The sequence below is a fragment of the Ochrobactrum sp. A-1 genome, assembly GCF_022488005.1.
GTDB lineage: Bacteria > Pseudomonadota > Alphaproteobacteria > Rhizobiales > Rhizobiaceae > Brucella.
Map to the genome: position 1 here is coordinate 1502633 of NZ_JAKVQC010000004.1, position 57399 is coordinate 1560031.

Genomic DNA, 57399 nt, shown 5'->3' on the forward strand with positions numbered 1-57399 from the left:
GCATGCTGCGTGTTCCGCCAAAGTTCCTTGAGCTTCATTCGGGCGCTACCCCGGAAGAGCCGATCGACGCCCATTCCGTCCAGCCTTACTATACCCTGCTTCTGGCCGAAGAAGCAGGCATGAAGATTTCCATCCACGCCACTGCAGAAGATATCGTATTTTCTGCTGAATAAGCGCCCCGGAGCGCGGGGCCGACCCGCGCTCATACTGGCAAACCGCAATAAAACCCTCTATCAGTCAGGCGATGCATTTCTCGTCAGGATATGCGTCAGAAGATATTCGTCGAAGGCGTGGCAGCCGGCGCGCATTTGTGGAGGGGGACTGCATGGCGAATGAATCAATGACAGGTTATTGCCTGCTGGTTGACGACTCCTCCGTCATTCGCAAAGTCGCGCGCCGTATTCTTTCCGAAACTATTGCAGAATTTGCTGAGGCATCAACCGGTCGGGAAGCGCTTGAAGCCTGTTTTTCGCACATGCCAGACGTCATCCTGCTCGACTACGACCTCCCCGACATGACGGCGCTGGAGGTTGTGACCGAACTGCGCGCCATGCCAGGCGGCGACCGCCCCCACATCATCCTGTGTCTTTATGAACTCGATGTGACCCGCATCATGCGGGCGAAGCGTGCAGGCGCCAATGGCTATATTCTGAAGCCGTTTGACCGCGCCTATCTCACCGAACAGTTTGCAGGCGTTCTGTCAGCTTAATTCCGGAAATAGCCACTTCAAAAAGCAAAAGCTCCGCCGAAGCGGAGCTTTTTACATTTCGAAGCCTGTTGCCGATCAGGCGCTTTCACGCATTTCTGCATCCGGCTCACGCAGCACATAGCCGCGACCCCAGACCGTCTCGATATAGCTCTGGCTACCGGAAACAGCATCAAGCTTCTTGCGCAGCTTGCAGATGAAGACGTCGATAATCTTCAGTTCCGGCTCGTCCATGCCACCATAGAGATGGTTGAGGAACATTTCCTTGGTAAGCGTCGTACCCTTGCGGAGCGAAAGAAGCTCCAGCATCTGGTATTCCTTGCCTGTCAGGTGAACGCGCTGGCCGGAAACTTCGACCGTCTTCGCATCCAGATTGACCACCAGATCGCCCGTCGTGATGACCGACTGAGCATGTCCCTTCGAACGGCGCACAATCGCATGAATACGTGCGATCAGCTCGTCCTTGTGGAACGGCTTGGTCATGTAGTCATCGGCACCGAAGCCCAGACCGCGAACCTTGTCCTCGATACCGGCCATGCCGGAAAGGATAAGGATCGGCGTCTTCACCTTGGACAGACGCAAGGTGCGAAGAACTTCGTAACCAGACATATCCGGCAGGTTCAAGTCCAGCAGGATGATGTCGTAATCATATAGCTTGCCGAGATCGATGCCTTCTTCGCCCAGATCGGTCGTGTAGACATTGAAACTCTCGGACTTAAGCATCAACTCGATGCTCTGTGCGATAGCACTGTCGTCTTCAATCAAAAGGACGCGCATCTCTTATCCCCTTTCCGCAGCCGACCCGATGTCCCTCACGGCAGCACACGGAACTATCGTTGCCTTTGCATGAAGGTGCCAGCAAATGGTTAACAAAATATGATTCTGCTTGGCAAGCATATTTCTGCCCTGTTTAGAAAATTCTCTTACGCGCCTGAATCATAAAGACATTCTCTTCCTCATGACTCTAAAGCATCGCATTAAGAATCTTCGCTAAACGATTCATCTGACTCTAGCTTTCGCCTGTTGCCGAAAAACCACACGAGGTTTACCGAGCCTTAAGTCCTAACGCGTATGATTAACTTCGCCGGTAAAGGAATGGTTACCAAACGAGCGAATTCTTAACTTTTTGTTTCGCTTGTTGAGCCATTTCGGAAGAACGGCTGCGATGATTTCCCCTTTAGGGGGTTGAATTCGCAAGGAGATTCGGGGGTGAGCCGGGTGTGTTTTACCTGTTTACACCTGTTAATAAAGTCGGGGGGAACGCCCCAACACATGAAAGCTGGTTGGTGTTCAAGGAGTATTGCGTATGAAGCCACGTGAAAGCCTAGTCAGGCTGAAACTGTTCCAGGTGAAGGAAAAACGCCGTCAACTGGGACAGCTCGACCTGATGATCGGCGAGTTCGAACGGATGGCCGGAGAACTCGACGCCCAGATTCTGTCGGAAGAGAAAAAAGCTGGCATCACTGACATCAATCATTTCGCCTATCCGACCTTCGCCAAGGCGGCCCGCCAGCGACGCGACAATCTCTTCGTATCGATTCGCGACTTGATGTCCCAAAAGGAAGCGGCCGAAGCCGAATTATCGGCTGCGGAAACCGAACTGACGAAAGCCGAAGCGCTCGAAGAACGTGATGGCGGCAAGGCCCCGCGGGAAGTGATCGAGCGCCCTGTCAACCAGCGCCGCGCCATGATCGGCTGATCGAAGTGATCACGGGGTAATGCAATACGCTGCTTTTCTCGAAAAAGCAGCGTATTGCCGTTTGCTGCAAACACCTCATCTTCCTCAGTATATTGATGTTTAGAAATCAATGTTTCTTGATTAAAATCGGGTTTGCATAGCTCTCTCGCCAGATGTAGTGAGGAAGAGCAATGCAGAAGACCTCCCCTTCAGGGCCGAATTCGACCCCAAGCAAATTTAACTTCAAGGACAGAGCCAGACCGATCCAGTGGGTCTTTCTGGTCGTATTTTCTGCCATTCTGATTTTTGCAGGGGAAGAGCTACAGCTGCCTGCAGCCATGCTTCTGGGTGCGATGGTCGGCGCAATCCTGATGGGCGCAGGCGAAAGCAACTTGCGGGTTCACCGATGGCTATCCCTGGGAGCGCAGGGCGTCGTCGGGTGCCTCATAGCCCGTTCAATCACGGCTGAGTTTTTCACCAGTATGGGGCAAAACCTGCCCGTCATCCTGTTATCCGTCGGCTATGTACTGTTTACCAGCACATTTATTGGCTACCTGCTCGCACGGTTTCGCATTTTGCCGGGAACAACTGCCGTGTGGGGCTCTTCTCCGGGTGCCGCCACCGCGATGACGCTGATGGCTGAAGCCCATGGAGCGGATGCTCGTCTCGTCGCCTTCATGCAATATCTGCGCGTGGTGCTGGTCGCCACAGCCGCTTCGCTTGTCCTGCGCCTCAGCGCAGGCGTGGAAACCGTTGCGCCTGTCGAGATCGTCTGGTTTCCGCCCATCGACTGGTCCACCCTTGGACCGACGTTGCTTCTGATCGTCGGCGGCTCATTCCTTGGTGAAATCCTACGCATCCCGACCGGTGCCATGCTCGTCCCGCTGATATTGGGGGCACTGCTTCAGGACACCGGTTTCATCACCATCGACCTGCCACCATGGCTGCTCGCGGTCAGCTACTTGCTTATAGGCTGGCGCATCGGCCTCGGCTTCTCACGCGCCATCATCGCTCATGCCGCGCGGGCCTTTCCGGCAGTTCTGACATCCACGCTGCTCCTCATTGCCGTTTGTGGACTGTTCGGCATGGCGCTCGGTCACGTGCTGGGCCTCGACCCGCTTACCGCCTATCTTGCCACCAGTCCCGGCGGGGCCGATACGGTTGCGATCATCGCAGCATCCAGCAGTGTCGATCTGCCCTTCATCATCGCGATGCAGACCAGCCGCTTCTTCATCGTGCTACTGGCAGGCCCTGCCATCGCCCGCTTTGTCGCCGCGCGCATCGATAAGCGGATTACGAAGAAGAACATTTAACAGCCAGATTGCCGAAACTGGCGGGGCCGTGTTAGGCTTTCGGCATGACACAGGTTTGCACCCATCTCATGTTTCAGGGCAGTGCAGGCGCAGCTCTGGAAACATATCGTTCGATCTTTCCCGACTTCCTGATCGAGTCGATCAAAACCTATGACGAAGCGAGCGGCAGTCCCGGCAAGGTGCAGATAGCGCGCGTGACTTTTGCCGAACACCGGCTGATCGTGATCGACAGCCCCATCCCGCACCAGTTCGATTTCAATCCATCCATATCGCTGTTCATCGATTTCCACGATGAGGAAAGCCTGACCAGCGTTTTTGAGAAGCTTTCAGAAGGCGGCGAGACGCTGATGCCGCTCGACAATTATGGGTTCAGCAAGCTTTTCGCCTGGATCAAGGACAAATACGGCGTTTCCTGGCAATTGAACTTGCAAGCCTGATTAGAGCATAATCCGACCGGAGTGAAACGAGGATCGATAAGATTATGCTTGAAATAGAAGAAGTTAGAGCGCCGATCTGATCCAATCAGATCGAAACGCGCTCTAAACAGAAAACCTGGCTTTCGCCGGGTTTTTCATCAATCAGATTGGAAACTGATCAGGCCTTCTTGCCGTGGAAACCACGGATAGCGCCGATGATCTTGTCATGATCGGCTTCCGACAAATAGGGGTGCATCGGCAGGCTCAGAATACGGTTCGGCAGGCTTTCCGAAACCGGAAGACCGCCCGGCGCAACCGGATAATGCTTGTATGCAGTCTGCTGATGCAGCGGCTTCACGTAATAGATAACCGAAGGAATGCCTTCCGCCTGAAGATGCGCCTTCAGACCATCACGGTTTTCGCTTTCGATCGAGTACTGAGCCCATGCCGAACGGTTTCCAGCCGGAAGTGCCGGAACCTTGACGACATCCTTCAGCGCTTCGTTGTAGCGCCTGGCAATACGGTCACGTGCTTCCATTTCGTCTTCCAGAATTGCAAGCTTTTCAAGAAGAACAGCAGCCTGGATCGTGTCGAGACGCGAGTTGATGCCAATACGGACATTGTCGTACTGGGTTTCACCCTTGCCGTGGAACAGGACCGAACGCAGCGTATCGGCGAGTTCGGCGTCGTTGGTGAACATGGCACCACCGTCGCCATAGCAGCCGAGCGGCTTGGCCGGATAGAAGCTCGTCGCGCCGACATGGCCGAAAGCACCGCACATGACATTGTCACGCTTGCCGCCGATCGACTGCGCAGCGTCTTCAATGACGAACAGGCCTTCGCGGTCGGCGATAGCGCTGATGCGGTTATAATCGGCAGCCAGACCGAACAGATCGACCGGAATGATCGCCTTCGGCTGCAGGCGGCCTTCCTTCCGGATAGCGGCGATGGCAGCTTCAAGCTGTTCGACATTCAGATTGTATGTATCCGCGTCTACGTCGATGAAGACCGGCTCTGCGCCGACCAGCGCAACAACTTCCGCCGTGGCAGCAAAGGTGAAGGACGGAACGAAGACGGCGTCACCTGGCCCGATGCCGCGTGCCATCAGGGGCATCTGCAAGGCGTCGGTGCCGTTGGCACAGGCGATGACATGTTCCACGCCCAGATACTCGCCGAGTTTCTTTTCGAATTCGGCCACTTCCGGTCCAAGAATATAACGGCCTTCCGCAACAACCTTGGAAATGGCGGCATTGAGACGGTCTTCGATACGCGCGCGCTGCGCTCCAAGATCAATAAACTGCATGTTGGCTCCAATATATCTGGCCCGCACAATTCGATATGCGAATCCTCGGCAACCTATTTATTCACTTGCGCCCTGCCCCGCTACGGCCAGAGCGTTCAAAGTTTTGCGATTCCTGTAACACCGCTTGACGCAGATTACTCGGACCGCACGGCTCCCTTTTAACGCGGGTGCCGGACAGTACCTTCCGTGAGAATGCGCAGCACGCTGATCGCTTCCTTGCCATCGGTCCGCGGCTTCTCGCGTGTCTCGATGCAATGCATGAAATGCTGCAATTCACGTGTCAGCGGCATGCCTTCCTCGACCTGGATATAGACCGGCTCGACGGATTTGAAAGACCACTGGTCGTTTTCCCGCCAGACTTCATGGCTGTAGAGCGCAAGCTTGCGATCCCATGGCTCGCCGTCGTCGAATACGGCCATGCCCTTTGTGCCGGTGACTGTCAGGCGGCGCTCACGATAGGCATTGAGGCGTGACGCAAACAGATGGCCACGGATGCCATTTGGAAAATCGAGATGAAGATGGGCGATGTCGGTAAGATGATCGAGCGTCGCAACACCCTCTCCGCGAACCGCGCTCGGTTCTTCTCCGGTGATGGCCAGGATCATCGAAAGATCGTGCGGCGCAAGATCCCACAGGGCATCAAACTCGTTGTGGAACTTGCCGAACCCGACGCGATGCGAATGCACATAGCGAATATCGCCGAGTTCGCCGCTTTTCACCATGTCGAGAAGCTTTTCGAAGGCCGGATGGAAACGCAGCACATGGCCAACCATGAACACGCGACCATTTTCGCGGGCAGCTTCCACTTCGGCTTCTGCAGCCGGAATGTCGAGTGCGATTGGCTTCTCGACCAGAACGTCCTTGCCGTTCTTCACTGCCTGAATGGCATATTGTGAATGAAACTGCGCTGGCAGTGCCAACACGATGCCGTCAATGTCCGGACGCGTGAATAATTCTTCGACAGGAACACTGGGAACATTGAACTCGGTCGCGAAGCGTTCCGCCTGTTCTGCCCTTGAATCCGAGACTGCCTGAAGGGCACCGAGACTCTTCAGGGTACGAATGTGATTGCCGCCCCAATAGCCGCAACCCAAAACCGCAATACGAGGTGCCATAAAACTATGCCTTTGCTGATGCAAAGTTCCTTATCGGTGCAAATGATAGAAAACAAGACGAAAGCTATGCGAAGAGTGCTTGACAGCTTTTCATTCCGCACATATACCGCCGCCATTCCTTGCAGGAACAACGATTTGTCCCACCGGAAACGGCGATCATGAAGTTGTCTCTGTAAAGCGACGCGTGGCGGAGTAGCTCAGTAGGTTAGAGCAGAGGAATCATAATCCTTGTGTCGGGGGTTCGAATCCCTCCTCCGCTACCATCGCTCTCCCTCTCCAGACATTTGTACCATATTCACATAGCTTGACCGGCTATTGGTGCGCTTTATGTTGTGCGCGTCATTGTTTAACGTCGGCACGTTCATGCAAATTATCGCTCTCGATCATGTTCAACTGGCAATGCCTGAAGGTCAGGAGCAGAAAGCGCGCGATTTTTATGGCTCGATCCTCGGCTTCGTGGACGTTCCAAAGCCTGAGAATCTCGCGGCGCGTGGCGGTTGCTGGTTTGAGAAGGGAGCAATCAGGCTTCATCTGGGCGTCGAGCGCCCTTTCTCGCCCGCACGCAAGGCGCATCCTGCATTTCTGGTCGATGACCTGCACGAAATGATTGCACATCTGACGCAAGCAGGCATCGAAACTATCGTGGACGAGCCGCTGCAAGATTATGATCGTTGCTACATCCACGACCCATTCGGCAATCGTATCGAATTGATGCAGAAGATAGCCTGACGGCAATAGCCATCAGGCTATAAGTTTTAATTCGCTGCGGCAGCGATGATACGGCAAAGTCCTTCGCGTACCACCGACTTGCTAGTCGCCTGCCCCGCCTGAATACTGAAGATCGCGTCGACACGAGTGCCCTTACCCTGCGCTCGTGCCGTGACGCGCAAGGTCTGGATACGGCCCGATCCAGTCGTTTCCTGAAAAGCGTCTATGGAAGCGAGCTGCTTGTTGATCTTGATACCCGAAAACCCTTCAGCTGCGACGGCTTGTGCCAGACGCTGCAAGGCTGTCGATGATTTCACACCGGCAAAGCTTTGTGTCGAGCGATAGCTAATCGCAGTTACGAGCGGAACACCCTCGGACTTGAAATTCTGTTCGCACGAAGCGGCAAAGCCTACCCCGGTTGTCGCAAGGGTCAACAGACCCGCAAGCAGAAACACCCGCATTCATCTCTCCCTCAACTATATTAGACAGTTGGACTATTAAATCGTGGCGGCGGTTTCGCCAACGGGAAGTTGATGGCCATGCGGCAACACTTCACTGGATTGTAGCCGGTGCAGCGACTATATCCGCCTCAGAGTCCGCTTTCCGGCGCAACGACATCAAACAGCGATCATGACCCTTTTCATCAATCAGCCTCATCCGTCCATTGATCCAGCCTCCATTGAAAAGCTGGTGGCCACTTTCTACGGACGCGCACGCGAGGATGAAGTCATCGGGCCGATCTTTGCCGCTGCAGTTCATGACTGGGATCATCACATCGCGCAGATCGCTGCATTCTGGTCGTCGGTTATTCTCAAGACCGGCAATTATGAAGGGCGTCCCATGGCGCCGCACCTCAAGCTGGCGCTGAAGAACGAACATTTCGACCGCTGGCTTGATCTTTTCGAGAAAACTGCGCGCGAAATATTCCCTCTGGAAGCCGCAATCATTTTCATTGATCGGGCTCGACGCATTGCCGACAGTTTTGAAATGGCAATCGCCACCAACACGGGCCAGATTTCCGCGCCACGGCATTCACGCCGTCCGCTTTAACCAAAATCGCACGCAACCCCTGCGCGCAATGCAACATATCTTGTCATCGAATATTTAACTATATAAGCACGTCCACAGAATAGGCGGACTGCAGTTCAGTCACGTCAACAGAAAATAAAGGCTTGTAGGAGCACAAAAGGCCAAACGCACGCTGGTGTGTTTGCGATGTCACTAATATTCGCAACATATCACTTGCATAAAGGGGCAGAATTTCGAACAGTTGCCGCAGCTTTTTTGAAAGCTCGATAGGTCGTGTATCGCGTCAACCCAGACGCGAAGTTTCGACTTGAGCGGATATGCAGGGAGTTAAACTATGAATGAATCCATTCGCGAACTTTTGGCCAAGGTCGGCGGACTACCGGGCCCGGTGATGGACATTGCCGACGATGCTGATCTTTACAGCGCAGGCCTGTCGTCTTTTGCCTCGGTACAGCTCATGCTCGGTCTGGAAGACAAGTTCGACATCGAATTTCCGGACCAGTATCTCAATCGCAAGTCTTTCGCGAGCATCAAAGCCATCGAACAGACGATTGCCCAGATTCTCAAGGACAAAGAGGCCGCATAATGAATGCCGGGGCGGGGAACAGTCTTTCAGAGCGCGTGGGCCGCGTTGCGGCCATAGCGGGTAAATTTTCCGATAGCGTCGATAAGGAAGGCCGCTTCCCGCGTGAAGCAATCGATGCGATGAAGGTCGAAGGCCTGCTTGGCATTCAGGTGCCGAGCGAATTGGGTGGCGAGAGTGCGGAAATCGACCAGATTGCGGAATTGTGCTGCGTTCTCGGCCAGTCCTGTGCGTCGAGCGCAATGATTTTCGCCATGCATCACATCAAGCTTTCGAGCCTGGTGGAACACGGCCAGACGGTCGAATGGCACCGGGATTTCATGCGCAAAGTCGCAAAAGACCAGCTACTGCTTGCTTCGGCTACGACCGAAGGCGGCATTGGCGGCGATCTGCGCAACTCGATCTGCGCTATCGAGGTCGAAGGCGACATCTGCCGTCTGGAAAAAAATGCCACCGTCATCTCCTATGGCACCTATGCCGATGCCATTCTGATCACGTCGCGATCGCATGAAGGTGCCGCATCGTCGGATCAGGTGATGACCGTGTTCCTGAAAGACCAATACACGCTCGAAAAGACCCATGACTGGGACACGCTCGGCATGCGTGGCACCTGCTCGGAAGGCTTTGTGTTCCGTGGCGAAGCAGACAAGGTGCAGATCCTGCCGCATCCCTTCGCTGAAATCGCAGCGCAATCCATGCTGGCACAGTCGCATACGCTGTGGAGCTCGCTCTGGTATGGCATCGCCGTCGATGCGGTCAACCGGGCGCAGGCATTCGTGCGCGCCGCCGCGAAGCGCAATCCGGGCGCGCCGCAGCCGGGCGCCTTGCGCGTTGCCGAAGCATCCAACATGCTTCAGATGCTGAAGTCCGAAATCGTCGCCTGCCTCAAGACCTATCGCGAAGCAAAGCACTACCCTGACAAGCTGGCCTCCATGGGCTTTGCGATTGCGATGAACAATCTCAAGATTGCCGCATCGCAGACGATCCTTCAGATCATCAATCACGCCATGCTGGTCTGCGGCATCATGGGCTACAAGAACGGTACGCCTTTCAGCCTCGGACGCCATCTGCGCGACGCGCATTCCGCGCAGCTGATGATTTCAAACGAGCGCATCCTCGGCAATACAGCCACCATGCTGCTCATTCACAAACAGAACACCAGCCTTTTGGGATAATTGCCATGGATGCTCAGAGATCATTTCTAGACCGGCTTTTCGATTCCGGTCTCCTGATCGACACCGGCGTGGAAGGTCTATATGGACGCTCCGGCCAGTTCGAAGATGTCATCCAGGCATTTGAACGCCTGATCGACCGTACCGGAGGCAATGACGGCGCCGAAGCGATCCGCTTCCCCCCCGGCATGAACCGCGCTTTTTTCGAAAAAAGCGGCTACATGAAAAGCTTCCCACAGCTCGCTGGCACCGTGCACAGCTTCTGCGGCTGCGAGCTTGACCACGTCAATCTCATCAAATGCATGGATGAAGGCACGGACTGGACGCTGGAGCAGAAAGCGACGGATATCGTGCTGACGCCTGCCGCCTGTTATCCGCTCTATCCGACAGTCGCCAAGCGCGGACCGCTGCCGCAGAGCGGCGGGCTCTACGACCTGCAATCCTATTGCTTCCGCCATGAACCGTCGGTCGACCCTGCCCGCCAGCAGCTTTTCCGCATGCGTGAATATGTGCGCATGGGCACGGAAGCCGATGTGATGTCGTTCCGCCAGCTCTGGATCGACCGTGGCACGGAAATGATGAAGAAGGTCGAACTGCCCGTCGAAATCGACGTGGCCAACGACCCGTTCTTCGGACGTGCTGGCAAGTTGCTGGTCAACAACCAGCGCGACCAGAACCTGAAATTCGAACTGCTGATCCCGATCACCAGCGTCGAAAAGCCGACTGCCTGCATGAGCTTCAACTATCATCAGGACCAGTTCGGCGTGAAGTGGGGGCTCTCGCTTGATGACGGTGCCGTGGCACACACGGCTTGCGTCGGGTTCGGGCTGGAACGTATCGCGCTGGCGCTCTTCCATCATCACGGTCTGGATGTTGAAATCTGGCCGGGAAACGTACGCAAGGAATTGTGGGGCTGATCGCGACCATGCAGGCAGTTTTTCCGAACATTGCGCCCGACCGTTACACGCCGCACGCTTTGCACGCCCAGACGCGTATCTGGCCGGAAACCAACTGCTATGTCGATCTTTGGATCGAAGTGCTGGCAACATTGGGTGCCGAACCGGAGGCCATGCTCGGCTTCACTCTGACACAGGATTTCGAGGGCGACCAGTTCACCTTCTTCAAGGTGCCGCTGGAAGACCTCGAAGCCCTTTATGGCGTTCGGGCGACGGAGCTTGCGATTTTTGATCGTGTGGAAAGCCATGTCGCCGAGCAGATCGCGCGCGGACGTCTGTGCATGATCGAAATGGACAGCTACTTCATGCCGGATACGCATGGCGTCAGCTACCGCACAGAACATGGCAAGACGACCATCGCGATCAACCGTATGGACGTCGAAAACCGCTCGCTCGATTATTTTCACAATGGCGGTTTCTATCACCTCGAAGGTGAGGATTTCGACGGCGTTTTCCAGCGTCATCTGACGGAAACCGACCTGCCCTTCCTGCCCTACACGGAATTTGCCAAGTTTCCAAAGCATGTGCCGGATGAGGCGCATCAGCGACGCATCGCCGAAATCCTTCTGACGCGCCATTTTGCGCGCAGGCCAAAGGAAAACCCGATCCGCGCTTTTGCCAGCATGTTCCCCGCTCAGGTCGAAGCAATCGCGGAACGCCCGTTCGGCTTCTTCCATAAATATGCGTTCAACACGCTGCGCCAGCTCGGCGCGAATTTCGAACTCGCGGCAAGTCATCTCGACTGGCTCGGGCAAGGCAGGCTCTTTGCAACAGCCTCGGCAGATGCCTTGCAGATTGCAGAAACAGCAAAGGCTGTTCAGTTCCAGCTCGCCCGTGCCGTCATGCGCAAGAAATTCGACGTATTGTCCGGAACGCTACAACCGGCGGCAGATGCCTGGGATCGGATGATGGCAGCGCTTGCAGCGGAACTTGGTCGCGATGCGGCTTGAACTAAACTCGACCAGCCGACCGCTCTCGACCGGGTGGCGGCTTGTCATCACCGGCCCGGATGCGGCGCAAACGCCACTTGACGCGAAGTCCGGTGAGGCGATCAATGACGCGCCGGTGCCCGGCACAGTGGCGGAAGCTCTGGAAAAATCGGGACGTTTCGACCGAAACAATCCCGTAGCGCTCGACAATCAGGATGCCTGGTATTTCCTTGATATCAAGGAGACGCCCGGCCCGGCGACACTCCATTTTGCCGGGCTTGCTACGATTTGCGATGTCTTTTTCAATGGCAAGTTGCTGCTGCAAACCGACAGCATGTTTCTCGGCCATGATCTGCCCGTTACACTGACCGGCAAGGACGAGCTTGCCCTGTGTTTTCGCGCGCTCGCACCTCACCTCAGCCAGAAAGGCCCACGTGCCCGCTGGCGCACGCAACTGATAAACACACAGGGCCTGCGCCTTATCCGCACGACAGCACTCGGCTATATGCCGGGCTGGTGCCCGGAAGTGCATGCCGTAGGTCCATGGCGTCCGATTTCAATAAGCCGTTCGGATGCTGAAGCCATATCCGACATCGCCATTCAGGCAAGACTGACCGAAACCGGTGACGGCGAACTTCAGGTCGGCTTTACCTATAGCGGCAAGGCCGAGGCACCCATTCTCCATTGCGCAGGGCAACAAATCGCCTGCAAGCGCCAGACTGGCAATCAGTGGACAGCAAGGCTGATGCTTCCCAGCGTCGAACCGTGGTGGCCGCACACGCACGGCAATCCAGCGCTTCACAATGTCGAACTTTCACTCGACGGCGAACTATGCCCGCTCGGGCGCACCGGCTTCCGCCGCATCGAGGTCGATCGCGGGCCGGACGGCAAGGGCTTTGCACTCAGGATCAATGGCGAGAAGATTTTCTGCCGCGGCGCGGTATGGAGTTCTGCCGATATCGTCCGCCTTCCCGGCGCACGCGACGATTGCGAACCATGGCTGAAGCTCGCGCAGGAAGCGGGCATGAACATGCTGCGGCTGAGCGGCATCACCGCCTATGAGACACCGGACTTTTATGCGCTTTGCGACGAGCTGGGCATCATGGTGTGGCAGGACTTCATGTTCGCCAATTTCGACTATCCGGTGAAGGACGAAGCATTTGTCACAAAAGTGCAGGCAGAAGCGTCTCAGCTTCTGGCCGCTGTCGAGCATGCGCCATCGCTGACGGTCCTTTGCGGCGGCAGTGAAATTTACCAGCAGGGCGCAATGATGGGCCTGCCGGAAGCGACCTGGAAAGGCCTGCTTACCGAGGAAATCCTGCCCGCTATGGTCGGCAAGCTTTGCCCCGATACTCCCTATGTGCCGAATTCGCCCTGTGATGGTGCCCTCCCCTTCATTAGCAACGAAGGCGTCAGCCATTATTATGGCGTCAGTGCCTATTGCCGTCCGTTGGAAGATGCGCGGCGTGCGGAAGTACGTTTTGCGACCGAATGTCTGGCCTTCTCCAACGTGCCCGAAGCACGCACGCTGAAAACCCATCTCGATGTGCCGCCGGTTCACGATCCGCGCTGGAAAGCACGTGTGCCCCGCGACCGTGGCGTATCTTGGGATTTCGAGGATGTGCGGGACGCCTATCTGGAGATGTTGTACGGTTACGATTCAGCACGACTGCGACGCGAAGATGTGGAACAATATCTCCACCTCTCCCGTGCAGTCACAGCGGAAGTGATGGAAGCGACCTTCGCCGAATGGAGACGACCGGGAAGCACCTGTTTCGGTGGCCTTCTCTGGATGTTTCAAGACCTGTTGCCCGGCGCGGGCTGGGGCATGATTGATGCGACCGGTGAACCCAAAGCGTCATGGCATGGCCTGAAACGCGCCTTCCGTCCACAGCAGGTCGCCTTGACCGACGAAGGCGTTAACGGCCTCGCGATCCATGTTTTAAACGAACGGGCCGAAACCGCTGATCTTTCGCTTGAATTAGCATGTCTGCGTGCCGGTTCGCAGCCGATGGTTTCCGGTCGCCGCGATCTTTCGATTGCCGGTCGTTCAGCGATCACCATTGCCGCAACGGATCTGTTCGGTGCGTTCTTCGATGTCACTTACGCCTATCGTTTCGGCCCTCCGGCCCATGACGTGACCATTGCACGACTGAAGCGCAATGGCATTATGATTGCTGAGGCATTTCACTTTCCGCTCGGACGAACAAAGGCATTTCACGACGCCGCTATCGAAGTAGCTCTCGTCGAAGAGAATGGAAACTGGTTCCTCGATCTGAAAACGCCGGTTCTCGCCCAATCTGTCAGCATCGATGCAGGTGACTGGCGGACTGCCGAGAACTGGTTTCACCTTGCTCCCAACGAGGCGAAACGCATCGCCCTTATTCCGCGTAAGGCGACACCCGACAAGCCGTCTGGAGAAATCCGCATCGCCGGTTCGTCACGGATCGTCTGGTTCTAATCCCGTAAGGTCATTGCGCGGATCGTGTCGATATAGATTTCGCGCGAATGTTCCGGTGTGAGATTATGATCAGCATTTGGAATGATGGCGACTGACGCATTGTCGAAGCCCTTCAGGCCGGTGCCCAACTGATCGAAATAGAAATTGAAATGCTCGCGCCCGATATCCTTCTCAGCGTAAACGAGCGCCAGTGGCACCTCACGCTGCTTCAATTCGTCAAAGGCCGAATAGACTGCCCGTCCTTCCACTGTGCGGCTGCGCAGAAGCTTGCGTGCCAGCCCGCGGATACGCCCTGCAACCCCGCGCGTAAGGTTGCGCAGGATGGCACGGATATCCAGCTCGCCGCGAAACAGGCGCTGGAATGTTTCGGCGCGGAGCGCGCGACTGCCATAATCCTCTAGCGTGCGCTTGCCTTCTCGAACTGCATCTTCGACCGAGCGTCCGGGCGCCCAGTAGAATGTCTCCGGATTGACGAGGACCGCACCTGAAACGCGCTCATCTTTCAAGGCGCTGTGGAACCCCAGAAATGCACCGCTGCACCGCCCGGCGATCACTGGACGGCCCCAGTCAATGGCGTCGAGATAGTCGAGGGCTTCGGCAACATCGGCCTCTGCCCCGTTGGTGTAAAGCACCTGTTCCGGCATCCCCGGATTGGGCGGGCTGTCGCCTGCATTCGCAATATCGAAGCGCAGTGACGCTATCCCTTCCCGCGCGAGCTTGCGCGCCATATCGACGGTCGTACGGCCCCATCCTACACGTCGATCATAGGCCGCGGAGAGAAACAGGACCGCCTTGCCCCGTCGCTCGCCCAAGGGGGCGCAGAGAACACCAGAAAGGCGGTTGTCGGAACCGAACGAGACAGGCGTTTCGACAAAACCGTCGCCCGTCAAAGTGCCGCCTAGTGCACTTTCATCCGGCTTGTTCCGTGAGGGCGTGGAACCTGCAATACCTGCCGCCCAGTCCACAAGCTGGTCCGCGACTTCCACCGGCAGGCGCGAGATGACCGGGTTAGAAATCAGCTTGTCATAATCGGTAAAGGCTTCAACCGTCACATCAGCGCCAAGCTTTTCCAGATGGGTTGCCAGTTCGGCATCGTTCGGACGGTCCGTCCGCGCCAGCAAAAGACATTGAGGCGCAGGCTTCGTCTCCAGCGACAGAAGATTGATCTTCTTCACATCGGCAGCCACTTCCGGCTGCATTGTCAGCGATGCGATGGAAACGCTGTTCTTGATCCTTTGCTCGTCTGTCAGTCCCAGATCGGCATCGACCATGCCCGACCAGACGGCCAGTTCACGCGTGTAGAACCGTCCGGAAATGACCGGCGCCAGAAGCGCCAATGCCGCGACGCCTTCGATCCGGGCCGCCGTTTGGGCAGCAATCGCTGCACCAAGGCTCTGCCCAATGATGATGACGCGGCTTGCCCCAGACAGGTCACGCGCCTTCCGGGCAGCTTCGGCAAGCGTATTGTGCCAGAGTTCCAGCCCGTTGGAAAAATCGATGTCGTCGCGCCCGTCACCTGTGCCGGGCCAATCGAAGCGGAAGGAACCTATCCCGCGCACCGCAAGTCCATCGGCGACGATGCGCCAGAATTTGCGAGTCGTGCAGAGTTCTTCCAGCCCCCAGGGGCTTGCAAAGACCACAACCGTATCGAGAGATTTGCCAACGGGCGCCTGATAAAGGCCCAGCGTGTCGCAGAAGACGACCGGACTGGCGGCAGACCGCACAGTATTTCCCGATTGTCTGAAGGATGTTTCGTTTTCCACCCTGTCGCCCATGCCCAATGCACCCCATCACAGAAATCACATCCTGCAATAATGGAAGTCGCGCACGGCACCAAGGATTTATCGCATTAATTGCGACAGTTCGACCCCGCCGTGCATCAAACGCGGCAGGGTTGCAACAGGTAGAGCCCATCTTCCAAAAGTGGAAGCTGGTCAAAAGATCGGATCAGGCCGCTGGCTTGGTCTTTTCGCCTTCCAGCAGCTTTTCGTGACGCAGCAGCATGCCGTAGAGATCCCGCGGCTCATCTGGATCGGCAAGAAGATCCAGCTTTTCGTAGAAGCCGGTGTCCTTCAGCTTGTCACGCACATAGCGTAGAGCCGAAAAATCCTCTGTCGCAAAGCCGACCGAATCGAACAGCGTAATCTGGCGAGCATCGTTGCGTCCGGCGATCTTGCCGGTGATGACTTCCCAAAGCTCCTTGACCGGATAATCTTCCGGCAGCTGCTGGATTTCGCCTTCGATGCGGGTCTGCGGCGGATATTCGACGAAGATGTCCGAACGACGCAGAATATCGCCGTGCAGTTCCGTCTTGCCGGGGCAATCGCCGCCAACCGCATTGATGTGCACGCCAGCGCCAACCATGTTGTCGGTCAGGATCGTCGCATTCGCCTTGTCAGCGGTCACGGTCGTGATGATGTCCGCACCCTCGACAGCCTCTTCGACTGTCTTGCAGGCAACGATGTTGAAACCGGCGCCTTGCAGGTTGCGCATGCACTTGGCAGTCGCTTCCGGATCAAGATCGTAGAGACGCAGCTTGTCGACGCCGAGCAGCGCCTTGAAAGCCAGCGCCTGGAATTCACTCTGCGCGCCATTGCCGATGATGGCCATCGTGCTGGAATTCTTCGGGGCCAGATGCTTTGCAGCAACTGCCGAAGTCGCGGCAGTGCGCAGTGCGGTGAGGATGGTCATTTCGGTCAGCAGCATCGGATAGCCGCTGCCCACATCGGCAAGAACGCCGAATGCCGTAACGGTCTGGAGACCTTCACGCGTGTTCTTCGGGTGGCCATTCACATATTTGAAGCCGTAGAGCGTACCGTCGCTCGTCGGCATCAGCTCAATCACGCCTTCCTTCGAGTGCGAAGCCACACGCGGCGTCTTGTCGAAGTTTTCCCAGCGGCGGAAATCTTCTTCGACATAGTCGGCGAGTTCCTTGAGGAAGGTTTCCACGCCAACGGACAGCACCAGCTTCATCATATGATCGACGCTGACGAAGGGGACGATATTGAGGTTTGGTTGGGTCATTATTGCTCCTTGAGCGCATCCCGAAAAGTGCGAAGCGGTTTTCGGAACAAGATGCGCGTAATACAAATAGCTTGAGCATTCTACCACCGGATGAACCCATCCGGCGCTTTACGAATGCGGCCTCCTGATTTCAGTAATTGATGGTTGGGCGATCCATGACGCTGCGGCCCAGCAAGCTCGCCATCAGGTCGACCATCACAGTAGCGGTACGTCCGCGTTCATCGAGAAACGGGTTCAGCTCGACGAGATCAAGGCTCGTCACCAGATCGCTGTCATGCAGCATTTCCATGATGAGATGCGCTTCACGGAAGGTCGCGCCGCCCGGAACCGTGGTGCCGACAGCGGGCGCAATCGACGGCTCAAGGAAATCGACATCGAGGCTGACGTGCAGAAGGCCGTTTTCGTCCTTCACGCGCTGCAGGAAGCGGCGCAACAGGGCTGCCACACCATGCTCATCGATGAGGCGCATGTCATAGACGGCAACTTCGGTCTGCTTGATCGCAGTACGTTCTGCCGGATCAACACTGCGAATACCCATCATGCAAACATTGGCGGGATCAATCGGTGCTGCAAGAGCCGGGAAATAACCCTCAAAGCCCTTTTGTCCCGTGTAATAGGCAACAGGCGTGCCATGCAGATTGCCGCTGCCCGTCGTTTCCAGAGTATGGAAATCCGTATGCGCATCCAGCCACAGCACAAATTGCTTGCGACCCTTTTCAGCGGCACGGCGTGCGATGCCCGGAACGGTACCTGCTGCGAGCAGATGATCCCCGCCGAGGAAGATCGGAAAACCCTCTTCGCTTTCACGATAAGCGGCTTCACTAATTGCTTCAATCCAGGCAACAGCCTGCGGCAAAGCCTTGATTACAGGATTGGGATGAGTCAGCGGGCGCAGTTCAGCCGGGGCCAAATTGCCGAGATCGGTAAACTCGTGGCCGAGTTCGCGAATTGCATCCGCAATACCAGCGGCACGATAACCGTCCGGCCCCATATTGCAGCCCAGATGACCCGTGCCTTCTTGAACCGGCAATCCCAAAATCTTGCAATGCATAAAGTGCTACTCCAGAGAAATTATTGTCATAGATTGACCATTTACGCTTGGCGATGTGAAGCAACCGGATTGGCAATTTTAACGGTTTGGTTTATCAGAATGTCGGATTGGCTTTTCAAAATGGAGAAAACATGGACGATCTGGATGAAAAGCTGATTACGCTTTTGCGCCACAATGGACGACGCAGCATTTCGGATATTGCAATCGATCTCGGCGTTTCACGAGCCACCGTGCGAGCGCGCATGGAGCGCCTGGAAAATTCCGGTGACATCATCGGCTATACAGTGATCCTGCGGTCCGATGCGGTCGATCTGCCGGTACGCGGTATCATGATGATCGAAATCGAAGGCAATGTCGCCGACCGTGTCGTGAAGGCGCTTGGCGGTTTTTCGGAAGTTTCAGCCGTCCACACCACCAATGGCCGTTTCGACCTTGTGGTGGAACTGGGCGCTGCCACGCTCACCGATTTTGATGCCGTACTGCGTCGCATCAGGCTGGTGCCGGGCATCAAGGCCAGCGAAACCAATCTTCTGCTGGCAACGCCGCGATCAACGCGCGCGCGTCTTTAATAAAAAAGCCCGGCGATTCGCCGAGCTTTTTTATTTTATTATTAAGTGTCTGAATCAAAAAGCGGCAGGTCGTGGCGAAAATGGTGATTTTCGAGTACCGAAGTGGAGTGTACTTTTGGGTACATGAGCATCGGAACGCAGACAAATTGCCAATTGCAGACCGGCATGGCGGCTTTAGGAACAGACCCTAAGCAAGGATCGGATAATCCGTGTAACCCTTGGCGCCACCGCCATACATATGCTGTTGATCCAGCTCGTTGAGTGGTGAATTGTCCTTCAAACGACGGACAAGATCAGGATTTGAGATGAACGGTTTGCCAAAGGCAACCACATCAGCGCGGCCGCTTTCGATTTCCTGTTCAGCCAGTTCGCGATCATAGCCATTATTGACCATCCAGGCAGCTTCGCCACCGGCATCGCGATAGACCTGCTTGAGACGCGCATAATCGAATGGCTGCGGACCCTGCTGGAAATCGCGTGGGCCGCCGGTCGCACCTTCGATGATGTGAACATATGCAAGACCGTAAGAAGCAAGCTTTTCGAGCACATAATCAAACAGCGGCTGCGGATCGGAATCCGATGCATCATTGGCAGGCGTCACAGGCGAAAGACGGATACCAACCTTTCCAGCACCGACCGCCTTCGTCACGGCGTCAACGACTTCGAACAGGAAGCGAGCACGGTTTTCAATCGAGCCACCATATTCATCGGTGCGGTGATTGCTGCCTGAACGCAGGAACTGATCGATCAGATAGCCGTTTGCAGCGTGGATTTCCACACCGTCGAAACCGGCCACTTCAACCGCATCCTTGGCCGCCTTGCCATAGGTGGCGACGATTTCCGGAAGCTCGCTCTTGTCCAGTGCACGTGGTTCGGACGTCGGCGCAAATTCGCCGGTGCCGTCCGGATGCACGAGATAGGTCTTCGACTTGGCCGTGATGGCCGAAGGCGCTACTGGCTTGCCGCCATTTGGCTGCAGGCTGTCGTGCGAAATACGGCCCACATGCCACATCTGCACGACGATCTTGCCGCCTGCGCTATGAACAGCGTCGGTTACACGCTTCCAGCCAGCAAGCTGCTCATCGGAGTAAAGACCCGGCACATCGGCATAGCCCTGCCCCTGATGGCTGATCGGCGTTGCCTCGGTGATGATGAGACCAGCACTTGCGCGCTGTTCATAATAGGTGACGTTGAGGTCGTTTGGCACAGCGCGGGGCGAGCGATTGCGCGTCAGGGGGGCCATGACGATGCGATTGGCAAGCTTTAAATCACCGATGGTGACTGGATCGAACAATGTGGCCATGGATGCATTTCCTTCAAGTGGGAAAGATCGTTTCAGGATGGATTAAAGATCGGACAGTGATTTGAGCAAGGCGGCTATCGCCTCCTCATCGCGTTTGTAGAAGGTCCATTGGCCGACGCGATGGGGCGTAATCAGACCCGCTTTCGTCAGCACAGACAAATGGGCAGAAACGGACGACTGGGAGAGGCCGCACCGTTCGAACTGGCCCGCGCACACGCCCATCTCCAGAGGCATGTGCTGACCAGAGAAATGGTTCTCCGGTTCCTTGAGCCAGCTCAAAATGTCAAGACGCACAGGATTAGCGAGCGCCTTGAGTATCTCGTCCATAGGTATAGGCTGAACATCCGACATCGCAGTCACCTCGCTGATCTTCTGATACGTATCGTCATTTCCCGATATAAGTATTGATTGAATCCGATTTAAAAAGAGGCCGCTCGTTCACATCGCCGTGAACGGGAAAACCGAAGCCTTTCCTGTGGAACGTCGTTACTGCCTTGATTGCGCCGAACCGACATCCGACTATGTTCGGCGTGACAGTTGAGAATTGGAAATTACATGGCGGACATTACCAAGCGCATTGCCGGGATCATCGCGGCGGAAATCAACGCAAAGCCGGATCAGGCACTGGCAGCAATCGGCTTGCTGGACGAAGGCGCGACAGTGCCTTTCGTCGCCCGTTACCGCAAGGAAGTCACCGGCGGGCTTGATGACACGCAATTGCGTCAGCTTTCCGAACGCCTCGCCTATCTGCGCGAACTTGAAACACGCCGCACCTCGATCATGGAATCGATCGGCGGCCAGGGAAAGCTCACGCCTGAGCTTGAACTTAAGATCGCAGGCGTTCAGACCAAGGCCGAGCTTGAAGATCTTTATCTTCCCTACAAGCCCAAGCGCCGCACCAAAGCGGAGATCGCCCGCGAACGCGGTCTTGGACCGCTTGCCGAAGCCATTCTCACCGACCGCAGGCTGGTCCCCGCAGAGATTGCTGCGCAATATGTCACCGGTGAAGTTGCAGATGTGAAAGCAGCCCTTGAAGGCGCGCGCGACATCATCGCCGAAGGCTTTGCTGAAAACGCCGAACTGATCGGCAATCTGCGCAACTATCTCAAAGATCGCGCCGTACTGCGCTCGCGCGTTGTCGATGGCAAACAGGACGCAGGCACGAAGTTCTCCGATTATTTCGACCATTTTGAACGCTGGGCAAATGTTGCAGGCCACCGCGCTCTGGCCATGCTGCGCGGACGCAACGAGGATTTTCTGTCGCTCGACATTGAAATCGACGCCGACGACACCTCACCTGTAAAGCCGGTCGAACGCAAAATTGCAGCCGCCTATAATATCGGCGCAACCCTGCCCGGCGACCGCTGGCTGATGGAAGTTGCAGGCTGGGCGTGGCGCGTCAAGCTCTCGCTCTCGTTGTCACTTGATCTCATGCGCGACCTGCGTGAACGCGCCGAGGAAGAAGCCATCAACGTCTTCGCCCGCAACCTCAAAGACCTGCTGTTAGCCGCCCCTGCAGGCTCCCGCGCCACCATGGGCCTCGATCCGGGCATCCGCACTGGCGTGAAAGTCGCAATCGTCGATGGCACTGGCAAACTGCTCGACACCACCACGGTCTATCCATTCCCGCCAAAGAACGATGTGCGCGGCACCCAGGCCGAGCTTGCAAGCCTGATCCGCAAACACAAGATCGAGCTGATTGCCATCGGCAACGGCACAGGCAGCCGCGAAACCGAACGGCTCGTCGTGGATATGCTCAACGACCTTCCAGCGCCAAAACCGCTGAAAGTCATCGTGTCGGAAGCAGGTGCATCAGTCTATTCGGCGTCAGAAGCCGCAGCGAACGAATTTCCGCAGCTCGACGTATCGCTGCGCGGTGCCGTTTCCATCGCCCGCCGCCTGCAGGACCCTTTGGCGGAACTCGTGAAGATCGAACCGAAATCCATCGGCGTTGGTCAGTATCAGCATGATGTCGATCAATCGCGTCTGGCGCGTTCGCTCGATGCGGTGGTCGAAGATGCCGTGAACGCGGTCGGCGTTGATCTCAACACGGCTTCTGCTTCGCTGCTGGCGCGTGTGTCGGGTCTCGGAAAGTCTCTCGCCGAAGCAATTGTTGCACATCGCGATGACGCCGGTGCTTTCAAGAACCGCAAGGAACTTTTGAAAGTCGCGCGCCTCGGCAACCGCGCGTTTGAACAATGCGCAGGCTTCCTGCGTATTGCGAACGGCACAGAGCCGCTCGATGCATCTTCCGTTCACCCGGAAGCCTATGGCGTTGCCAAGAAAATCGTTGCTGCCTGCGGTCGCGATGTGCGCAGCCTCATGGGCGATAGCGTAGCGCTCAAGGCGCTTGATCCACGCGTCTTTGTCGATGAGCGTTTTGGTCTGCCAACCGTGCGTGACATCATTGCCGAGCTTGACAAGCCGGGCCGCGATCCACGTCCTGAATTCAAGACCGCGACCTTTGCCGACGGCATCGATGACATCAAGGACCTGAAACCTGGCATGATGCTTGAAGGCACCGTCACAAACGTTGCTGCCTTTGGTGCCTTTGTCGATATCGGCGTGCATCAAGACGGGCTTGTCCATGTCTCGCAACTCGCCGACCGCTTCGTCAAAGACCCGCATGAAGTGGTCAAGGCTGGCGATGTGGTGAAAGTGCGTGTGACGGAAGTGGATCTGCCACGCAAGCGCATCGGCCTGACAATGCGCAAAGATGGTGGCGAAGCCCCAGCACCGCGTAACAACGCGCAGCGCGACACGAAACCTGCACAGAAGCAAAACTTCGCTCCGCGCAAACAGGAACAGCCGTCAACCGGCGGCTTCGGTGCAGCCCTTCTGGAAGCGATGAAGAAGAAATAAGCTGCCGCTTATCCAAAACGCCCGTTTTTCCTCATCCTGAGGAGCCGTTGAAAACGGCGTCTCGAAGGGCGAGGGAAAACACGTCAGCAAACGCAAACCGCCCCTCGTCCTTCGAGACGGCTCCTTTCGCAAAGCTCAAGGAGCCCCTCAGGATGAGGGTCTCTTCAAGCTGTTATCATTCTGCCTGGCGCTTCAGATCTTATTCCCGATTGGAAAGCCGGTTGAGACTTTTCTCACCGGCATTTCATCGGTGGGAATGATCCAGCCACCGCGAATGGCGATGCGAACCTCGTCGCCTTCTTCCAGTCTTACCGGATCGCGCACTTCAAAATGCAAGTGAATATCTGGCTTGGTGAGCGGATGTGCCTCGATGCGCGAGCCGCCACCGCGATAGACCGAACGCTTGACCCGCACAGGGATGCCGCCGATTTCGGTCAATGCCAGATCTTCTGCGCGAACGCAGAGCTGCGCATTGGCGCGCGGCATTTCAATGCCAGAACAACGCACCTGCGCGCGGCTTCCCAGCACCAGCGCCTCGCAATGTCCCGCTTGCGCAAAAGACACGACCTCCGCAGGCAGAACCATGCCATGCGCGATGAAGGACGCAACCATTTCGCTGGCCGGTTCTTCGTAAAGCTTGCGCGGCGTATCGAACTGCTGAAGCTTGCCGTGATCGAGAACCGCAATCCGGTCAGCAAGCGCCATGGCCTCGGCCTGGTCATGCGTGATGTAGATAATCGTCGTGCCGGTACGCTTGTGGAAAGCCGCGAACTCATCTTCCATCGAAGCCCGCAAATGCACATCGAGATTGGCAAGCGGTTCGTCAAACAATACCAGCGAAGGGGCTGCCACCAGACAGCGGGCCAAAGCCACACGCTGCCGCTGACCACCCGAAAGATTGGCCGGACGGCGATCACCGAAACCGTCAAGATCGACCAGCGCCAGTGCTTCCTTGACCCGGCGTTCGCGCTCGGCCTTGGCGATTTTGGCCACGCGCAGGCTGTAGCCGACATTCTCGGCCACCGTCATATGCGGCCAGAGCGCATAATTCTGGAACACGATGCCGACCTGACGCTTCTCAGGTGGCACGCTACCGTCAACATGGGAAACGCGGCTGTCACCAATATGGATTTCGCCGCCGTCAACATCTTCAAAACCTGCAATCATCCGCAAAAGCGTGGTCTTGCCGCAGCCGGATGGTCCGAGAATGGCAACAAACTCGCCGTCCTTCACATCAAGCGACACTTCAGACAGGGCCTGAAACTCGTTGAAGGCCTTGGAAACAGAAGCGATTTTCAGTCGCGCCATGGCAGCACCCCGTTTGGAAGACGCCGCGCAAACAGATTTGTTGCAAGCATCAGCATGAATGTCACCGCAACGGCCAGAATGGATATGGCAGCCGCATAAGCGGAATCGCCCGCCTGTTCGAAAGAAAACATCACCACGCCCAGCGTTTCCGATCCCGACGCCCATAGTAGCGCTGAAACCGTCAGCTCACAGAATGCGGTCATGAAAATGAGCACGCCGCCTGCAAGCGTCGCTGGCGCGACAAGAGGAAATATAATAGTCCGCAGTCGGTAGAAAAGCCCCGCTCCCGCCACTCGCGCGGCTTCTTCCAACGCACGGTCTATCTGGTGCAGGCCGGCAACCGTTGGCCGCAGCGCCAGCACGAAGAAGCGCGCAAGATAGGCAAACAGAATGATCCAGAGGGTATTATAGAGGCTGACACCGACCACCGGCAGTGGCTTTAAGAACATCAGCAGACAGGCGATTGCCAGCACAACGCCCGGCAGCGCGTAAGGCATCTCGGCTGCAAAGTTGAGGATCGGAGTCCAGCGCCGCTTGCGCCATGCCAGCATATAGGCAAGCGGAACCGCAATCAGCACAGCAAAACCCGCCGTAACCACCGACAGCAGAATACTGTTGCCAAAAGCGCGGGCTGATCCGCTGTGTTCAAGCATGACAAAGCGGAAATTTTCAAGTGTTGCTGTCGCAAATGTAAGCGGCACGCCATAGGCCGGAACCAGCGCGGAAAGCGATAATCCGATCAGCGGCAGAAGCAGCACGATCACGATCGACAACCATGCAGCCAGTTCCGCCCACACACGCCATGCGCCAAGCGCAAAAGGCGCGGCTGGAAGCGAGGTTGAAACAATGCGGAAATCGCGACGGCGTGAGGCATAATCCTGCGCGGCGATCCCTGCCATGGCGATCAGACCGATCAGCACCGAAAGCACGGCGACGCTGGACAGGACGGCTGGCCCACCGCCCGCAAGACGCTGATAAATCAGCGTTGGCAAAACGAGATAGTTCGATGGAATTCCCAGAAACGCGGGAATACCGAAATTGCCGACACACGACACAAAGGCCAAGGCGGCAGCACCGATGATCGATGGCGTCATCAGCGGCAGGATGATGGTGCGCAGAACGGTCCATTTGCTGGCACCGGCACTCAGACCCGCTTCGACCAACTCGCGTGGGAGTTTGCGCAGGCCCGCCCGTACAATCAGAAAGACCAGCGGTCCATATTGCACGCCAAGCAGAAAGATAATGCCCCAGACGGAATAAAGCGGATTGCGGCTTCCCAGCGGCGGCGCCATGCCGATGATCTTGAGGAATTGGCTGGAAGGCCCGAAAAGCTGGAGCCAGGCCAGCGCTGTTACCTGCGGGGCGATCAGCAGCGGGGTCACATAGAAAAGCACGAAGACGTTGCGCCCGCGCATATCTGTGAGACCGACGAGCAACGCCGCAACAATGCCAAACACCAGCGCCAGCAGCGTGCCGCCAATACCGATCTGCAAAGAATGCCATGTGGCAACCCATGTCGAGCGGCTGCTCAATGTTTCGGAAAGAACGGATGTCGAAAGCTGTCCCTGCGGCGCAACAAGCTCAACAAGCAGACGCGCCATCGGTAGAAGCGACAGCACCGCAACAATCAGCGTTACACCAACAATCAGGGCCGTATCACGGCCCTGAATATCTCGAAACATTCGCATTTTCGCTTTTTATCCGCCAAACAGCTCGGAGAACTGCTTCTTGTCGGCATCAGTCTGATCGAGAACCTTCTGGGTGTCGATAGACATGATGCTGATCTTGGTGCCTTCTGGCAGCCATGCAGGGCGACCGACGCCGTCCTTGGCAGGCAGATAGCCCTGCTCAAGTGCCAGCTTCTGGCCATCATCCGACAGGATGAAATCAACGAACTTCTTGGCACCGTCGACATTCTTGGCGGTGGCCATGATCGCAACTGGTTCGGTTACGGCAGGCACACCTTCCGACGGGAAAACGAACTCGATCGGCGAACCCTTGGCTTTGGCATTGAGCGCCATAAAGTCAACAAGAATGCCATATGGCTTTTCGCCACTCGCAACCGACTTCAGCACTGCGCCATTGCCCTTGACGCTTGCCAGTTCATTGGCCTTGAGGTTCTTGAAATAATCCCAGCCGAGATCCTTGTTGAGCGCGAAACCGCTCAGGAGATAGGCAGCAGCGCCCGAATAAAGCGGGCTCGGCATGACAACCTGCCCCTTATAGTCGGCCTTGGCGAGATCAGCCCAATGTTCAGGTTTCTGCGTCGCACCCATATTATAGGCGATGCCGGTGGTGATCAGCTTGGAGCCGAAATAGGTCTTGTCGGCGTCATAGCTATCTGCAGCAAAACCATCGACCTTGGCTTCCGGATAGGCGAGCAGGCGCTTGTCCTTCTTGAGACCTTCCATCGTCACCGCATCAGCGATCAGAAGCACGTCAGGCTGCGGCGCGCCAGCCGAAAACTCGGCTGCAAGCTTGGTGAGGAGTTCGCTCGTACCGGAACGGAAAATCTGCACATCCGTATCTGGATTGGCCTTGCGGAAAGCTTCGACTGTCTTGGTCGCATCCGCTTCCGGTTGCGACGTATAGAGCGTCAGCGTATCGGCCTGTGCCACGGCGATGGAAAGAGCAAGAAGCGCAGGTACGACAGCAGCCCGCTTCAGCATCTTGTTCATGGGATTCGCTCCTCGAATTTCTGTATAATGTTCGCCAGCATGACCAGCGATGCCGGTGCAATCCTGACGCGTGCGAAGTGATAGCGCGCAGATACTGCCATGGCGATAGGCACGATCATTTCCATTCATGGTGCACCTGTCAAACATCCTGCAACGTGAACCCGGAAAACAAAAGCCTTCCGGCGGAATCATATCCATCGGAAGGCTTGTAAGACATTGAATGTTTTGCCGAACAGCCATCCGTACCTCCAAGCATGGAGAAGATGCGGATGGCATTAGAGGAATTGCAATGCGGTTTTATGACAACCGTAAACGCATCCCCGCTGAAAAGATCAACAGATCAGATAACGATCTCGGCAACATGCGCAACCTGAGCGCCGGCCTCGTAATAGGCTTCACGCAGATTGCGGAAATTCTGCTCTTTCGGATCGCTGACCGGCAGCGGCAGATCATCTTCTTTGATCTCGCCTGAAACGAGCTGCGAAAGCAGTTTCCCGAAGACTGTTCCCGGCGCGATACCGCGACCGTTGTAACCGGAGAACCCAACCACATTGCGGGCGAGGCGATGGAATTTCGGCAGGCTGTCATCGGTCATGCCGATCTTGCCATACCATTCGGCTTCGAATTCGATTTCGCCGATCTGCGGGAACAGACGCTTCAACGATTTCTTCGCCCATGCCTTGTGCACGGCGGCACCCGTATTGCGCAACGCACCAACGCTTCCGAAGACAAGGCGACCCTGCTGGTCGAAACGGAAGGATGAAAGGACTTCCTTCGTGTCCCACACGCCCTGACGTTCCGGCAATATGGAGCGCTTGATATTATCCGACAGCGGTTTCGTGGCCATGTTGAAATATGGCAGATGAACCAGCTCGGCGCGCACTTCCGGCCATGGTGCATTGGTGTAGGCATTTGTCGCCACAACGACCCAGTTTGCCGTCACTGACCCCTTGGCGGTCTTGACCACCCATTTGCTGTTCTTTTCCTCGGCCCCGATCACCGGGCTTCCGGTAAACACGGTCGCGCCAGCGGCAATGGCCGCATGAGCAAGCCCGCGCACATAAGCGAGCGGCTGGATCGTACCGGCGCGCAGATCGAGCAGCGATCCGGCATAAGCCTTGGTTCCAACCTTGGCTGCAGTTTCCTTGGCGTCGAGCAGCTTCACATCGGCGCCACGGCGCGCCCACTGCTCATAGCGGTCTTCAAGTTCCTTCAGGCCCTTCTTGCCGACGGCGCAGTGAAGCGTGCCCTGCTTTTCGACTTCACAGGCAATCTTGTGCTTCTCAACGATTTCGAAGACAAGCTTCGGCGCATTGCCGAGGACATCAAGCAACCGGTCACCATATTTCTGGCCAAGCACGCCGGGCAGATCATCCGGCATGACCCACATGCCTGCATTGACCAGACCGACATTGCGGCCCGAACCGCCATAGCCGATCTCGATACCTTCGAGGACGATGGCTCGCGTGCCTTTCTCGGCCAGATGCAGAGCTGTCGAGAGACCGGTAAAACCGCCCCCAACGATCACCACATCCGCAGTCAGATCACCTTGCAGCGTGGCCGTCTTGGGAGCAGCAGGGGCGGTCTTTTCCCAAAGACCATGGGAGCGCGGATCGTTCAGCATTGAGAGCAACCATTTTAAATAGTGAAATACGGGCACCCTGCCCGACTGTTTCTATTTCACGCCGCGAAAGCCGGTTGGACAGCGTTATTTGCGCAACAATTCATTCCGGTTTGGAATGAACCAGCATCGAATAATCCGTATTGCCCACCTGCCCGGCAATCCACTGGCAGAACACCTGCGTTAACGGATTCTCCAGTTTTCCTTCCGGTACAACCAGATAATATTCGTTCTCGGTGCGCATCGGCTTCTCAAAAAGCATGACCAGTTCGCCGCTGAGCAACTCCTGCTCAATCAGATAAAGTGGCAGAAGCGCAAAACCCAGACCGGCCAGTGCCGCACCAATGACCATCGAGAACTGATCGAACCGATGTCCCCGATAGGCCGAGCGTCCCTCAACACCGCAGCTTTCAAACCATTGCGCCCACATTTTGGGCCGCGTCGCAAGATGCAGCAAAGGCTCGTTTTCAAGCTCTTCCGGTGCCGATGGATGACGCGCTTTCAACAGGCTCGGGCTGGCGACCGGCACGATGACTTCACTACACAGAAAGGTACAGGTGGCATGTGCCCAGACCGGCTGTCCATAATGGATGGCCAGATCGAATGGCTGCTCCTCGAAATCGAAGACGCCAGAGCGCGACGCGACATTGATGGCAATGCCTGGATGCTTTTCGATAAAATCGGAAATGCGCGGCATCAGCCAGCGCGTGCCGAATGTCGGCAGGGTAGCCACACTGAAAGAAGACGTTGATTGCGCCGAAGCCATGGCGCGCAACATCGTATCTTCCGTCTGGTTCAGTAGACGCCGCACTTCCGGTAGAAATTTTCTGCCTGCATCGGAAAGCAGAATGCGCTGGCGGATGCGCTCGAACAGCAGGACGCCAAGCTGGCTTTCAAGATCCTTGATCTGACGGCTGACCGCGCTCTGGGTGAGATTGAGCTCGTGCGCAGCCTGCGTGAAACTGCCATGACGGGCGGCACACTCAAATGCCTGCAGCGTGGCGATATCAGGGATCAGTCGTCTGCTCAGCTTCATTCCATTCTCGCATTAACATAGTTGCTTTCGTCGCAAGCATAACCGCAAAACGGTCTATATGATACATTTTCATCATAATCCACGCATGTTCCTCCCAAGCACGACATGCATCACCCGAAGATGCCCCACTCGACGGAAATTTTCGCCATGAAAGACCAGAAATTCGTTTCGCCGGACGCTATTCGTTCTGCCTTCTCGGCGGCAATGTCCGCAATGTACAAGCAGGAAGTGCCTGCTTATGGCACATTGATGGAACTCGTCGCCGATGTGAATGCCAAAGTGCTGGCTGATGACAGCCACTTGCATGAACGTCTGACGGAAACAGATTCGCTTGAGCGCATCTCGGAAGAACGCCACGGCGCAATCCGTCTCGGCACGGCTGCCGAGCTGTCGATGATGCGCCGCGTCTTTGCGGTCATGGGTATGTTCCCGGTCGGTTATTACGATCTTAGCGCCGCTGGTGTCCCGGTTCACTCGACTGCCTTTCGCCCGGTCGACGATGCTGCCCTGAAGCATAATCCGTTCCGCGTCTTTACCTCGCTCCTGCGTCTCGATCTTATCGCCGATGAAAAGCTGCGCGCTGAATCGGAAGAAGTCCTGTCGAAGCGCAACATCTTCACCGGTGGTGCCATTGCACTCGTCGAAAAGGCTGAAGCCGAAGGCGGCCTCAACGACGACGACGCAAAAGCTTTTGTCGCTGAAGTGCTGGAAACATTCCGCTGGCACGATCACGCCAATGTCAGCGCCGAACTTTATCATCGCCTGCATGACGCGCACCGCCTGATCGCCGACGTCGTCTCTTTCAAGGGTCCGCATATCAATCACCTGACGCCGCGCACGCTCGACATCGACGCCGTGCAGGTTCAGATGCCGGATCGCGGCATCAACCCGAAGGCCGTTGTCGAAGGCCCGCCAACCCGCAAGTGCCCGATCCTTCTGCGTCAGACCTCGTTCAAGGCGCTGGAAGAAGAAGTGTCCTTTGTCAGTGCTGATGGCACCTGGACGCCGGGCTCGCACACTGCCCGTTTCGGCGAGATCGAACAGCGCGGCGTAGCACTTACGCCGAAGGGCCGTGCTCTTTACGACAAGCTGCTCAACGATACCCGCGCCGTTGCGCGCCCTGCTCCGGATGGCTCGAATGCGGCTGAATATGTGAAAGCGCTGAGCGACACTTTTGCAGCCTTCCCAGACACATGGGCTGGCGTGCGTGAAGAAGGCCTCGGCTACTTCGCCTATTCGGTCAGGGACGCTGCAAAGCTTGAAGCCTACAAGCCGGGCACCGATATTGAGGTTCTGATTGAAGCTGGTGCGGTTCAGTTCGACCCGATCATCTATGAGGACTTCCTGCCGGTAAGTGCTGCCGGTATATTCCAGTCCAATCTGGGCGACGACGACACACAGGAATTTGTTGAAAGCCCCAACCAGAAGCGTTTCGAGGATGATCTGGGTGCGAAAGTGCTTAATGAATTCGAGCACTATGCCCGCATCGAACACGAATCCATCGAAGCCGTTAAGGCAGGTTTGAAGGGCCTCGAAGCGGCAGAATAAAAGCATAACCCCGAAAAGTTGCAGACTTTTCGGACAGGATTATGCGCAAACAACTCATACAGAGAGGAAAGCCATGAACACCGCTGTTAGAAAAATCGACGTGAAGAAGGAAGCCGCCGATCTGCTTTCCAAACTCGGCGTCGATGCCACCGCCTATACCGGCGGCGACCTTGCCGGTTTCAGCCCCGTTTCGGGCGAACAGATTGCTGCGGTCAAGACCCACAGCAAGGAAGACGCAGTCAAGATCATCGACAAGGCTGACGAAGCTTTCCGCGTCTGGCGCAACGTTCCGGCACCGAAGCGCGGCGAACTGATCCGTCTGCTTGGTGAAGAGCTGCGCGCTTCCAAGGAAGACCTTGGCCGTCTCGTTTCGCTCGAAGCTGGCAAGATCCCTTCGGAAGGCCTCGGCGAAGTACAGGAAATGATCGACATCTGCGATTTCGCAGTCGGTCTGTCGCGCCAGCTTTACGGCCTCACCATTGCAACCGAACGTGCTGGCCATCGCATGATGGAAACCTGGCATCCACTCGGCGTTGTCGGCGTTATCTCTGCCTTCAACTTCCCCGTGGCGGTCTGGTCATGGAATGCCGCTCTGGCAATCGTGTGCGGCAACTCGGTCGTCTGGAAGCCATCTGAAAAGACCCTTCTGACCGCTCTTGCCTGCGATGCGATCTTCAAGCGCGCACTGAAGCGTTTCGGCGATGCACCGGAGGGCATTTCGCTACTTCTGCTTGGTGACCGTGAAATCGGTGAAGTCCTCGTTGACAGCCCGAAGGTTCCAGTCGTTTCGGCAACCGGTTCGACCCGCATGGGCCGCGAAGTCGGTCCGCGCCTTGCCAAGCGTTTTGCTCGTGCGATTCTCGAGCTCGGCGGCAACAATGCCGGTATCGTCTGCCCGTCGGCCGATCTCGACATGGCGCTGCGCGCAATCGCCTTCGGCGCAATGGGCACCGCCGGTCAGCGCTGCACCACGTTGCGTCGCCTCTTCGTGCATGAAAGCGTTTACGACGCTCTCGTTCCGCGTCTGCAGAAGGCATATGCCAGCGTCACCGTTGGTTCGCCGCTCGAAACCAGCGCTCTGGTCGGTCCGCTGATCGACAAGGTTGCTTTCGACAACATGCAGAAGGCGCTTAAGGAAGCTGCTGCTCACGGCGGCAAGGTACAGGGCGGCGAACGCGTCGATGCTGGCCATGAAAACGCTTACTATGTGCGTCCGGCTATCGTCGAAATGCCGAAGCAGGAAGGTCCGGTTCTCGAAGAAACCTTCGCGCCGATCCTGTATGTCATGAAGTATTCGGACTTCGACGACGTGCTGGCAAGCCACAACGAAGTCGGCGCAGGCCTGTCCTCTTCGATCTTTACGCTCAACCTGCAGGAAGCAGAACGTTTCCTCTCGGCTGAAGGTTCGGATTGCGGCATTGCAAACGTCAATATCGGTACTTCGGGTGCTGAAATCGGCGGCGCATTCGGCGGTGAAAAGGAAACCGGCGGCGGTCGTGAATCGGGTTCGGATGCGTGGAAGGGCTACATGCGCCGCGCAACCAACACAATCAACTACTCGAAGGCTCTGCCGCTCGCACAGGGCGTTTCCTTCGACATCGACTAATCGATCTTATTACAGATCAAAAGAAAACCCCGCTTTGGCGGGGTTTTTTATTGACGCAACATCAGTGATTAGCGGAGATTGTGGTTATGGCATGCCGAAAATCGTGGCTTTTGAGAACCGGCGCGCAGCGTACTTGAGTACGTGAGCACCGGAAGCGCAAAAAGACGCGATTTGCAGGCCGCCAGAGCCGCAATATCACCCCATGCGTTCGGAGGCGAACGACCCGGGGCTAGCCGGGAATACGACTGTGCGATTGCCGTTGAGAAACGAACGGTGATGAATATGCGCGTGAACAGCGCGTGCCAGAACCTGCGCTTCGACATCACGGCCAATCGACACGTAATCGGCTGCACTCTGCGCATGGGTAATGCGCGCAACGTCCTGCTCAATGATCGGACCTTCATCGAGATCTGCGGTCACATAATGCGCCGTGGCGCCAATCAACTTCACGCCGCGCTCATAAGCCTGCTTGTAAGGATTCGCGCCCTTGAAGGACGGCAGGAAGGAATGATGAATGTTGATGATCTTGCCCGACATCTTCTGGCAGAGCTGATCGGACAGAACCTGCATGTAACGGGCAAGAACCACCAGCTCCGTGCCTGTATCATCGACAATATCCAGGAGGCGCTGTTCTGCCTCCGGCTTGTTGGCCTTGGTGACGGCGATATGGTGGAACGGAATGTCGTGATTGACGACAACCTTCTGATAATCGAAATGGTTCGACACCACGCCGACAATATCAATCGGCAACGCACCGATCTTCCAGCGATAAAGCAGATCGTTCAGGCAATGGCCGAAACGCGAAACCATCAGAAGCGTTTTAGTCCGTTGCGCATTGTCGTGGAATTCAAATTCCATCTCGAACGGAGCTGCCACGGGCGCAAAACCTTCACGCAGAACATCGAGAACGACGCCTTCTTCGGAGATAAAGCTGACGCGCATGAAAAAACGACCGGTGTCCAGATCGTCAAACTGGGCGCTATCGATGATGTTGCAACCCTTGCCCGCAAGATAACCCGAAATCGCGGCAACGATACCGCGGGTGGACTTGCAGGTGACGGTCAAGACAAAATTATGCATCGGACTTCCTCAAATTTTCGAAGGCGCAAGCCAGGGCGCGCGCCTTGAAACTAGTTCACGATGCGGCCCCCGCCATGCCAGAATGCGTAATGCACTGACCGGATTGCGCTATCAAGCAACTTTGGAAGAAAGATTGCTCTATTTTGATCGTGTCTGAATCAAAAAGCGGCTGACCGTGACGAAAATGGTGATTTCGAGAACTGGAGCGCAGCGTACTTAAAGGTACCTGAGCACCGGAAGCGCGGAAATCGCCATTTGCAAACCGGCGTGGCGACTTTTGGATCAGACACTTAAAGATGCGGATTGCGATTACGGTAGCGGGCAACCAGCGAACGGTTCACGTCGCCGGAGCCCGGCATGTTGGCGCTCAGATAAATTGGTGCATCGCCCTCACCCACCAGCCTTGCCGCGACATCGGCAAAAATGGCATTGAGGATCGTAACACCAAGGGCAGTCGAAACCGGGCCGACCTTCAAAGCACTGCCTTCGACTTCCAGCACCGCATCGCCAGCAGGCGCATCATTATCCAGTACGACATCGGCCAGAGAAAGCAGTTGTGTGCGGCCTTTGGCGATGGCGTTGGAATAGGTGACAGAGGTAACCGCAATGACGGCGGCCCCCTGCTCCCGTGCAAAGCGCGCCGCTTCAATGGGAGCAGCATTGACGCCGGAATTCGATACGACGATCAACACGTCGCCTTCGCGAATGCCGTAGCGCTCGAGAATCGGAAGTACGGCCCCTTCAATCCGCTCAAAATGCGAGCTTGCCACCGCGCCATCCTGCAGCATGATCGCGCCGCAAAGGATCGGCACGGTAATCGCCAGTCCGCCAGCGCGATAATGCAATTCTTCCGCCATCATATGCGAATGGCCGGTACCAAACACATAGACCCGACGATCCGCCGTGGCCGCAGTGGCAATGAGCTCGGCGGCTTTGGCCATCGGCTCGGCAAGGCGATCACGCAGACCGGAAAGCCGGGCTATCAGATCATTGAAATAACGATCGGTGATTTCCGTCATCAGCCTTACCCTGCTATCTGCTTTTCACCCGAAAGCCATGTGGCTTTCGCAAACAGCCCGTCGTCAAGATGGACTGCATCCATCCGCATGCCGGGACGGAACGTGCCGCGATCATTGAGACGCAAATAGCGCGCCGGATAGTGGCTCGCCATGCGCAGCGCCTCGGCCAGCGTCAGCTCCAACTCGGCCACGCCGAAACGCACTGCCGACGCCATATCAAGATCGGAACCGGCAATGGTGCCATCCGCCAGCACAAGCTTGGAGCAGATGCCGCCCGGCACACGACGGACAGCACGTCCGTTGATTTCGAAGCTTTCAGAGTCCGAACCAACCAGAGCCATGGCATCCGTTACGAAGAAAAGGTGGGCATCTCCCCGCTTCGCCCGCAAGGCAAGCCGCAGCGCCATCGGATCGACATGGTGGCCATCGGCAACGATGCCGCACCAGATATCGGGATGGTCAAGCGCTGCCCCTGCCAGACCCGGCGCACGATGGCCGATCTGGCTCATGGCGTTGAAAAGATGGGTGACGCTACGCGCACCCGCATCGAAGCGCTTGAACGCCTCTTCGGCGGTAGTGTCACTGTGGCCGATGCTGACGACGACACCGCCTTCGCTCAGGCGTCGCACCTGCTCAGGTGTGACCTGTTCTGCGGCAAGCGTGACCAGTAATGTCCCTACCTGCCTTGCCGTATGGATATAGAGCGCAATATCGGCATCATTGACGGGACGCATCAGTTCCGCCAGATGAGCGCCCTTCCGTGCCGGGGCCAGATGCGGTCCCTCCAGATGGAGACCGGCAACGCCCTTGTCGGCCTTGACCGCTTCTATTGCCGCTTCAATGGCGTGGTCGCGTACCGGTGTTGTATCGGTGATCAACGTCGGCAAAAGGCTCGTCGTTCCATATTTGCGATGCCCCTTGGCAATCACGAACATGGTCTCGGGCGTGGGCTGATCGTTCAGCATGCGCCCGCCACCGCCATTAACCTGCGCATCGATGAAGCCGGGCGCCAAAACACCACCGTTCAGGCGCTCGACATCATGGGCTTCGCCAAGTGAGGCTTCCGGCACAATGGCCTCGATCTTGCCATCACTGAACACCAGCGCACTTTGGTCATGAAAGCGCTCGCCATCAAAAATGCGCGCGCCTGCTATTGCCGATTTCCTGGTCATACCGTCACCGTGACCTTGTTGAGATTGCGCGGCTTGTCGGGATCGAAACCCTTGCGGCGCGTGACCGCTTCAATGACGCGGTAATAATTGATGAGGGAAACCAGCGGATCGAGATGCGCATTGCCCGTGCTTGCCGATGGCAGCCGGAAGCCCGGCGTTTCCGCATCGGACAGCGACACAATGCTCGCCCCGAACGAATGCAGTCGCTTCAGGGCCTGCATATTGGTGTCGAAAGCTTCATCACGCGGCAGGAAGGAAATGATCGGGAACCCCTCTTCCACAAGACGCATCGGCCCGTGCATCAGCTCCGCCAGCGAGAAAGCCTCCGCATGGATGTTGGCGGTTTCCTTTGCCTTCAGCGCCGCTTCGAGCGCAATCGCAAAGGCCGTGCCGCGACCGCCCGTATAAAGCGAGCGGGCATTAAGAAGGAGATTTTCAACTGCTTCGCGACCATCGGGCCGTGTTGCAGAAAGCGCCTCCGGCAGGCGTTGCAGCCCGGCCTGCAGGCTTGCATCGCCGCTGGCCGACGCCACCACCCCCGAAAGCGCTGCAACTGCAGCAATGAACGACTTGGTTGCGGCAACACTCTTTTCTTCACCGGCGTTCAACGCCAGCACGACATCGGCGGCATTGCCAAGCGGGCTATCGACAACGTTCACGACCGCAATTGTGGTTGCACCACCCTTTTTGGCAGCTTCCTGCGCCGCGACAATGTCGGGGCTGGCGCCGGACTGCGACACAGTGAAATGCAGTCCGTTCTTGAGCTTCAGCTTGGAACCATAGACCGATGCCACCGAAGGCCCGATGGATGCTACCGGAATACCCATCGTGATTTCCATCAGATATTTGAAGAATGTCGCCGCATGATCGGACGAACCGCGCGCGGCGGTCGTGATGACGGCAGGTTCGCTCTTCTGGAAAATGCGTGCTATCTCCGCAAAGGTGCCTGCCTCCTTCTCAAGCAGACCGGCGACGACGGCAGGCGACTGTTCTGTTTCCTGCAGCATCAGGGAGGAAGGGCTATTCATGGTCATTCTCCAATTTTCAGTTCCGCGACGAAGTCATAGGCATCGGCGCGATAATGCGAACGGGTATATTCGACCATCCGGTCGTCCTCGAGATGCGAGACACGCTCGATCAAAAGCGCGGGCGCTCCCCGATGCACACCAAGCAGGCGTGCCGTACCGGGGTCGAGTGTAACTGCTGTCAGACGCTGCAAGGCGCGCACCGGCTTGTGGCCACGCCGCGCCAATGCGCCATAAAGCGAGGCTTCTTCGACACGATCCTTATCCAGATAATGGCGCGGAACCACCGCCCGCTCGAAGGCCATCGGAACGCCATCGGCAAGACGCAGACGATCCAGCCGCACCACCGTCGTATCGACACCGATCCCCAGCCGGAAAGCCTCGTCGGGCGACGGCCTGTCGACCTTGTTGGTGACAACGCGCGCGCCCGGCTCCTTGCCGCGTGACAGCATGTCCTCGGAAAACGAAGTCAGCCGCCAGAGATGCTGGCTGATACGGGCAGGCCGCTCGGCAACGAAGGTGCCGCTGCCACGTCGCGCCTCCACCGCGCCCTGTGTCAGCAATTCCTTATAGGCATTGCGAACGGTGATGCGGCCGATGCCAAGCTGTTCCGCCAAATCGCGCTCCGGCGGCAGGCCCACCGCGGGCGCAAGCTGCCCTTCCTCGATCAGTTCACCGAGAATGCGCGCAAGGTTCCGGTAAAGCGGCCCCGTCAGCTGCGGGTCGTGCAAGCCACGCTCTTCGATAGCCGTGATCAATGTGGTTCTATTCATACTTTACATAATAGAACCTATATAGAACCAATGACAAGTGACAATCTCATGAAAAAAGCCCGGTCGTGACCGGGCTTTTTGTTTAATGCGGTTGCTGCGCAGGATGCGCCTCAACTGGCGGCTCATCCGGCTTATGCTCCGGCTCCTTGATCCGGAACCACGCGACATAAAGCGCTGGCAGGAACAGCAGTGTGATTGCCGTGCCAGCTATGATACCGCCCATCATGGCATAGGCCATCGGCCCCCAGAACACTTCACGCGCAATCGGGATCAGCGCCAGACTTGCAGCGGCCGCAGTCAGAGCGATCGGTCGCATTCGATGCTGGCTCGCTTGCGTCACCGCATCCCAGGGATGCATGCCCTCGGTGATATGCTCCTCAACCTGCACGATCAGGATGACCGAGTTTCGGATAAGAATGCCAACCAGCGCCAGCACGCCGAGGATCGCCACAAAGCCGAGCGGTTTGCCACTCGGCAATAACGCAGCTACGACACCGATCAGCCCAAGCGGCGCCACAGCAACGACAAGGAACAACCGCTGGAAGCTCTGCAACTGAATCATCAGGATCGTAGCCATGACGAACAACATCAAAGGCACCACGGCAGCAATCGGCCCCTGACTTTTACCGCTTTCCTCCACCGTCCCCGCCGTCTGAATATAGTATCCTGATGGCAGCTTGTCTGCGAATGTCTTGATGGCTGGCGCCAGATCCTTGACGATTGTATCTGGCATTGTCTTGTCGATGATACCAGCGGCTACCGTGATCGTCGGAATACGTGAACGGCGATAGACGACCGGCTGTTCCAGTTCATACCGGAAATTGGCAATCGCCGCCAATGGCACCGACGTCCCGTTGCCAGTTGCAATCTGAAGGCTCTGCAGCGTATCGATCGAGTCACGCTCGTGTTTCTGCGCCCGCGCAATGACGTCGATTAGATATATCGAATCCCGAACCTGGGTGATCGTGATACCGCCGACAATACCGTTGAGGGTTGTTGCTATATCCTTGGAGGAGATACCGAGTTTTCTCGCCTTGTCCTGCATGACGTCGACGCGGATAACGCGACCCGGTTCGTTCCAGTTGTAGCTCACCACCCCAAGTCGCTTGTCGGAACTGAGGATACCAGCAAAATCCTGCGCGACGCCGCGCAGCTTCTGGATATCTGGCCCCGAGATACGATACTGAACCGGACGACCAACTGGCGGTCCGAGCTCCAGATACTTCACATAGACGTCCGTTCCGACGTAATCCTTCCGCAGAACTTCGTTGAATTTCTGCTTGAGCCTGTCGCGCGCTTCAAGATCTTTCGCAACGATGACCATCTGCCCGAAATATGGGTTTGCAGGTTGGACATCGAAGGAAAGAATGAAGCGGATAGCGCCCTGCCCGATATAGGTGCTCCAATGATCCACATCGGGATTATCCTTGAGCATCGTTGCTTCGAATTTCTCCATCTGGGCTTTGGTATCCGAGATCGAACTGTTCTGGGGCAGCGTCCAGTCGAGTACCAGTTCCGGACGATCCGATTCCGGGAAGAATTGCCGCTCGATAAATCCCATGCCAAAAACCGAGACGAGGAAAAGTGCAATCGTCGTAATGATCGTGATCCATTTGTGCCGCATAGAGGCGAGCAGGACCTGAGAGAACATGTTGAAGAAACGGCTATGCTTCTCCTCATGCGCCTTCATCTTCCTCGGCAGGAACGTAACACCGAGCAAAGGTGCGAAGAGAACGGCGACGATCCATGAAACAAGCAATGAAACCGCAATCACGACAAACAGCGTATAGGTATATTCGCCAGCCTGACTGTTGTTCAGCCCGATGGGGATAAAGCCTGCAATAGTGACGAGCGTACCCGTCAGCATCGGAAAGGCCGTGTGCGAATATACATAGGTCGCAGCCTTATTGATGGGGTCACCGACCTCCAGTCGCGCTACCATCATTTCAACTGCAATCATCGCATCATCGACAAGCAGACCCAGTGCGATGATAAGCGCACCGAGAGACACGCGCTGCAACGAAATATCCATCAGCGACATGGCCAGGAAAGTGATCGCCAACACCAACGGAATTGACAGCGAAACGACAAAGCCTGCTCTTACGCCCAGACTCACGAAGCTCACCGCCAGAACGATGACGACGGCCTCGAACAGCGCTTTGGTAAAGCCAGAAACAGCTTCCGTGACGACCTGAGGCTGATCAGCGACCTTGAATAGCTTAACTCCGACAGGCAGTTCCGCCGTCACCTGGCTCATCATCTTGTCGAGTGCAGCGCCGAATTCGAGCAGATTGCCGTTCGGCTTCATGCCAATGCCAAGACCGATAGCATCTTGTCCGTTCACCCGGAAAATGGATGTTGGCGGATCGACATAGCCCCGTGTGATCGTCGCCACGTCGGAAAGGCGGAAGAAGCGATCATTGACACGCAGATTTACTGCACGCAAATCGGCCTCGGAGTTAAATTGCCCGCTGACACGCACACTAATGCGCTCTGGCCCGGCTTCCACCACACCAGAAGGCGTGATCGCATTCTGATCCTGCAGGGCTTGCAGGATTGCCTGTTGGTCCAGTCCGAGCGCGGCAATCTGACGGGTCGAAAACTCCAGATAGATTGCCTCATCCTGCGCGCCGATCAGTTCGACCTTGCCCGCATTGGGCAATGTCAGAATTTTTGTCCGCGTGCTTTCGGCATAGTCCCGCAACTGTCGCATGGAAAGACCATCCGACGTAAACGCGTAGACGTTTCCGTAAACGTCACCGAATTGATCATTAAAATACGGTCCGAGAACGCCCTGCGGCAGCGTATTCTGAATATCATTCAGAAGATGGCGTACTTCGGTCCATGACTTTTTGACCTGCTCCGCCCTGGTCGTATCTTTAAGAAATACAAACACGACCGATTTGCCCGCTGTGGTTATGCTGCGGGTATAATCCAGCGTATCCAGTTCTTCGAGCTTCTTTTCCAGCCGGTCCGTAACCTGATTGAGCGTTTCCTCGACAGAAGCGCCGGGCCAGTTGGCCTGTACAACCATCGTTTTGACGGTGAACTCCGGATCTTCCTCACGACCGAGATCGATATAGGAAATGAGACCGGCCACCAGAAAGACAAGCATGAAGTACCAGACCAGAGACCGGTGATTCAGAGCCCAGTCAGACAGATTGAATCCCTTCTTCACAGGCCTGTTCCTTTCTCGTTCAAGCGGACCTTCTGTCCTTCCTTCAACTCATGCACACCGGCAATCGCCACATAGCTTCCGACATCCACGCCACCGGCAACGAAACTGTTGCCATCCCGTTGGATAACCTGCACATCATGAAGAGAAACCGTCTGTTTATGCGGATCAATAATCCAGATGCTCGTCTTGCCATTTTCATCGAGCAAGGCCTGGATCGGCATCGTCACAAGATTCCGTTCAGGCGCAGCCATAACGGCCCGGATCGTCGCACCGAGGCGAAAGCCCTCCGGCGGATTTTCAAGCGCAATACGCACACGCCGCGTACGTGTCTGAGCATCTGCCTGTGGGGCAACTTCACGCACGGCTCCCTGCCCGGTGACACCAGGATCAGCCTGCAACTGCACATTGAACGGCGTGCCCTGTTCAAAATATTGCGTCATGCTATCGGGAATATCGAGCACCGCTTCGCGAATATCGGGACGTGCGACTGTCATCACGGTCTGTCCAGCCGCAACCACCTGACCGACTTCCGCATTCGTTGCGGAGATGACACCGTCGAAATCTGGACGCAGCACTGCATAGCTGCGCTGATTCTGCGCCATCTTCAGACTGGCCTGAGCCTTTTCAAGACCCGCTTCGGCACTGTCGCGCCCCTGTTTGGCTGCATCATAGTCGGCTTGCGAGACATTATTGCCTTTCAGCAAGATATGCTGGCGTTCTTCGCTTGCCGAAGCGTTTGCATATTGCGCCTGAGCGCTGGCAAGATCGGCGCGTGCGGACTGCACCGCCAGATCAAGCGTGGACGGATCGACCATCGCAACCATTTCGTTCTTCTGAACGAGATCACCAACCTGAACGGGCCGGTTGATGATGCGCCCAAGTACCCGGAAAGCGAGATCGGTCGAGTAACGCGGTTCAATCGTACCGGCAAAACCCGTCTGGGTAACCGGCTTCGGCTCAACGACCATATAGAGCACCGGTCGCACAACGTCCGTGTTCGCTTGCTTCTCTTCTTCCTTGCCACAGGCGCTGAGCAGAACCGCCGCACCAAGCACGACGATACACCCCATCGATCGCATCATGGGAAACTGGATTATCTGCTTCATTGCGAGACGGTTCCTTCTGGCCCCTGCACAATTTCAGTCGGCTCGCCGGAGCGCAGCATCTGCGCACCCGCAGTCACGATCAGCTCGCCTTCCTGCAAGCCGCCTTCCACGATCAGCCGTTCCTTCTCATAGGCAAGGACCTTGATTGGAACGAGTGTTGCGACTTTGGAATCTTTTGCAATTCGCCAAACGGCTGTGCGCCCCGCATCCGACGTCATCGCACTCCACGGCAGAGCGATCACCCGCAGAACATCCATATGAACCGTGCCCGTTACGGTGGCGCCCAGCGCCATCTGCGGCGGTGTCCGTGCTATCCCCACCTTCACCCGGACTGTGCCGGTTTGTGAATCGACCACCGGCGAAATTTCACGGATCTTGCCTTCAGCGGTTACGGACACATCGGAGAGCAGGGAAATCGTGACCCCCATGCCGATCTTGGCATGATTGACTAATGTTTCCTGCACATCGAAGACAGCATCGCGCGGACCGTCCTCAGCAATGGAAAAGGCTGTCTGCGCCGCTTGAACGACCTGACCGGTCTCGATATTGCGCGCAGTTATCATACCGGTAACAGGCGCCAGCAATTCCGTGTAGGACAGCTGATCGCGCGCATCATTAAACTCGCTTTCAGCGCTGGAAAGAGCGCTCTGAGCCGTCTGCAGGTTTTGGTTTGCCTGATCATAGGTGCTGCGCGTCGTAAACCCTTGGGCGAGCAAGGCCTTCTGACGTGTGAAATTGGCCTGCGCCTGCACGAGTTGCGCCTGTGCGGCGTCTTTCGTAGCCTGTGCAACACGCAGATTGGCTTGCTGCTCGACATTGTCGATACGCGCCAGGGATTGCCCCTTCTCCACGTGCTGGCCGATTTCTGCCATACGTTCGACTACCTGACCATTCAGGCGGAAAGAGACGTTGACGAGTGAGCGAGCCGCTATCGCGCCTGACAATGTCAGTTTCGGCTGATAGTCACTCGCCTCGGCCTTTAAGACCGCAACTGGAACGACATCAAACGACTCCGCATAAGCGAAAGACCCCGTCGCCAGTAGAAGAGCCAAGCCCGCTAGCATGCCACGACTTTTCCGGTAGGGGCCTGGTCGCAAAATCTGCTTCCACCCATTCCATAAGCCGTAAGTGAATGATTTTACCGCCATTTGCACGATTCTCACTGGTTCGGTTTCATTGAGAATGCACTAAAACTATGCAAAAAACAGCGCCATGGTAAAAGATAATGAATCATAGTTATCACTAATAAAGACACGGAAAATACAAATTTAGAAGCAACTGACGTACTCCGTCACGTATCAAGATATTTATAAGTAGAGACGTATTTCTTTGATAAATTCTGGGAGTTTTTCCAGAATAGAATGACAGCCCATCATCGTGAGCGTCGTACTACCTTTCTATCCTCTCGATAATTCTTTGCCCTGCGGCGCTTAATTCGTAGCGCGTACGTTGTGTCCGCGGATCGCGATGCCTGATCCTTATATAGCCGTGATCCTCGCCGAGCACCGAAATTTCCCGGAGCACCAGCGCGTGCGCAACACCCAATAACCGCGCAAAAGTTCGACTGTCCGATGCAATATCCAGTGCCAGCGCGGCGACAATACCCGCACCAAGACCGGTAAGGCTGCTGGCCGCACTCATGAGAGCCTCGACGAACGCCATATATTCCGCCTCGCCCTCATCCATCATGCGGCAGCCGATTTAAGAGGACGGAACGAAACAATCACAGATTTCGAGGTCGGCGTGTAGCTTTCATCTCCGGAACTGGCGAGCGGCACCAGCACATTCATTTCCGGATAGTAGCCCGCGATACAGCCGCGCGGGATGTCGTAGGGCACAAAGCGGAAATTCTGCGCAATACGCTCCACACCATCGTCGAATTCGCCGACAATATCAGCCCGATCACCGGCCTCGACACCGATATCCGCCATATCATCCGCATTCATGAAGACCACTTGCCGCTCGCCGTAAACGCCGCGATAGCGATCATCCATGCCATAGATAGTCGTGTTGTACTGATCATGGCTGCGGAATGTCTGCAGCACATAACGCCCCGGCATACCACGCGCCTGCTGATGTTCGACAGTTTCCGGCAGAGCGCCGGTCCAGAATGTGGCCTTGCCCTTTGCCGTGTTCCATTCCAGCTCGCGGGCAGAATTGCGCAAATGGAAGCCGCGCGGGACCCGCACGCGCTCATTGAAATCATAGAAGTCCGGCAGCACACGGGCGATATGATTGCGGATAAGATCATAGTCGTCAGCAAGCTCCAGCCAATCGACCGGGTTTGCGCCGAGTGTCGCCTGCGCCATGCCCGCAATGATCGCCACTTCCGAACGCAGATGCGCAGATGCAGGTGCGTTGATGCCGCCTGAGCCATGCACCATGCTCATGGAATCCTCAACCGTCACGATCTGCGCCACACCTCTGGAATTGAGGTCGATCTCTGTGCGGCCAAGGCATGGCAGAATGAAAGATTCCCGCCCCGGCACCAGATGCGAATGGTTGAGCTTGGTCGCGATATGGACCGTCAGGTGCTGACCGGAAAGCGCTTTCGAAATAAGCGGGCTATCCGGAGTAGCCCGGGCAAAATTGCCGCCAAGGCCGATGAAAGCCTGAGCAGACCCGTCGAGCATGGCACCAATGGCACCCAAAACATTGTGACCCGGCTCACGCGGAACATCAAAGCCGAATTCCTTTTCAAGAGCATCGAGAAATGCGACCGGAGGCCGTTCATTGATGCCGACGGTACGATCGCCCTGCACGTTTGAATGGCCGCGCACCGGACAGAGCCCGGCGCCCGGCCTGCCAATATTGCCGCGCAACAGCATGAAATTGGTAATTTCGCGGATCGTGATCACCGAATGGCGGTGCTGGGTGATGCCCATCGCCCAGGTACAGATAACCCGTTCCGATTCCATATAGACTTGCGCCGCGCGCTCCAGTGACTGTCGGAGAAGCCCCGACTGGTCCTCAATTTCTTCCCATGAGGTCGCGTCAACAGCCGCCCGATAGGCTTCCAGTTCCGCCGTATGTGTACAGAGAAACTCCCGATCGAGGATCGAGGGCTTGCCTGCGGCGAGTGCCGCATCGTCCGCCGCGAAAACCGCCTTGGCCATACCACGGAAAGCGGCAAGATCGCCGCCAAGGCGCGGCTGGAAATAGTCGCTCGCTATGGCTTCGCTACCGCCATGCAGCATTTCAAGCTTGTTCTGCGGATCGGCGAACCGCTCCAGCCCGCGTTCGCGGATTGGATTGAAAACGACAATGCGCGCGCCGCGCTCGGCAGCACGGCGCAAATCACCCAGCATGCGCGGATGATTAGTGCCCGGATTCTGGCCAACGACGAAAATGGCATCGGCCATTTCGAAATCTTCCAGCAGCACTGTCCCCTTGCCGACGCCAACCGACTGTTTCAGTGCAACGCCGCTTGCCTCGTGGCACATATTGGAGCAGTCAGGGAAATTGTTGGTCCCATAGGCACGCACAAACAACTGATAGAGAAACGCAGCCTCGTTCGAGGCGCGACCCGACGTATAGAACTCAACCCGGTTCGGACTGTCGAAACTCTTGAGAATGTCGCCGATAGTCTTGAACGCCTCATCCCATTCGACGACTTCATACTGATCGGTCGAAGCGTTGTACCGCATCGGATGGGTCAAACGACCGGTATTTTCCAGATCGTAATCCGTCCAGCTGCGCAATTGCGAAACCGTATGTTCGTGGAAGAAGGCAGGCGTCGTACGCCGGTCGGTTGCCTCCCAGGCGACAGCCTTCACGCCGTTCTCGCAAAATTCGAAGGAAGAGCCATGCTCCGGATCACCCCAGGCACAACCGGGGCAATCAAACCCGTCAGGCTGGTTTGCCTTGAGAAGCGTGCGCGCGCCGGAGAGCGGAGCGCCGCTTGCAAGCAGTTGCTTGCCGCAGCTTTTCAATGCACCCCATCCGCCTGCTGCAGCGGATCGCTTGCCGATGAAACCGGTTTTGGTGGCCTTGCTCATCCGTTACCCTCTAACCAATTGCGGGACCGCCTTCTCACTAGCAAAAAGATGCCTTGGGCGGGTGCCAATATCATAAGTGGAATTACCTGTTCCTTCAATTAACCGCGAGGCAATTGTTATTCGATACTTGTTCGTACTTGATTTCAGCCGCGCGATCCGTCATGCGATTGGTCAAGAAAAATTACCACAAGGGGTGGGATAGATGCCCAACATCGTTGAAATCGCCGATTTGAAGCGGCTTGCCCAGCGCCGCGTCCCCAAGATGTTCTTTGATTACGCGGATTCTGGTGCCTGGACCGAGTCGACATATCGCGCAAACGAAGACGACTTCAAGAAGATCAAGCTGCGCCAGCGCGTCCTCGTCGACATGACGAACCGTTCGCTGGAAACGACGATGATCGGCGAAAAAGTGTCCATGCCGGTAGCGCTAGCCCCGACAGGCCTGACAGGCATGCAGCACGCCGACGGTGAAATGCTGGCAGCGCAAGCAGCTGAAGCCTTCGGCGTTCCCTTCACGCTCTCGACCATGAGCATCTGCTCCATTGAAGATGTCGCTTCGGTCACCAAGAAGCCGTTCTGGTTCCAGCTCTACGTGATGAAGGACCGCGACTTCGTGAAGAATCTGATCGGTCGCGCCAAGGCTGCCGGTTGCTCGGCATTGGTGCTGACACTCGATCTTCAGATTCTCGGCCAGCGCCACAAGGATATCCGCAACGGCCTTTCAGCTCCGCCGAAATTCACCCCAAAGCATATCTGGCAGATGGCGACCCGCCCCGGCTGGTGCCTTGGCATGATGGGCACGCAGCGCCGCACATTCCGCAACATCGCCGGTCACGCCAAGAACGTCACCGATCTTTCCTCGCTTTCTTCCTGGACGGCGGAACAGTTCGATCCGCAGCTCAACTGGAACGACGTGGCCTGGATCAAGGAACAATGGGGTGGCAAGCTCATCCTCAAGGGCATTCTCGATGCCGAAGACGCCAGGATGGCGGCAAAGTCAGGTGCAGACGCAATCATCGTGTCGAACCACGGTGGACGTCAGCTTGATGGCGCACCGTCTTCTATCTCCATGCTGCAGCCGATCGTTGACGCTGTCGGCGACAAGATCGAAGTGCATGTCGATGGCGGTATCCGCTCCGGTCAGGATGTGCTTAAAGCCCGCGCGCTCGGTGCGCAAGGCGTGTTCATCGGTCGCCCGTTCCTCTATGGCCTCGGAGCGATGGGCAAGGACGGTGTAACGCTGGCGTTGGAAATCATCCGCAAGGAACTGGATGTCACCATGGCGCTTTGCGGCAAGCGCGATATCAACGATATCGACAAGTCGATCATCCATTCCATAGATTTTTGACAGCTAACGGAGCCGGCTTCGCGTCGGCTCCGATATTTTAGCAATTACTTGAATAATATCGCGCCACACGCGAGTACCGGCGAATGATGCACCGCAAAGTTACTTAAAAATAACCAAGTGTTAAACATATCTCTTTACCATATTCGGCAGTACGGCTCGTGGCCGTTTTTCTGTTCGGATTTGGAGTGGGAACCGATGAAGTGCACTTCCGCCATTGCCATCGTGGCTATCAGTCTGATGGCGGGATCAGGAGCGGCGTTTGCCGCCGATATAATTGCAGACCCTGTCATCGAGCCCATGCCGGAACCGGTTAATTCCTCCGGCTGGTATATTCGTGGCGACCTCGGTTACAATTTCAAATCGAGCACGGATGGCGACTGGAGCTTCTGGAACCAGTTCGATCCGCCCTATCGCGGCATTGACGACACGCTGCGCTACGACGATTTCAACCTCAAGGCAGGCGCGACTTATGGAGTGGGTGTCGGTTACCGCTTCACCGACATGTTCCGTGCCGATGCCACGCTCGACTTCTTCCGCGCGGGCATCAACGGGCGCACCGCCTGCCCAAGCTATGTGAAATCCAGCAAGGGCTTCAACCCGGTTGAGGATAATTGCAATTACGAGGATTCCTCGACGGCCAATATCTGGACGGCCATGGCTAATGCCTATGTCGACCTACCGCGTGTAGGACCAGTCACACCTTATTTAGGCGCCGGTCTGGGCGCTGCCTATGTACAATATGACGACTGGAAGACCCATGAAGTTTGTGCTGGCTGCACCTATTCAAGCGAAAAGGACGGGCTGGACAGCTGGCGCTTTGCAATGGCTCTCATGGCCGGTGTCAGCTACGATCTGACCGAGCAACTCAAGCTGGATGTCGGCTACCGCTATATGCGCATCAATGGCGGCAAAGCCTACGGTTTCGACGCCGCCGACCGCAGCACCAATCCTTACGGCAATGCTGAAGGACCGGGCGCAACCGGAACGCAGGCCAAGGACAATGGCTTCAACATGCACACGATCCGTGCCGGTCTTCGCTACGAATTCCGTTAAAAAGGATACGTTTGAATAGAAAAGCCCGGTCAGTGCCGGGCTTTTTTCATTTCAGCCGCGTGAAGTCGGCGCTTTCGACAGGAGCACCGTTCGGATGGCGAAACTGGAATGGATGCGCGCGACACCGGGCAGTCGCGACAGGATTTCCTTGTGAATGATCTCATAAGCCGCAGCATTTTCGGCTTCGACACGCAGAATATAATCCGCGTCCCCCGTCATGAGATAGCATTCCTGTACTTCCGGGTGCCGCCGCACGGCCTCCTCGAAACGGTTCAGGAATTCCTCGGTCTGCCGGTCGAGCGTAATACGCACGATGGCGACCAGCCGCTCATCACCATCGGATGAGCCGACGATGGCCGTGTAGCCACGAATGACCCCACTTTCCTCCAATATCTGCACCCTCCGCAGGCAGGCGGACTGCGAAAGCCCCACTTCGCTGGCAAGATGGCTGTTGGTCATGCGCCCATCCCGGCGCAGGCAGCGGATGATATTGCGGTCAATACTGTCGAGCGTCGGCATGAATAATCTTCAACCTGAAAGCTAAAATATGCGCAAGATGTGCCGAAATTCGCATAATATGCGACAAATAGCAAAAACATTCGAATAGTCTTCGACTAATATGCGGGCAAGCTTTGGGAGTGAGGAGTCACAAGGTTTCTCAACAAAGGCTTATATGCTTTGGGCGGCAGACGATCCATATCGACAATGACGTTCCAAGCGTTCTCGTAGAGTAGTGAGCAGTTTGGAAAGAACCGTGTAAATGGTTGATATGTCGATGCAATTTTCACAGGATGAGCGCGATCTTGCTGCCGGTGGCGTATTGACCATCGACCTTTCGGCGCTGCGCCACAATTATTCGGCCATTGCCCGTCATATAGCACCCACCCGCGCCGCCGCCGTCGTCAAGGCAGATGCCTACGGGCTCGGCGCCTGCCGTGTCGCGCCAGCTTTTTACGATGCCGGTTGCCGTGATTTCTTCGTTGCGCATCTTGGCGAAGCCATTGCACTGAAGCCATTTCTCCAGCCCGATGCGACCCTTTACGTCCTGAATGGTCTTCAGCCGGGAACGGAAGAAGCCTGCGCCCGCGAAGGCATTTTGCCGGTACTCAACTCGCTGGAACAGATTGAAAACTGGGCCGCACTCGCCGCCAGACAGGGCAAGAAGCTGCCCGCCCTGCTCCAGCTCGATACCGGCATGTCACGTCTCGGCTTGTCGCCGAAGGAATTTGAACGCCTTCAGGAGAGTTCAGCTCTTTTGGACAACATCGACATCAAGTTTGTCATCAGCCATCTGGCAAGCGGCGACGAGCCGGAAAATGCGGCAAATGCCCGTCAGCTTGCCAATATGACCGCCCTGCTTGCGCGCCTGCCAAAACTGCCGGTTGCTTTTGCCAATTCCGGCGGAAGCTTCCTCGACAAGACCTATCATTTCGACCTCGCCCGCCCCGGTGTCGCGCTTTATGGCGTTGGACCTAAAAGCGAGATCGTTCCTGTCCTCACCCTTTCGGCACGTGTCATCCAGGTGCGCGACATCGACAAGGGCGCGGCTGTTGGCTATGGCGGCACCTATATAGCCGAAGGCCCAATGCGGGTGGCCACAATTGCCGTCGGCTATGCCGATGGCTGGTTCCGTTCTCTCAGCAACAAGGGCGCGGCCTTCTTCGGTGATACGCGCCTGCCAGTCATCGGCCGAGTATCGATGGACTCGATCACGCTCGACGTCAGCGCATTGCCGGAAGGCACGCTGAAACTCGGCAGCCTTGTGGAACTGATTGGTCCGCACCAGCGTCTCGAAGACGTGGCGCGCGACTGCGACACCATTCCCTATGAAATTCTGACTGCGCTCGGCAACCGTTATGCACGTGTCTACGTGGAGAGCGGCGCGAGCGGCATAAAAGCATAAGACAAGAGGCGAACATGCAGATCACTATCCTCGGCAGCGGCGTTATCGGCGTTACGACCGCTTATTACCTCGCCAAGCTCGGCCACGAGGTAACCGTTGTCGACCGCGAAGAAGGCCCGGCACTGGAAACAAGCTTCGCCAATGCGGGTCATGTTTCACCCGGTTACGCGTCGCCATGGGCCGCACCCGGCATTCCGTTCAAGGCTGCGAAATGGCTGTTCCAGAAGCACGCGCCGCTCATCCTGCGCCCGACCTGCGACCCGGCTCAATATAGCTGGCTGATGCAGATGCTCGCGAACTGCACCGACAGCCGCTACAAGGTCAACAAGACCCGCATGGTGCGCGTTGCCGAATATGCGCGCGACTGCCTTGTCGATCTGCGCAAGGAAACCGGCATCGAATATGACCAGCGCATGCAGGGCACGCTCCAGCTTTTCCGCGAGCAGTACCAGCTTGACGGTATCGGCAAGGACATTGAAGTGCTGCGTCAGGACGGCGTACCCTTCGAAGTCCTCGACCGCGACGGATGCGCCAAAGTGGAACCGGCGCTTGCCCGCGTGAAGGATAAGTTCGTCGGTGGCTTGCGTCTGCCGCATGACGAAACCGGCGACTGCTTCAAATTCACCAATGCGCTGGCAAAGATTGCCGAAGGGCTTGGCGTGAAATTCCGCTTTGGCGTCAACATCAAGTCGTTGCTGATGTCCGGCGGCAAGGTTTCCGGTGTCGAGACCTCCGAGGGCGTTCTGACCGCCGACCGTTATGTCGTCGCGCTCGGCAGCTATACGCCAGCGCTCGTCAAATCGCTGGGCCTCAACGCCCCGATCTATCCGGTGAAAGGCTATTCCATCACCGCGCCAATCGTCGATGAGGATCGCGCGCCGGTTTCGACGGTTTTGGACGAAAGCTACAAGATTGCCATCACCCGCCTTGGCGACCGCATTCGCGTCGGCGGCATGGCGGAAGTGTCAGGTTTCACCAAGGATCTTCCCGCCGCGCGCCGCGCGACGCTCGATCTGTCGGTAACGGACCTGTTCCCCGGCGGCGATCTGAAAGCAGCAACCTTCTGGTCTGGCCTGCGCCCGATGACGCCAGATTCCACGCCGATCATCGGCGCAACGCGCTACGACAACGTGTTCATCAACGCCGGTCATGGAACGCTCGGCTGGACCATGTCGTGTGGTTCCGGCAAATTGCTCGCCGACCTTATTTCCGGCAACAAGCCGGATATCCGGGCCGACGATCTCGGTATCTCCCGCTACGAATAAGAATACGTGCACGAAATTGAATCGCCTTTCCGAGGCGATTCAAAAACTCGGCGGCGTGCAGGCGCTCACGATTTCGCATGGCACCGGTCCGACGCAACGGAACCGGTGCGGCAGCTTGCTGGAAAAATAATAGGCATCGCCCGGCCCCAGAATGCGGCGCTCACTGCCGACAGTCACTTCGATGCGACCCGAAATGACGATGCCGCCTTCCTCACCCTCGTGCATCAAAAGCACTTTTCCCGTGTCGGAACCCGGCTCATATCGCTCCTTCAGTATCTGTAAAGAGCGCGAAAACAGATGGTCGCCCACCTGACGATAAGAAATCGGCCCCTTGCCGATTTCCACCAACTCCTCGGCCTGATAGAATACCTTGTGAGGCGCATCCGGTTCGAGCGCGAAAAACTCGGCCATGCCGATGGGAATGCCGTCGAGAATGCGCTTCAATGCACCGACGGACGGATTGGACTGATTGGCTTCGATGAGGGAGACCGTGGAGTTCGTCACACCTGCCCTCTTGGCAAGTTCACGCTGCGACAGATTCTGCCGCATGCGCACATAGCGAAGCCGCCCGCCAATATCGATGCTCATCGAACCTTCCCCTCATGTTTATGATGTTCGATATAGCACAAACCTGATAATTACCCTACATAAAAACAATGGCTTAATATCCTCAAGAAAAGGACTTGTTGCACCTCGCAAAGCGTGGCCTGCTGCTTACAAATAGGAGGTAACTATGCTCACCAAAACCAACACGCCAAGCCTTGAGAACTTCTGGATGCCGTTCACCGCGAACCGGCAGTTCAAGGCAGCGCCTCGCCTGCTCGCAAGTGCCTCGGGCATGTATTACACCGACACCGACGGCAATCAGGTTCTGGATGGCACGGCTGGTCTATGGTGCTGCAATGCCGGCCATGGTCGCAAGCGCATTACCGAAGCCGTCGAGCGCCAGATTTCGACCATGGACTTCGCTCCCACCTTCCAGATGGGCCATAATGTAGCTTTTGACTTTGCTGAAAAGCTCGCAGCCATCGCGCCGGGTGGACCGGATGCAAAACTCGACCGCGTATTCTTCACCAATTCCGGTTCGGAATCGGTCGACACCGCACTGAAAATCGCCATCGCTTATCAGCGCGCCATCGGCCAAGGCACCCGCACCATGGTTCTGGGTCGTGAGAAGGGTTATCACGGTGTTGGTTTCGGCGGCATTTCCGTCGGCGGCCTTGTCAATAACCGCCGTGTATTCCCCCAGATTCCTGCCGACCATCTGCGCCATACGCTCGATATTGAAAAGAACGCCTTCTCTAAGGGCCTGCCTGCAAACGGCATTGAGCTTGCCGACGATCTGGAACGTCTCGTCCAGTTGCATGGCGCTGAAAAGATCGCCGCCGTCATCGTTGAACCAATGTCCGGTTCGGCTGGCGTCATCCTGCCGCCGAAGGGCTATCTGGAACGCCTCCGCGCTACGGCAGACAAGCATGGCATCCTCCTGATCTTCGACGAAGTCATCACCGGTTTCGGCCGCCTCGGCACGCCGTTTGCCGTTGATTATTTCGGCGTCGTGCCCGACCTCGTGACAACCGCCAAGGGCCTGACCAATGGCGCCATCCCGATGGGCGCAGTCTTCGCCGCCCGCAAGGTCTATGACGGCCTGATGACCGGCCCGGAAAACGCCATCGAGCTGTTCCATGGCTACACCTATTCCGGCCATCCGGTTGCTGCTGCTGCCGGTCTTGCAACACTGGAAGTCTATGCCGAAGAAGGCCTGCTGACACGCGGTGCAGGGCTTGCCAATCATTGGCAAGAAGCGCTTCATTCGCTCAAGGGCGTTTCGAACGTCATCGACATTCGCAACCTCGGTCTGGTTGGCGCAATCGAACTCTCGTCGCGCAAGGATGCACCGGGCGCACGCGCCTACGATATTTTTGTGGATTGCTTCCAGAAGGGCCTGCTCATCCGCGTGACCGGCGATGTGATCGCGCTTTCGCCGCCGCTTATCGTGGAAAAGGAGCAGATCGACACGATCGTGTCCATCCTCGGCGACGCCATCAAACGCGCAGCCTGATCTTCACCCAAGTCATGCTGCCTTTTAGCCGCCGCTGTTCCCCTGCGGCGGCTTTTTTGTCTGCTGCCAGAAATTGGCGAACGGTAGTATCATTTGGAACGTTTCGTAAAACGGACACTATATATCTTCGGGAACCTTTTGACCTCGCATACATCCAATAAACTCCACAGGAGTTTGACCCATGCGTGCAAAAACAGCCATACCAGCCATCTCACCGACATTTCAGGGTGATCTTGCGCTTGCTCAATGCGCAAAAATGCACGATCTGGATGCGCTGCGCAAAATCATGCAGACCAACAACCAGCGGCTCTATCGTTTGGCCCGCAGCATCCTGCGCAACGACGCCGAAGCGGAAGACGTGGTTCAGGAGACCTATTTTCTGGCCTTCAGGAGCCTTGATCGCTTTCGCGGTCAGTCCAGCCTGACCACGTGGTTGTCCCGCATCGCAATTCACGAAGCACTCGGCCGCCTGCGCAAGACCCGGAAGGCCGAGAAACTTCTCGATACATTGCCCGACACATCAGCGGACAATATCATCCCGTTCCCCTCTGCCATAAGCACGGACGATCCCGAACGCGGTTTTGCGCAGCGCCAGATTTTGCAGCTGGTCGAACAGGCAACGGACAATCTGCCGGAAATTTTCCGCCTTGTATTCGTCGCACGGGTCATCGAGGGCTTGAGCGTGGACGAAACCGCCGAATTACTGAATCTGCGTCCGCAGACCGTGAAGACCCGTCTTCATCGCGCCCGATATTTGCTGCGCAAACAGCTGGACGAAAAAATCGGCCCCGTGCTGCTCGATGCATTCCCTTTTGCAGGCAAACGCTGCGAACGGATCATAACCGCCGTTCTGGAGCGGCTGGAAAAGCAGACCTGATATCAGGAACCTTTTGAATTCTCCTGCATCCAATAGCTGTCGCTAAAAAAGCAGCCCGGAATTTTGCCGGGAAAGGGAGAGTTCCATGTCTATTCGTTCAGTTGTATCCGTTGCTGCAATTTGCATTTGCGGCAGCCTGTCTCTGGCAATCGCCCATGACGGAAAATTACACGATCCGGCGATAGCCCATATTGCTTACACGGCAGGCGCTATCGACGTCGCAGCCGCCAAGCAAGCACTTGAAAAATCCAAAAACAAAATGGTGCTCGAGTTTGCACAGACCATGGTGCGCGATCATGAAGCGGTCAATCAGCAAGCGCTCGCTCTGGTCAAGAAACTCAAGGTCACACCAGAGGATAACGACACAAGCAAAGCCTTGTCCAAAGCGGCTGCAGACGAACTGGCAAAATTGAGCAAGCTTGATGGCGCAGCCTTCGACAAATCCTATGTCGACAACGAAGTTGCCTATCACAAGGAAGTCAACAAGGCTCTGAAAACCACGCTCATCCCATCCGCCAGCAATGCCGAGCTGAAAAGCCTGCTCGAAACCGGTCTCAAATTGTTCCAGAGCCACGAGAAACATGCCGAACACATCGCCATGTCTTTGAAATAGGAACAGTCATATGAGATATGCTCAAGCCGCCACGATACTTGCCGGGTTTCTCATTATCAGCGCCCCGGCAAAGGCGAAAATGATAGAGGTTACGGTCGAGAAGCTCGCGTTCTCCCCGCCGAATATTGAAGCGAATGTTGGCGATGTGATCGAATGGAATAATAAAGATCCCATGCAGCATACCGCGACCGTAAAGGGAGGATGGGATATTCTGCTTCCACCCAAAAAAATTACGAAACAGGTTCTCAATTCGCCCGAAACGGTGAATTATTACTGCCGGTTTCACCCGGACATGGTCGGAAAACTGACGGTTAAACCATAAAGAAAAGCCTGCCGATTCGTCTGCTGCCTTTTCATCCTCCCTGCGACGGCGTGAAATTCGCCACCAGCGCATGGCTGTCGCCGGGATAGGTAAAACGCACATGCGTTACCGGCTGGTCGGCATTCCAGGTCTGCCGTTCGATCACCAGACAGGGCGAGCCCAGCGGAATGCCAAGCATGGCCGCATTCTCCGGCGTGGCGGCAATCGCGCGTATAGAGTGCTTTGCGCTGCTCCACGGCACACACGAAACCAGCCATGGCCCCGGAGAGTTTTCGGCAAAATCAGTCTGCGCTGCTGTTGGAACAGCATGCAGACTGATAATGCGCTCTTCCAGCGCAAAGACGCGCTTGCCCGCATAATGACGGCAGACGAGTTCAACCAGCGGCGTGTGGCGCGGCATGTCGATATGCCGTGCATCCGCAGGCCCGCTCAATCGCTCGCGCCTGCTCGTCAGCTCGAACCGATAGGCGGCACCAAGCGCTGCCACCTCATCGCGGATATCGTGGATTTCCAGGATCGCCGCCTGCGATTGCGGAAAGGAAACGAAGCTGCCGGAGCGCCGCTTGCGCTCGATCAGGCCCGCTTTGGCAAGCTGGGTCAGCGCCTTGTTCACCGTCATGCGCGAACAGCCAAACTGCTCCGTCAGCTCGTGCTCGAAAGGGATGCGATGGCCGGGCAGCCATTCTCCCGACAGGATGCGCGATTCTATATCGTCCAGAATACGCTGGTGCAGCGAAAGAACCGGTACATCCTTTGCGATCAAATCTTCGCCAGCCATGCCGTCTCCTGTCAGGCAAGTAATTCGCCAAGGGTTTTCTGGAAAGCACGCTCCGCCTGATCACGCAAGCGGTGACGCCCGCCTTCCACCTGTTTAACGCCGCGCACCCACACGTCGGACGGTCGTGCGCGACCGCCGAACAGCCATCCATCCAGCACAGCATCGCCCTTGGCGTGCGGCAGACGCCCGGTATCCAGCGCCACAAAATCCGCCGAAGCCCCTTGTTTCAAGCCTTCACCTGCGCACCCCATCGCGATGTTGCCGCCCGTTACCGCGCCATCGAACAGCGCGCGGCCCGTTGATCCTTCATTTTCAGCAAGCACGTTGCGGGCGCGATGTTGGAGACGCTGCGAATATTCCAGCTGGCGCAATTCGTCGCCAATGCCGATTAGCACATTGGAATCCGAGCCGATGCCGAACTTGCCGCCAGCAGCAGTAAACACCGTCGCGTTGAACGTTCCGTCACCGAGATTGGCTTCGGTCACGGGGCAGAGACCGGCAATCGCCCCGGACTTGGCCATGCGCTGCGTTTCATCATCGGTCATATGGGTCGCATGAATGAGGCACCAGCGCGAAGATAAATCCTGATGGTCAAGAAGCCATTCGACCGGGCGCTTACCCGACCATGCAACACAGTCCTCGACTTCCTTCACTTGTTCGGCCACATGGATATGCACCGGCGCGTCGGGCAGGAGCTTCGTCACGACGCCCAGTTCATCCTGCGTCACAGCGCGCAGGCTGTGAGGTGCCACACCCAGAACCGCACCGTCGAAACCCGCAAGCGCTTGTTTGCAGCCTTCGATCAGCCGCGCGAAACGTTCAGGATTGTTGATGAACCGCCGCTGTCCTTCG

Annotated in this window: 53 protein-coding genes and 1 tRNA gene (2 of these 54 only partly in view); 25 read left to right on the forward strand and 29 right to left on the reverse strand. The window is 56.6% G+C overall.

The features are described 5' to 3' along the window. A protein-coding gene (gene chpT / locus MKS82_RS16770; RefSeq protein ID WP_109987275.1) for a histidine phosphotransferase ChpT crosses the window boundary here: on the forward strand, positions 1-173 show its 3' end. Its footprint begins 457 nt before the window's first position; 173 of the gene's 630 nt are visible here — the last part of the coding sequence; the start codon falls outside the window, past its left edge; the stop codon is at positions 171-173. 152 nt (positions 174-325) lie between these two features. After that, positions 326-709 carry a response regulator gene (locus MKS82_RS16775; RefSeq protein ID WP_109987276.1) on the forward strand — a complete coding sequence of 128 codons (384 nt, stop codon included), beginning with the start codon at positions 326-328 and terminating at the stop codon, positions 707-709. A 75-nt stretch (positions 710-784) separates the two neighbouring features. Here the strand turns inward: MKS82_RS16775 and ctrA are convergent, their stop codons facing one another. Next, a complete protein-coding gene (gene ctrA, locus MKS82_RS16780; protein WP_010659553.1) occupies positions 785-1483 on the reverse strand; it encodes a response regulator transcription factor CtrA in 699 nt (232 codons plus the stop codon). 529 nt (positions 1484-2012) lie between these two features. Between ctrA and MKS82_RS16785 the strand changes: the two genes are divergently transcribed. The 3 genes from MKS82_RS16785 to MKS82_RS16795 all read left to right on the forward strand — a co-directional run bounded on the left by MKS82_RS16785 (position 2013) and on the right by MKS82_RS16795 (position 4134). Continuing rightward, positions 2013-2405, forward strand: a complete 393-nt coding sequence (locus MKS82_RS16785) for a hypothetical protein (protein WP_006472627.1) — start codon at positions 2013-2015, stop codon at positions 2403-2405. 170 nt (positions 2406-2575) lie between these two features. Continuing rightward, complete coding sequence (locus tag MKS82_RS16790) at positions 2576-3697, forward strand: AbrB family transcriptional regulator (RefSeq protein WP_240579009.1); 1122 nt, start codon at positions 2576-2578, stop codon at positions 3695-3697. A 44-nt stretch (positions 3698-3741) separates the two neighbouring features. After that, positions 3742-4134, forward strand: a complete 393-nt coding sequence (locus tag MKS82_RS16795) for a VOC family protein (protein WP_109987278.1) — start codon at positions 3742-3744, stop codon at positions 4132-4134. Positions 4135-4291: 157 nt separating this feature from the next. Here MKS82_RS16795 and MKS82_RS16800 read toward each other — a convergent pair whose 3' ends face one another. Beyond that, on the reverse strand, positions 4292-5416 hold the full coding sequence (locus MKS82_RS16800) for a DegT/DnrJ/EryC1/StrS family aminotransferase (protein WP_109987279.1): 1125 nt from the start codon (positions 5414-5416) through the stop codon (positions 4292-4294). Between the two features lie 158 nt (positions 5417-5574). Beyond that, positions 5575-6531, reverse strand: a complete 957-nt coding sequence (locus tag MKS82_RS16805) for a Gfo/Idh/MocA family protein (protein WP_109987280.1) — start codon at positions 6529-6531, stop codon at positions 5575-5577. Positions 6532-6717: 186 nt separating this feature from the next. Between MKS82_RS16805 and MKS82_RS16810 the strand changes: the two genes are divergently transcribed. Next, positions 6718-6794 (forward strand) — tRNA-Met (locus MKS82_RS16810). A gap of 100 nt (positions 6795-6894) precedes the next feature. After that, a complete protein-coding gene (locus tag MKS82_RS16815; RefSeq protein WP_109987282.1) occupies positions 6895-7260 on the forward strand; it encodes a VOC family protein in 366 nt (121 codons plus the stop codon). 26 nt (positions 7261-7286) lie between these two features. Here the strand turns inward: MKS82_RS16815 and MKS82_RS16820 are convergent, their stop codons facing one another. After that, positions 7287-7700: a hypothetical protein gene (locus MKS82_RS16820; RefSeq protein ID WP_181394267.1), complete on the reverse strand. Its 414-nt coding sequence runs from the start codon at positions 7698-7700 to the stop codon at positions 7287-7289. A gap of 169 nt (positions 7701-7869) precedes the next feature. Between MKS82_RS16820 and MKS82_RS16825 the strand changes: the two genes are divergently transcribed. The 6 genes from MKS82_RS16825 to MKS82_RS16850 all read left to right on the forward strand — a co-directional run bounded on the left by MKS82_RS16825 (position 7870) and on the right by MKS82_RS16850 (position 14369). Then, positions 7870-8289, forward strand: coding sequence for a group III truncated hemoglobin (locus tag MKS82_RS16825; RefSeq protein WP_109987283.1), 420 nt, complete (start codon positions 7870-7872; stop codon positions 8287-8289). Between the two features lie 313 nt (positions 8290-8602). Further along, on the forward strand, positions 8603-8854 hold the full coding sequence (locus tag MKS82_RS16830) for an acyl carrier protein (protein ID WP_109987284.1): 252 nt from the start codon (positions 8603-8605) through the stop codon (positions 8852-8854). Next, positions 8854-10026 carry an acyl-CoA dehydrogenase family protein gene (locus MKS82_RS16835; protein ID WP_109987285.1) on the forward strand — a complete coding sequence of 391 codons (1173 nt, stop codon included), beginning with the start codon at positions 8854-8856 and terminating at the stop codon, positions 10024-10026. The genes MKS82_RS16830 and MKS82_RS16835 overlap by 1 nt, the downstream gene beginning before the upstream one ends. Before the next feature lie 5 nt (positions 10027-10031). After that, positions 10032-10940: an amino acid--[acyl-carrier-protein] ligase gene (locus MKS82_RS16840; RefSeq protein ID WP_109987286.1), complete on the forward strand. Its 909-nt coding sequence runs from the start codon at positions 10032-10034 to the stop codon at positions 10938-10940. An 8-nt stretch (positions 10941-10948) separates the two neighbouring features. Next, positions 10949-11929: a DUF1839 family protein gene (locus MKS82_RS16845; RefSeq protein WP_109987371.1), complete on the forward strand. Its 981-nt coding sequence runs from the start codon at positions 10949-10951 to the stop codon at positions 11927-11929. Beyond that, on the forward strand, positions 11919-14369 hold the full coding sequence (locus tag MKS82_RS16850) for a glycoside hydrolase family 2 protein (RefSeq protein WP_240579010.1): 2451 nt from the start codon (positions 11919-11921) through the stop codon (positions 14367-14369). The genes MKS82_RS16845 and MKS82_RS16850 overlap by 11 nt, the downstream gene beginning before the upstream one ends. Here the strand turns inward: MKS82_RS16850 and MKS82_RS16855 are convergent. The 3 genes from MKS82_RS16855 to rocF all read right to left on the reverse strand — a co-directional run bounded on the left by MKS82_RS16855 (position 14366) and on the right by rocF (position 18444). Continuing rightward, positions 14366-16144, reverse strand: a complete 1779-nt coding sequence (locus MKS82_RS16855; protein WP_109987288.1) for an alpha/beta fold hydrolase — start codon at positions 16142-16144, stop codon at positions 14366-14368. The two genes, MKS82_RS16850 and MKS82_RS16855, sit on opposite strands and share 4 nt — an antisense overlap. A gap of 172 nt (positions 16145-16316) precedes the next feature. Further along, complete coding sequence (locus MKS82_RS16860; protein WP_109987289.1) at positions 16317-17393, reverse strand: ornithine cyclodeaminase; 1077 nt, start codon at positions 17391-17393, stop codon at positions 16317-16319. 130 nt (positions 17394-17523) lie between these two features. Next, a complete protein-coding gene (gene rocF, locus MKS82_RS16865) occupies positions 17524-18444 on the reverse strand; it encodes an arginase (protein ID WP_240579011.1) in 921 nt (306 codons plus the stop codon). A 131-nt stretch (positions 18445-18575) separates the two neighbouring features. Here rocF and MKS82_RS16870 point away from each other — a divergent pair, with 131 nt between their 5' ends. After that, entirely contained in the window at positions 18576-19013 is a 438-nt protein-coding gene (locus MKS82_RS16870) for an Lrp/AsnC family transcriptional regulator (protein ID WP_061345848.1), read from the forward strand. Positions 19014-19200: 187 nt separating this feature from the next. Here the strand turns inward: MKS82_RS16870 and MKS82_RS16875 are convergent, their stop codons facing one another. Then, complete coding sequence (locus MKS82_RS16875; protein WP_109987290.1) at positions 19201-20316, reverse strand: alkene reductase; 1116 nt, start codon at positions 20314-20316, stop codon at positions 19201-19203. 42 nt (positions 20317-20358) lie between these two features. Beyond that, positions 20359-20667 carry an ArsR/SmtB family transcription factor gene (locus tag MKS82_RS16880; protein ID WP_109987372.1) on the reverse strand — a complete coding sequence of 103 codons (309 nt, stop codon included), beginning with the start codon at positions 20665-20667 and terminating at the stop codon, positions 20359-20361. 204 nt (positions 20668-20871) lie between these two features. Between MKS82_RS16880 and MKS82_RS16885 the strand changes: the two genes are divergently transcribed. Further along, the gene (locus MKS82_RS16885) at positions 20872-23178 is read left to right on the forward strand and encodes a Tex family protein (RefSeq protein WP_109987291.1); all 2307 of its coding nucleotides are present in this window, start codon (positions 20872-20874) and stop codon (positions 23176-23178) included. A gap of 192 nt (positions 23179-23370) precedes the next feature. On the opposite strand, the gene MKS82_RS16890 is transcribed toward MKS82_RS16885, so the two are convergent. From MKS82_RS16890 to MKS82_RS16910, 6 genes are all read right to left on the reverse strand, one after another. Next, positions 23371-24486 (reverse strand): ABC transporter ATP-binding protein, encoded by a 1116-nt coding sequence (locus tag MKS82_RS16890; RefSeq protein ID WP_109987292.1) that lies wholly within the window; start codon positions 24484-24486, stop codon positions 23371-23373. Next, positions 24474-26174 (reverse strand): ABC transporter permease, encoded by a 1701-nt coding sequence (locus MKS82_RS16895; protein WP_109987293.1) that lies wholly within the window; start codon positions 26172-26174, stop codon positions 24474-24476. Before MKS82_RS16895 ends, MKS82_RS16890 begins: the two co-directional genes overlap by 13 nt. Positions 26175-26183: 9 nt before the next feature. Continuing rightward, positions 26184-27164, reverse strand: coding sequence for an ABC transporter substrate-binding protein (locus MKS82_RS16900; protein WP_109987373.1), 981 nt, complete (start codon positions 27162-27164; stop codon positions 26184-26186). Beyond that, positions 27161-27289 (reverse strand): hypothetical protein, encoded by a 129-nt coding sequence (locus MKS82_RS29540; RefSeq protein WP_268878402.1) that lies wholly within the window; start codon positions 27287-27289, stop codon positions 27161-27163. Before MKS82_RS29540 ends, MKS82_RS16900 begins: the two co-directional genes overlap by 4 nt. Positions 27290-27504: 215 nt before the next feature. After that, positions 27505-28788, reverse strand: a complete 1284-nt coding sequence (locus MKS82_RS16905; protein ID WP_240579012.1) for an NAD(P)/FAD-dependent oxidoreductase — start codon at positions 28786-28788, stop codon at positions 27505-27507. Positions 28789-28888: 100 nt separating this feature from the next. After that, on the reverse strand, positions 28889-29821 hold the full coding sequence (locus tag MKS82_RS16910) for a LysR family transcriptional regulator (RefSeq protein WP_061345843.1): 933 nt from the start codon (positions 29819-29821) through the stop codon (positions 28889-28891). Between the two features lie 147 nt (positions 29822-29968). On the opposite strand from MKS82_RS16910, the gene hglS reads away from it, so the two are divergent. Further along, a complete protein-coding gene (gene hglS / locus MKS82_RS16915; protein ID WP_109987295.1) occupies positions 29969-31369 on the forward strand; it encodes a 2-oxoadipate dioxygenase/decarboxylase HglS in 1401 nt (466 codons plus the stop codon). A gap of 73 nt (positions 31370-31442) precedes the next feature. Further along, positions 31443-32975 carry an L-piperidine-6-carboxylate dehydrogenase gene (gene amaB / locus MKS82_RS16920; RefSeq protein ID WP_109987296.1) on the forward strand — a complete coding sequence of 511 codons (1533 nt, stop codon included), beginning with the start codon at positions 31443-31445 and terminating at the stop codon, positions 32973-32975. 195 nt (positions 32976-33170) lie between these two features. Here amaB and purU read toward each other — a convergent pair whose 3' ends face one another. From purU to MKS82_RS16970, 10 genes are all read right to left on the reverse strand, one after another. Beyond that, positions 33171-34055 carry a formyltetrahydrofolate deformylase gene (purU, locus tag MKS82_RS16925; protein ID WP_176036747.1) on the reverse strand — a complete coding sequence of 295 codons (885 nt, stop codon included), beginning with the start codon at positions 34053-34055 and terminating at the stop codon, positions 33171-33173. A 290-nt stretch (positions 34056-34345) separates the two neighbouring features. Further along, the gene (locus MKS82_RS16930) at positions 34346-35074 is read right to left on the reverse strand and encodes an SIS domain-containing protein (protein WP_109987299.1); all 729 of its coding nucleotides are present in this window, start codon (positions 35072-35074) and stop codon (positions 34346-34348) included. Between the two features lie 5 nt (positions 35075-35079). After that, the gene (gene nagA / locus MKS82_RS16935) at positions 35080-36246 is read right to left on the reverse strand and encodes an N-acetylglucosamine-6-phosphate deacetylase (protein WP_109987300.1); all 1167 of its coding nucleotides are present in this window, start codon (positions 36244-36246) and stop codon (positions 35080-35082) included. Next, positions 36243-37274 (reverse strand): SIS domain-containing protein, encoded by a 1032-nt coding sequence (locus tag MKS82_RS16940; RefSeq protein WP_240579013.1) that lies wholly within the window; start codon positions 37272-37274, stop codon positions 36243-36245. Before MKS82_RS16940 ends, nagA begins: the two co-directional genes overlap by 4 nt. A 2-nt stretch (positions 37275-37276) precedes the next feature. Beyond that, positions 37277-38044: a GntR family transcriptional regulator gene (locus MKS82_RS16945; RefSeq protein WP_109987302.1), complete on the reverse strand. Its 768-nt coding sequence runs from the start codon at positions 38042-38044 to the stop codon at positions 37277-37279. 82 nt (positions 38045-38126) lie between these two features. After that, positions 38127-41222 (reverse strand): efflux RND transporter permease subunit, encoded by a 3096-nt coding sequence (locus MKS82_RS16950; protein WP_109987303.1) that lies wholly within the window; start codon positions 41220-41222, stop codon positions 38127-38129. Further along, positions 41219-42328, reverse strand: a complete 1110-nt coding sequence (locus MKS82_RS16955; protein WP_109987304.1) for an efflux RND transporter periplasmic adaptor subunit — start codon at positions 42326-42328, stop codon at positions 41219-41221. Before MKS82_RS16955 ends, MKS82_RS16950 begins: the two co-directional genes overlap by 4 nt. Further along, the gene (locus MKS82_RS16960; RefSeq protein ID WP_109987305.1) at positions 42325-43476 is read right to left on the reverse strand and encodes an efflux RND transporter periplasmic adaptor subunit; all 1152 of its coding nucleotides are present in this window, start codon (positions 43474-43476) and stop codon (positions 42325-42327) included. Before MKS82_RS16960 ends, MKS82_RS16955 begins: the two co-directional genes overlap by 4 nt. Positions 43477-43717: 241 nt before the next feature. Then, complete coding sequence (locus MKS82_RS16965; RefSeq protein ID WP_109987306.1) at positions 43718-44017, reverse strand: hypothetical protein; 300 nt, start codon at positions 44015-44017, stop codon at positions 43718-43720. After that, positions 44014-46326 carry an FdhF/YdeP family oxidoreductase gene (locus tag MKS82_RS16970; protein WP_109987307.1) on the reverse strand — a complete coding sequence of 771 codons (2313 nt, stop codon included), beginning with the start codon at positions 46324-46326 and terminating at the stop codon, positions 44014-44016. The genes MKS82_RS16965 and MKS82_RS16970 overlap by 4 nt, the downstream gene beginning before the upstream one ends. Before the next feature lie 202 nt (positions 46327-46528). Between MKS82_RS16970 and MKS82_RS16975 the strand changes: the two genes are divergently transcribed. Beyond that, positions 46529-47674: an alpha-hydroxy acid oxidase gene (locus MKS82_RS16975; protein ID WP_240579014.1), complete on the forward strand. Its 1146-nt coding sequence runs from the start codon at positions 46529-46531 to the stop codon at positions 47672-47674. A 195-nt stretch (positions 47675-47869) separates the two neighbouring features. Beyond that, a complete protein-coding gene (locus MKS82_RS16980) occupies positions 47870-48727 on the forward strand; it encodes an outer membrane protein (protein ID WP_109987309.1) in 858 nt (285 codons plus the stop codon). Positions 48728-48778: 51 nt separating this feature from the next. Here the strand turns inward: MKS82_RS16980 and MKS82_RS16985 are convergent, their stop codons facing one another. Then, complete coding sequence (locus MKS82_RS16985; protein ID WP_010659515.1) at positions 48779-49246, reverse strand: Lrp/AsnC family transcriptional regulator; 468 nt, start codon at positions 49244-49246, stop codon at positions 48779-48781. A gap of 241 nt (positions 49247-49487) precedes the next feature. Between MKS82_RS16985 and alr the strand changes: the two genes are divergently transcribed. After that, positions 49488-50630, forward strand: coding sequence for an alanine racemase (gene alr, locus MKS82_RS16990; protein WP_109987310.1), 1143 nt, complete (start codon positions 49488-49490; stop codon positions 50628-50630). 14 nt (positions 50631-50644) lie between these two features. Further along, a complete protein-coding gene (locus MKS82_RS16995; RefSeq protein WP_240579015.1) occupies positions 50645-51895 on the forward strand; it encodes a D-amino acid dehydrogenase in 1251 nt (416 codons plus the stop codon). Positions 51896-51934: 39 nt separating this feature from the next. Here MKS82_RS16995 and MKS82_RS17000 read toward each other — a convergent pair whose 3' ends face one another. Continuing rightward, positions 51935-52483 carry a cupin domain-containing protein gene (locus MKS82_RS17000; protein ID WP_109987312.1) on the reverse strand — a complete coding sequence of 183 codons (549 nt, stop codon included), beginning with the start codon at positions 52481-52483 and terminating at the stop codon, positions 51935-51937. Between the two features lie 145 nt (positions 52484-52628). Here MKS82_RS17000 and MKS82_RS17005 point away from each other — a divergent pair, with 145 nt between their 5' ends. From MKS82_RS17005 to MKS82_RS17020, 4 genes are all read left to right on the forward strand, one after another. After that, positions 52629-53957, forward strand: coding sequence for an aspartate aminotransferase family protein (locus tag MKS82_RS17005; protein WP_109987313.1), 1329 nt, complete (start codon positions 52629-52631; stop codon positions 53955-53957). A 181-nt stretch (positions 53958-54138) separates the two neighbouring features. After that, entirely contained in the window at positions 54139-54834 is a 696-nt protein-coding gene (locus MKS82_RS17010; protein WP_109987314.1) for an RNA polymerase sigma factor, read from the forward strand. Between the two features lie 85 nt (positions 54835-54919). Next, positions 54920-55447, forward strand: a complete 528-nt coding sequence (locus tag MKS82_RS17015; RefSeq protein WP_109987315.1) for a DUF4142 domain-containing protein — start codon at positions 54920-54922, stop codon at positions 55445-55447. 10 nt (positions 55448-55457) lie between these two features. Next, positions 55458-55769: a cupredoxin domain-containing protein gene (locus tag MKS82_RS17020; RefSeq protein ID WP_109987316.1), complete on the forward strand. Its 312-nt coding sequence runs from the start codon at positions 55458-55460 to the stop codon at positions 55767-55769. 31 nt (positions 55770-55800) lie between these two features. Here MKS82_RS17020 and hutC read toward each other — a convergent pair whose 3' ends face one another. After that, positions 55801-56547 (reverse strand): histidine utilization repressor, encoded by a 747-nt coding sequence (gene hutC / locus MKS82_RS17025; RefSeq protein ID WP_109987317.1) that lies wholly within the window; start codon positions 56545-56547, stop codon positions 55801-55803. Between the two features lie 11 nt (positions 56548-56558). Continuing rightward, positions 56559-57399 carry the 3' portion of a formimidoylglutamate deiminase gene (locus tag MKS82_RS17030; protein ID WP_109987318.1) on the reverse strand. Its footprint extends 527 nt past the window's final position, so 841 of the gene's 1368 nt are visible here — the last part of the coding sequence; its start codon lies off the right edge, out of view; its stop codon occupies positions 56559-56561.

What these genes read in the sequence shown, in the direction of transcription:
- MKS82_RS16775 (WP_109987276.1), top strand. Translation starts at nt 326, where the DNA reads ATGGCGAATGAATCAATGACAGGTTATTGCCTGCTGGTTGACGACTCC.
- ctrA (WP_010659553.1), bottom strand. Translation starts at nt 1,483, where the DNA reads ATGCGCGTCCTTTTGATTGAAGACGACAGTGCTATCGCACAGAGCATC.
- MKS82_RS16785 (WP_006472627.1), top strand. Translation starts at nt 2,013, where the DNA reads ATGAAGCCACGTGAAAGCCTAGTCAGGCTGAAACTGTTCCAGGTGAAG.
- MKS82_RS16790 (WP_240579009.1), top strand. Translation starts at nt 2,576, where the DNA reads ATGCAGAAGACCTCCCCTTCAGGGCCGAATTCGACCCCAAGCAAATTT.
- MKS82_RS16795 (WP_109987278.1), top strand. Translation starts at nt 3,742, where the DNA reads ATGACACAGGTTTGCACCCATCTCATGTTTCAGGGCAGTGCAGGCGCA.
- MKS82_RS16800 (WP_109987279.1), bottom strand. Translation starts at nt 5,416, where the DNA reads ATGCAGTTTATTGATCTTGGAGCGCAGCGCGCGCGTATCGAAGACCGT.
- MKS82_RS16805 (WP_109987280.1), bottom strand. Translation starts at nt 6,531, where the DNA reads ATGGCACCTCGTATTGCGGTTTTGGGTTGCGGCTATTGGGGCGGCAAT.
- MKS82_RS16815 (WP_109987282.1), top strand. Translation starts at nt 6,895, where the DNA reads ATGCAAATTATCGCTCTCGATCATGTTCAACTGGCAATGCCTGAAGGT.
- MKS82_RS16820 (WP_181394267.1), bottom strand. Translation starts at nt 7,700, where the DNA reads ATGCGGGTGTTTCTGCTTGCGGGTCTGTTGACCCTTGCGACAACCGGG.
- MKS82_RS16825 (WP_109987283.1), top strand. Translation starts at nt 7,870, where the DNA reads ATGACCCTTTTCATCAATCAGCCTCATCCGTCCATTGATCCAGCCTCC.
- MKS82_RS16830 (WP_109987284.1), top strand. Translation starts at nt 8,603, where the DNA reads ATGAATGAATCCATTCGCGAACTTTTGGCCAAGGTCGGCGGACTACCG.
- MKS82_RS16835 (WP_109987285.1), top strand. Translation starts at nt 8,854, where the DNA reads ATGAATGCCGGGGCGGGGAACAGTCTTTCAGAGCGCGTGGGCCGCGTT.
- MKS82_RS16840 (WP_109987286.1), top strand. Translation starts at nt 10,032, where the DNA reads ATGGATGCTCAGAGATCATTTCTAGACCGGCTTTTCGATTCCGGTCTC.
- MKS82_RS16845 (WP_109987371.1), top strand. Translation starts at nt 10,949, where the DNA reads ATGCAGGCAGTTTTTCCGAACATTGCGCCCGACCGTTACACGCCGCAC.
- MKS82_RS16850 (WP_240579010.1), top strand. Translation starts at nt 11,919, where the DNA reads ATGCGGCTTGAACTAAACTCGACCAGCCGACCGCTCTCGACCGGGTGG.
- MKS82_RS16855 (WP_109987288.1), bottom strand. Translation starts at nt 16,144, where the DNA reads ATGGGCGACAGGGTGGAAAACGAAACATCCTTCAGACAATCGGGAAAT.
- MKS82_RS16860 (WP_109987289.1), bottom strand. Translation starts at nt 17,393, where the DNA reads ATGACCCAACCAAACCTCAATATCGTCCCCTTCGTCAGCGTCGATCAT.
- rocF (WP_240579011.1), bottom strand. Translation starts at nt 18,444, where the DNA reads ATGCATTGCAAGATTTTGGGATTGCCGGTTCAAGAAGGCACGGGTCAT.
- MKS82_RS16870 (WP_061345848.1), top strand. Translation starts at nt 18,576, where the DNA reads ATGGACGATCTGGATGAAAAGCTGATTACGCTTTTGCGCCACAATGGA.
- MKS82_RS16875 (WP_109987290.1), bottom strand. Translation starts at nt 20,316, where the DNA reads ATGGCCACATTGTTCGATCCAGTCACCATCGGTGATTTAAAGCTTGCC.
- MKS82_RS16880 (WP_109987372.1), bottom strand. Translation starts at nt 20,667, where the DNA reads ATGTCGGATGTTCAGCCTATACCTATGGACGAGATACTCAAGGCGCTC.
- MKS82_RS16885 (WP_109987291.1), top strand. Translation starts at nt 20,872, where the DNA reads ATGGCGGACATTACCAAGCGCATTGCCGGGATCATCGCGGCGGAAATC.
- MKS82_RS16890 (WP_109987292.1), bottom strand. Translation starts at nt 24,486, where the DNA reads ATGGCGCGACTGAAAATCGCTTCTGTTTCCAAGGCCTTCAACGAGTTT.
- MKS82_RS16895 (WP_109987293.1), bottom strand. Translation starts at nt 26,174, where the DNA reads ATGCGAATGTTTCGAGATATTCAGGGCCGTGATACGGCCCTGATTGTT.
- MKS82_RS16900 (WP_109987373.1), bottom strand. Translation starts at nt 27,164, where the DNA reads ATGAACAAGATGCTGAAGCGGGCTGCTGTCGTACCTGCGCTTCTTGCT.
- MKS82_RS29540 (WP_268878402.1), bottom strand. Translation starts at nt 27,289, where the DNA reads ATGGAAATGATCGTGCCTATCGCCATGGCAGTATCTGCGCGCTATCAC.
- MKS82_RS16905 (WP_240579012.1), bottom strand. Translation starts at nt 28,788, where the DNA reads ATGCTGAACGATCCGCGCTCCCATGGTCTTTGGGAAAAGACCGCCCCT.
- MKS82_RS16910 (WP_061345843.1), bottom strand. Translation starts at nt 29,821, where the DNA reads ATGAAGCTGAGCAGACGACTGATCCCTGATATCGCCACGCTGCAGGCA.
- hglS (WP_109987295.1), top strand. Translation starts at nt 29,969, where the DNA reads ATGAAAGACCAGAAATTCGTTTCGCCGGACGCTATTCGTTCTGCCTTC.
- amaB (WP_109987296.1), top strand. Translation starts at nt 31,443, where the DNA reads ATGAACACCGCTGTTAGAAAAATCGACGTGAAGAAGGAAGCCGCCGAT.
- purU (WP_176036747.1), bottom strand. Translation starts at nt 34,055, where the DNA reads ATGCATAATTTTGTCTTGACCGTCACCTGCAAGTCCACCCGCGGTATC.
- MKS82_RS16930 (WP_109987299.1), bottom strand. Translation starts at nt 35,074, where the DNA reads ATGACGGAAATCACCGATCGTTATTTCAATGATCTGATAGCCCGGCTT.
- nagA (WP_109987300.1), bottom strand. Translation starts at nt 36,246, where the DNA reads ATGACCAGGAAATCGGCAATAGCAGGCGCGCGCATTTTTGATGGCGAG.
- MKS82_RS16940 (WP_240579013.1), bottom strand. Translation starts at nt 37,274, where the DNA reads ATGAATAGCCCTTCCTCCCTGATGCTGCAGGAAACAGAACAGTCGCCT.
- MKS82_RS16945 (WP_109987302.1), bottom strand. Translation starts at nt 38,044, where the DNA reads ATGAATAGAACCACATTGATCACGGCTATCGAAGAGCGTGGCTTGCAC.
- MKS82_RS16955 (WP_109987304.1), bottom strand. Translation starts at nt 42,328, where the DNA reads ATGAAGCAGATAATCCAGTTTCCCATGATGCGATCGATGGGGTGTATC.
- MKS82_RS16960 (WP_109987305.1), bottom strand. Translation starts at nt 43,476, where the DNA reads ATGGCGGTAAAATCATTCACTTACGGCTTATGGAATGGGTGGAAGCAG.
- MKS82_RS16965 (WP_109987306.1), bottom strand. Translation starts at nt 44,017, where the DNA reads ATGATGGATGAGGGCGAGGCGGAATATATGGCGTTCGTCGAGGCTCTC.
- MKS82_RS16970 (WP_109987307.1), bottom strand. Translation starts at nt 46,326, where the DNA reads ATGAGCAAGGCCACCAAAACCGGTTTCATCGGCAAGCGATCCGCTGCA.
- MKS82_RS16975 (WP_240579014.1), top strand. Translation starts at nt 46,529, where the DNA reads ATGCCCAACATCGTTGAAATCGCCGATTTGAAGCGGCTTGCCCAGCGC.
- MKS82_RS16980 (WP_109987309.1), top strand. Translation starts at nt 47,870, where the DNA reads ATGAAGTGCACTTCCGCCATTGCCATCGTGGCTATCAGTCTGATGGCG.
- MKS82_RS16985 (WP_010659515.1), bottom strand. Translation starts at nt 49,246, where the DNA reads ATGCCGACGCTCGACAGTATTGACCGCAATATCATCCGCTGCCTGCGC.
- alr (WP_109987310.1), top strand. Translation starts at nt 49,488, where the DNA reads ATGGTTGATATGTCGATGCAATTTTCACAGGATGAGCGCGATCTTGCT.
- MKS82_RS16995 (WP_240579015.1), top strand. Translation starts at nt 50,645, where the DNA reads ATGCAGATCACTATCCTCGGCAGCGGCGTTATCGGCGTTACGACCGCT.
- MKS82_RS17000 (WP_109987312.1), bottom strand. Translation starts at nt 52,483, where the DNA reads ATGAGCATCGATATTGGCGGGCGGCTTCGCTATGTGCGCATGCGGCAG.
- MKS82_RS17005 (WP_109987313.1), top strand. Translation starts at nt 52,629, where the DNA reads ATGCTCACCAAAACCAACACGCCAAGCCTTGAGAACTTCTGGATGCCG.
- MKS82_RS17010 (WP_109987314.1), top strand. Translation starts at nt 54,139, where the DNA reads ATGCGTGCAAAAACAGCCATACCAGCCATCTCACCGACATTTCAGGGT.
- MKS82_RS17015 (WP_109987315.1), top strand. Translation starts at nt 54,920, where the DNA reads ATGTCTATTCGTTCAGTTGTATCCGTTGCTGCAATTTGCATTTGCGGC.
- MKS82_RS17020 (WP_109987316.1), top strand. Translation starts at nt 55,458, where the DNA reads ATGAGATATGCTCAAGCCGCCACGATACTTGCCGGGTTTCTCATTATC.
- hutC (WP_109987317.1), bottom strand. Translation starts at nt 56,547, where the DNA reads ATGGCTGGCGAAGATTTGATCGCAAAGGATGTACCGGTTCTTTCGCTG.